This window comes from Rudaea sp., assembly GCF_047601565.1.
Lineage (GTDB): Bacteria > Pseudomonadota > Gammaproteobacteria > Xanthomonadales > Rhodanobacteraceae > Rudaea.
Genome location: NZ_JASGIY010000001.1, coordinates 746,720 through 804,390, shown reverse-complemented (window position 1 = coordinate 804,390; position 57,671 = coordinate 746,720). Strand labels below are relative to the sequence as shown.

The 57,671-nt window shown below is 66.5% G+C and carries 44 protein-coding genes (1 of these 44 cut by a window edge); 33 read left to right on the top strand and 11 right to left on the bottom strand.

All coding sequences use genetic code 11. The features are described from left to right. Positions 1–13: 13 nt before the first annotated feature. The 11 genes from QM741_RS03415 (at position 14) to QM741_RS03365 (ending at position 13,351) form a co-directional block, all read left to right on the top strand. The gene (locus QM741_RS03415) at positions 14–391 is read left to right on the top strand and encodes a hypothetical protein (protein ID WP_415206335.1); all 378 of its coding nucleotides are present in this window, start codon (positions 14–16) and stop codon (positions 389–391) included. Positions 392–419: 28 nt separating this feature from the next. Continuing rightward, entirely contained in the window at positions 420–2,762 is a 2,343-nt protein-coding gene (gene gspD / locus QM741_RS03410; RefSeq protein ID WP_415206334.1) for a type II secretion system secretin GspD, read from the top strand. Between the two features lie 8 nt (positions 2,763–2,770). After that, positions 2,771–3,298 (top strand): hypothetical protein, encoded by a 528-nt coding sequence (locus QM741_RS03405; RefSeq protein WP_415206333.1) that lies wholly within the window; start codon positions 2,771–2,773, stop codon positions 3,296–3,298. A 234-nt stretch (positions 3,299–3,532) separates the two neighbouring features. Next, positions 3,533–4,999 (top strand): hypothetical protein, encoded by a 1,467-nt coding sequence (locus QM741_RS03400; RefSeq protein WP_415206332.1) that lies wholly within the window; start codon positions 3,533–3,535, stop codon positions 4,997–4,999. A gap of 174 nt (positions 5,000–5,173) precedes the next feature. Further along, a complete protein-coding gene (locus QM741_RS03395) occupies positions 5,174–6,247 on the top strand; it encodes a hypothetical protein (protein ID WP_415206331.1) in 1,074 nt (357 codons plus the stop codon). Positions 6,248–6,387: 140 nt separating this feature from the next. Continuing rightward, positions 6,388–7,335, top strand: a complete 948-nt coding sequence (locus QM741_RS03390; protein WP_415206330.1) for a peptidylprolyl isomerase — start codon at positions 6,388–6,390, stop codon at positions 7,333–7,335. Positions 7,336–7,563: 228 nt separating this feature from the next. Further along, complete coding sequence (locus tag QM741_RS03385; RefSeq protein WP_415206329.1) at positions 7,564–8,361, top strand: ABC transporter permease; 798 nt, start codon at positions 7,564–7,566, stop codon at positions 8,359–8,361. After that, positions 8,358–9,629, top strand: a complete 1,272-nt coding sequence (locus tag QM741_RS03380) for an ABC transporter ATP-binding protein (protein WP_415206328.1) — start codon at positions 8,358–8,360, stop codon at positions 9,627–9,629. Before QM741_RS03385 ends, QM741_RS03380 begins: the two co-directional genes overlap by 4 nt. Beyond that, the gene (locus QM741_RS03375) at positions 9,626–10,516 is read left to right on the top strand and encodes a class I SAM-dependent methyltransferase (protein WP_415206327.1); all 891 of its coding nucleotides are present in this window, start codon (positions 9,626–9,628) and stop codon (positions 10,514–10,516) included. Before QM741_RS03380 ends, QM741_RS03375 begins: the two co-directional genes overlap by 4 nt. A 42-nt stretch (positions 10,517–10,558) precedes the next feature. After that, positions 10,559–12,415 carry a hypothetical protein gene (locus QM741_RS03370; RefSeq protein WP_415206326.1) on the top strand — a complete coding sequence of 619 codons (1,857 nt, stop codon included), beginning with the start codon at positions 10,559–10,561 and terminating at the stop codon, positions 12,413–12,415. A 12-nt stretch (positions 12,416–12,427) separates the two neighbouring features. After that, positions 12,428–13,351, top strand: a complete 924-nt coding sequence (locus QM741_RS03365) for a glycosyltransferase family 2 protein (RefSeq protein WP_415206325.1) — start codon at positions 12,428–12,430, stop codon at positions 13,349–13,351. Here the strand turns inward: QM741_RS03365 and QM741_RS03360 are convergent. Together QM741_RS03360 and pyrF are read right to left on the bottom strand one after the other, a co-directional pair. Continuing rightward, positions 13,310–15,109, bottom strand: coding sequence for a glycosyltransferase (locus tag QM741_RS03360; protein ID WP_415206324.1), 1,800 nt, complete (start codon positions 15,107–15,109; stop codon positions 13,310–13,312). The genes QM741_RS03365 and QM741_RS03360 overlap by 42 nt on opposite strands. A gap of 95 nt (positions 15,110–15,204) precedes the next feature. After that, positions 15,205–16,044, bottom strand: coding sequence for an orotidine-5'-phosphate decarboxylase (gene pyrF, locus QM741_RS03355; protein ID WP_415206323.1), 840 nt, complete (start codon positions 16,042–16,044; stop codon positions 15,205–15,207). A 65-nt stretch (positions 16,045–16,109) separates the two neighbouring features. Between pyrF and QM741_RS03350 the strand changes: the two genes are divergently transcribed. Then, positions 16,110–17,636 (top strand): hypothetical protein, encoded by a 1,527-nt coding sequence (locus QM741_RS03350; protein WP_415206322.1) that lies wholly within the window; start codon positions 16,110–16,112, stop codon positions 17,634–17,636. A 13-nt stretch (positions 17,637–17,649) separates the two neighbouring features. Here the strand turns inward: QM741_RS03350 and ettA are convergent, their stop codons facing one another. Further along, complete coding sequence (gene ettA, locus QM741_RS03345; RefSeq protein ID WP_415206321.1) at positions 17,650–19,311, bottom strand: energy-dependent translational throttle protein EttA; 1,662 nt, start codon at positions 19,309–19,311, stop codon at positions 17,650–17,652. A 607-nt stretch (positions 19,312–19,918) separates the two neighbouring features. On the opposite strand from ettA, the gene QM741_RS03340 reads away from it, so the two are divergent. The 15 genes from QM741_RS03340 to QM741_RS03270 all read left to right on the top strand — a co-directional run bounded on the left by QM741_RS03340 (position 19,919) and on the right by QM741_RS03270 (position 35,875). Next, positions 19,919–22,375: a DUF1566 domain-containing protein gene (locus tag QM741_RS03340; protein ID WP_415206320.1), complete on the top strand. Its 2,457-nt coding sequence runs from the start codon at positions 19,919–19,921 to the stop codon at positions 22,373–22,375. 138 nt (positions 22,376–22,513) lie between these two features. Then, on the top strand, positions 22,514–23,782 hold the full coding sequence (gene glyA, locus QM741_RS03335; protein WP_415206319.1) for a serine hydroxymethyltransferase: 1,269 nt from the start codon (positions 22,514–22,516) through the stop codon (positions 23,780–23,782). A 108-nt stretch (positions 23,783–23,890) separates the two neighbouring features. Next, positions 23,891–24,418: a transcriptional regulator NrdR gene (gene nrdR / locus QM741_RS03330; RefSeq protein WP_415206318.1), complete on the top strand. Its 528-nt coding sequence runs from the start codon at positions 23,891–23,893 to the stop codon at positions 24,416–24,418. Continuing rightward, a complete protein-coding gene (gene ribD, locus QM741_RS03325) occupies positions 24,418–25,644 on the top strand; it encodes a bifunctional diaminohydroxyphosphoribosylaminopyrimidine deaminase/5-amino-6-(5-phosphoribosylamino)uracil reductase RibD (protein WP_415206317.1) in 1,227 nt (408 codons plus the stop codon). Before nrdR ends, ribD begins: the two co-directional genes overlap by 1 nt. A 3-nt stretch (positions 25,645–25,647) precedes the next feature. Next, entirely contained in the window at positions 25,648–26,238 is a 591-nt protein-coding gene (locus tag QM741_RS03320) for a riboflavin synthase (protein WP_415206316.1), read from the top strand. A gap of 1 nt (position 26,239) precedes the next feature. Further along, positions 26,240–27,070 (top strand): lysostaphin resistance A-like protein, encoded by an 831-nt coding sequence (locus QM741_RS03315; protein WP_415206315.1) that lies wholly within the window; start codon positions 26,240–26,242, stop codon positions 27,068–27,070. Between the two features lie 57 nt (positions 27,071–27,127). Further along, positions 27,128–28,240 carry a 3,4-dihydroxy-2-butanone-4-phosphate synthase gene (gene ribB / locus QM741_RS03310; RefSeq protein ID WP_415206314.1) on the top strand — a complete coding sequence of 371 codons (1,113 nt, stop codon included), beginning with the start codon at positions 27,128–27,130 and terminating at the stop codon, positions 28,238–28,240. 90 nt (positions 28,241–28,330) lie between these two features. Then, positions 28,331–29,941 (top strand): DUF3300 domain-containing protein, encoded by a 1,611-nt coding sequence (locus tag QM741_RS03305; RefSeq protein ID WP_415206313.1) that lies wholly within the window; start codon positions 28,331–28,333, stop codon positions 29,939–29,941. A 66-nt stretch (positions 29,942–30,007) separates the two neighbouring features. Continuing rightward, positions 30,008–30,502, top strand: coding sequence for a 6,7-dimethyl-8-ribityllumazine synthase (gene ribH, locus QM741_RS03300; RefSeq protein WP_415206312.1), 495 nt, complete (start codon positions 30,008–30,010; stop codon positions 30,500–30,502). Beyond that, positions 30,495–30,956, top strand: a complete 462-nt coding sequence (gene nusB / locus QM741_RS03295; RefSeq protein WP_415206311.1) for a transcription antitermination factor NusB — start codon at positions 30,495–30,497, stop codon at positions 30,954–30,956. The genes ribH and nusB overlap by 8 nt, the downstream gene beginning before the upstream one ends. Positions 30,957–31,003: 47 nt before the next feature. Then, the gene (locus tag QM741_RS03290) at positions 31,004–31,321 is read left to right on the top strand and encodes an MmcQ/YjbR family DNA-binding protein (RefSeq protein ID WP_415206310.1); all 318 of its coding nucleotides are present in this window, start codon (positions 31,004–31,006) and stop codon (positions 31,319–31,321) included. A 19-nt stretch (positions 31,322–31,340) separates the two neighbouring features. Beyond that, positions 31,341–32,303, top strand: coding sequence for a thiamine-phosphate kinase (gene thiL, locus QM741_RS03285; RefSeq protein WP_415206309.1), 963 nt, complete (start codon positions 31,341–31,343; stop codon positions 32,301–32,303). Continuing rightward, positions 32,300–32,794 carry a phosphatidylglycerophosphatase A gene (locus tag QM741_RS03280; RefSeq protein ID WP_415206308.1) on the top strand — a complete coding sequence of 165 codons (495 nt, stop codon included), beginning with the start codon at positions 32,300–32,302 and terminating at the stop codon, positions 32,792–32,794. Before thiL ends, QM741_RS03280 begins: the two co-directional genes overlap by 4 nt. A gap of 350 nt (positions 32,795–33,144) precedes the next feature. Further along, positions 33,145–34,485, top strand: a complete 1,341-nt coding sequence (locus tag QM741_RS03275; RefSeq protein WP_415206307.1) for a sigma-54-dependent transcriptional regulator — start codon at positions 33,145–33,147, stop codon at positions 34,483–34,485. Between the two features lie 79 nt (positions 34,486–34,564). Then, positions 34,565–35,875, top strand: a complete 1,311-nt coding sequence (locus QM741_RS03270; RefSeq protein WP_415206306.1) for a sensor histidine kinase — start codon at positions 34,565–34,567, stop codon at positions 35,873–35,875. Positions 35,876–35,915: 40 nt separating this feature from the next. Here the strand turns inward: QM741_RS03270 and QM741_RS03265 are convergent, their stop codons facing one another. Further along, positions 35,916–39,842, bottom strand: a complete 3,927-nt coding sequence (locus tag QM741_RS03265) for a hypothetical protein (RefSeq protein WP_415206305.1) — start codon at positions 39,840–39,842, stop codon at positions 35,916–35,918. A gap of 597 nt (positions 39,843–40,439) precedes the next feature. Between QM741_RS03265 and QM741_RS03260 the strand changes: the two genes are divergently transcribed. From QM741_RS03260 to fghA, 6 genes are all read left to right on the top strand, one after another. Then, on the top strand, positions 40,440–41,048 hold the full coding sequence (locus QM741_RS03260; RefSeq protein WP_415206304.1) for an ECF-type sigma factor: 609 nt from the start codon (positions 40,440–40,442) through the stop codon (positions 41,046–41,048). A 17-nt stretch (positions 41,049–41,065) separates the two neighbouring features. After that, positions 41,066–43,360, top strand: a complete 2,295-nt coding sequence (locus tag QM741_RS03255; protein WP_415206303.1) for a protein kinase domain-containing protein — start codon at positions 41,066–41,068, stop codon at positions 43,358–43,360. A gap of 89 nt (positions 43,361–43,449) precedes the next feature. Continuing rightward, positions 43,450–44,409 (top strand): SPFH domain-containing protein, encoded by a 960-nt coding sequence (locus QM741_RS03250; RefSeq protein ID WP_415206302.1) that lies wholly within the window; start codon positions 43,450–43,452, stop codon positions 44,407–44,409. Between the two features lie 152 nt (positions 44,410–44,561). Then, a complete protein-coding gene (locus QM741_RS03245; protein ID WP_415206301.1) occupies positions 44,562–44,996 on the top strand; it encodes an NfeD family protein in 435 nt (144 codons plus the stop codon). A gap of 76 nt (positions 44,997–45,072) precedes the next feature. Further along, complete coding sequence (locus QM741_RS03240; RefSeq protein ID WP_415206300.1) at positions 45,073–47,127, top strand: prolyl oligopeptidase family serine peptidase; 2,055 nt, start codon at positions 45,073–45,075, stop codon at positions 47,125–47,127. A gap of 172 nt (positions 47,128–47,299) precedes the next feature. Next, positions 47,300–48,142 (top strand): S-formylglutathione hydrolase, encoded by an 843-nt coding sequence (gene fghA, locus QM741_RS03235; RefSeq protein ID WP_415206299.1) that lies wholly within the window; start codon positions 47,300–47,302, stop codon positions 48,140–48,142. 86 nt (positions 48,143–48,228) lie between these two features. Here fghA and mfd read toward each other — a convergent pair whose 3' ends face one another. The 7 genes from mfd to lpxD all read right to left on the bottom strand — a co-directional run. Continuing rightward, the gene (gene mfd / locus QM741_RS03230) at positions 48,229–51,864 is read right to left on the bottom strand and encodes a transcription-repair coupling factor (protein ID WP_415206298.1); all 3,636 of its coding nucleotides are present in this window, start codon (positions 51,862–51,864) and stop codon (positions 48,229–48,231) included. Positions 51,865–52,008: 144 nt separating this feature from the next. After that, the gene (gene rnhB, locus QM741_RS03225) at positions 52,009–52,590 is read right to left on the bottom strand and encodes a ribonuclease HII (RefSeq protein WP_415206297.1); all 582 of its coding nucleotides are present in this window, start codon (positions 52,588–52,590) and stop codon (positions 52,009–52,011) included. Further along, complete coding sequence (locus QM741_RS03220; RefSeq protein ID WP_415206296.1) at positions 52,587–54,383, bottom strand: sulfatase-like hydrolase/transferase; 1,797 nt, start codon at positions 54,381–54,383, stop codon at positions 52,587–52,589. The genes rnhB and QM741_RS03220 overlap by 4 nt, the downstream gene beginning before the upstream one ends. 137 nt (positions 54,384–54,520) lie before the next feature. Beyond that, complete coding sequence (lpxB, locus tag QM741_RS03215; protein WP_415206295.1) at positions 54,521–55,867, bottom strand: lipid-A-disaccharide synthase; 1,347 nt, start codon at positions 55,865–55,867, stop codon at positions 54,521–54,523. Between the two features lie 47 nt (positions 55,868–55,914). Next, a complete protein-coding gene (lpxA, locus tag QM741_RS03210; RefSeq protein ID WP_415206294.1) occupies positions 55,915–56,685 on the bottom strand; it encodes an acyl-ACP--UDP-N-acetylglucosamine O-acyltransferase in 771 nt (256 codons plus the stop codon). Beyond that, complete coding sequence (gene fabZ / locus QM741_RS03205; RefSeq protein WP_415206293.1) at positions 56,685–57,143, bottom strand: 3-hydroxyacyl-ACP dehydratase FabZ; 459 nt, start codon at positions 57,141–57,143, stop codon at positions 56,685–56,687. Before fabZ ends, lpxA begins: the two co-directional genes overlap by 1 nt. Continuing rightward, positions 57,140–57,671, bottom strand: partial view of a UDP-3-O-(3-hydroxymyristoyl)glucosamine N-acyltransferase gene (gene lpxD / locus QM741_RS03200; protein ID WP_415206292.1) — the 3' portion only. The gene runs 503 nt beyond the window's last position; the window shows 532 of its 1,035 coding nt (coding positions 504–1,035); its start codon lies off the right edge, out of view; it ends in the stop codon at positions 57,140–57,142. Before lpxD ends, fabZ begins: the two co-directional genes overlap by 4 nt.

The following is a 57,671-nucleotide window of genomic DNA, read 5'->3' as shown; positions in this document are numbered from 1 at the left end:
AATGTCAATGTCAATGAAAACGATGTTTTTCGGTGTGTGCGTCGCGGTGGCGCTTCTCATGATCGGCTGCGGGCGATCCAGGCCGGCATCGGAGAAGGCGGCTGTGGCGGAAGCCGCGGTACAAGAGGACGCGCCCCCGCCCCCGCCGGACAAGCTGCCGCCGCATGCGGCTGCGACTCCCGTCGCCGCCGCGCCCGCGCAAGCGTCGCCGGGGGTTTCGTTCGCCCCCATTCCGCCGAGCAGGGATCCGGCCGCCCAGGCCGAGATGCAGAAGTATCGGGATATCCGTGCCCGCCAGGCCGAAGGCACCCAGCGCGAGAAGGAGGAAGCGCGGGCGGCGGCGATGCGCAATGCGCTGCAAGGCTCGCCCGAGAACAACGCGGGCCAGTGACCGGTCCGCCATCTGAAGGAGTGTCGACGTGACCTTACTTTTTCGTCCTGCCCTCGTGGCGCTGTGCGTGCTGCCGGTCCTGCTCGCCGGTTGCGCGAACCTGCCCGGCATGAAGCAAGATGCCGTCACGGCCGACCTCAGTGCGGACAAGCCCCCGGCGCCGGTGCCGCCGTACCATCCGCCGGACGAGACCAAGCCGATCACGATCCAGCAAGGCACCAAACCGCGCACCGATTCCGTGTTGACGCCGGGGACGGGGCAGTTCGTCAATCCGGCTGCGGCGAGCGTGCCGAAGTCCGCCGGCGCGGCCGCGGCTTCGGGCGAAATCACGTTCAACTTCGAGAACCTGCCGATCCAGGCGGTGGTGCAGAACATCCTCGGCGGCCTGCTCAACGAGAACTACACGGTTTCGCCCGCGGTGACCGGCAACGTCACCTTCTCCAGTTCCAAGCCGGTGGGCATCGACCAGGCGATGCCGATCCTCGAGATGCTGCTCGCATGGACGAACAACGCGCTCGTGCGCAAGCAGGGGCGCTATGAAGTCGTGCCGATCAAGGATGCCGTCGCCGGCAGCCTGAGCCCGAACCTGTACGCGGTGAAAGCCGTGCCCGGCTATCAGGTGCGCGTGTTTCCGCTCAAGTACATCGCGCCGAAGGAGATGGAGAAACTGCTCAAGCCCTACGCCAAGCCCGAGGCCATCGTGTCCGCGGACAACGCGCGCTCGATGATCGTCATGGCGGGCACGCCTTTCGAATTGCAGAACTACGAGCGCACGATCAACATCTTCGACGTCGACTGGTTGCGCGGCATGTCGGTCGGCGTGATCGGCCTGCGCAACATGGAAGTCGCCAAGCTCATGCCCGAGCTCGACAAGATGTTCGGCGACAAGGCCGAGACGCCGGTCGCCGGCATGTTCCGCTTCATTTCGATGGAGGCCACCAACTCCATCGTCGTCATCACGCCTCAGCCGGATTACCTCAAGCGCGCGCAGGAATGGATCTACCGCCTCGACCTCGGTGTCGGCGAGAACGGCACCCAGCTCTACGTCTACGACGTGAAGAACGTGAAGGCCGTGGACCTGTCCGATCACCTGAATGCGATCTTCACCGGCAGGAGCAGCGGCACCACGACGAAGAGCAACTCCGGCAACACCGCGCCGGGCCTGCGCGGCAGCAACATCGGTGGTTCGCTGTCGAGCGGCATCGGCAGCGGCGCGATGAGCATCAACAACCAGCAGCGTCAGCCCACGTCCAACCTCACCACGACGGGCAACGGTACGCCGCTCGCAGGCAGCAACAAGGAGACCGACATCCGCATCACGCCGATCGAGGAGAACAATCAGTTGCTCGTCATGGCCACGCCGGGCGAATACGACTCCATTCTCGCCGCGATCCGCCGTCTCGATGTGCATCCGCTGCAGGTGCAGATCGAGGCGAAGGTGCTCGAGGTGAAGCTGACCGGCGAACTCAGCCTTGGCGTGCAATGGTGGTTCGACGGCCTGATCAACCAGAACACCGGCACCTCGAACGCGAGTACGGGTTACACCTACGGTTCCGGGTATACCGGCAACCTCGGCGACCGGCATCGCTCCTCGCTCGGCGGCGGCGGCACCGCCTTGCCTTCCAACTCGAACGGCGCGGGTCTGTTCTACTCGTTCCTCAATAAGAACTTCCAGGTCGCCATCAACAGCCTGCAGACCAGCGGCACGGCGAAGACGCTGTCCGCGCCGTCGCTGGTCGTGCTCAACAACCAGCAGGCCAGCATCACCGTCGGCGACCAGATTCCGATCACCACCACCTCGATCCTCTACGGCACGACGACGACGACCGGAACCAGCAGCACCGTCGGTTCGACCTCCTACGTCAGCACCGGCACCACGCTGCAGATCACGCCGCGCGTCAATCCGGGCGGTCTGGTCTACATGGACGTGGCGCAAGAAATCACCACCCCGGGCGCGACCACGGCCGGCACCAACCCGCCGATCAGCCAGCGCGACCTGACCACGCAGATCGCGGTGCAGAGCGGGCAGACCGTGCTCTTGGGCGGCCTGATCCGCGAGGACAACAGCAAATCGGATACCGGCGTTCCGCTGCTCAGCAGCGTGCCGGTCCTCGGCAACCTGTTCAAGACCCAGGACAACACGCGCACGCGCACCGAGATCATCGTGCTGATCACGCCACGCGTGATCTACAACGCCGAGGACGCGCAGACGATCACCCAGGAATACCAGGACAAGTTCGAATCGCTCGCGCCGTTGCGCGCAAAGCAGAAAACGCAGAAAACCGGGACGACGCAGGACGACGAGCACGGTGCGGTCGTCACCCCGCTTCCCGCTTCCGAATCGACGTCGATCGAGAAAACCAGACAATGATGAACAACATGAACAGAATGAAAACCTTGATTCTCACCTGCGGCATCGGCGTCTCGCTGCTCGCTGCGGTCGGATGCAGCAAGAAGGATCCGGCGGAGATCGTGCGCCAGCGCGCAGTCGAGCGCTGGGAACTGCTTGCCGGGAAACACTCCGTCAAGGCCTACGATTACCTGAGTCCAGGTTATCGTTCCACGCACACACTCGAACAATACGTCGCCTTCGTCACCACTTCCCGCGTGCAATGGAAATCGGCCAAGGTCGACGCCGTGCAGTGCGAGGAAGACGTGTGCACGGCCAAACTCACCGTCGTCTCCATGTTGCCGGGAACGGTGCTGCAACGCCCGAGCGACATGGAGTATCCGGCTGCCGTCGTCGAGAAATGGATCTTGAGCGAGGGGCAATGGTATTTCCTGCCGAAATCGAAAGTCGACGCGAAGGGTATTGCCGAGCAGGCCGAAGCCAAACCGGCGGCGCAGGCGCCGCAATCCGTTCCGCCCGCGCAGACGCCGCCCGCCGGCGATCAGGACAAGAACTAGGGAAGCGTCGTCATGCTTCGCTTATTGCGCCCTGCCCGGGCTTCGCATGGCCCGGGAACGACGATTTGCCCCTCCTCGGTCCCCGAAAAATAATTGTGATTTGGGAGTTGCACAGGTTGTTTGAATGTCGTAAGCTTGGAGCGCTGTTGCTTGGACTCGTCGGGACTTCCCAAAAGGGGGTACGAATGGGCGGGCCGGCAAAAACATAAGCCCTGTGACCGAAAGGAGTTAGTAATGAAAAGAACCAGTCTCACGACTGCCGTCATCGCCGGTATCGCCGGCGTGGCAGGCATCTCCAACATGGCAAGCGCCGTCTACCTGAACCAGGACGGTCTCGGCCAAGTCCTCATCTACCCCTACTACACCGTTCGTGGCGACAACACCACGCTGCTGACCGTCGTCAACACGACGGCGCAAGGCAAGGCCGTCAAGGTGCGCTTCCTCGAAGCGTACGACAGCCGCGAAGTGCTCGACTTCAACCTGTATCTGTCGCCGCACGACGTGTGGACGGCGGGCGTGGTTCCGGTCGGCGACGGCGCCGGCGTGTGGACCAACGACAACAGCTGCACGGTCCCGACCGTTCCGACGGGTAGCGCGGCCAATGCCTATCCGTTCCAGACCTACGCCTACGACGGCACGATCGGAGACACCGACGGTGGCCCGACCGACGTGGATCGCACGAACGAAGGTTACGTCGAACTGATCGAAATGGGCACCGTGGTCAATACGGACGACGGCAGCCTGGCGGCGATCACCCATAGTGCGGGCGTTCCGGCCAACTGCGCCAAGGTCAACGCGGCGTGGGGCGACGGCGGCTACTGGGCGACCTCCGCGACCGCGGACATCGCTGCGCCGACCGGCGGCCTGTTCGGCGACGGTGCGATCATCAACGTTCCGGGTGGCACGATCAGCGGCTACGCGGCCGATGCGATCGACCAGTTCTACGTCATTGCCAACCACACTGCGCCGGGTTCGTTGCAGCCGTCGATCGCCTCGGCGACGTCGACCACGAGCTACGTGTTCGCCCCGAGCCCGTCCTCGACCACGCCGACCTTGGTCACCACGACCTACGCGGCGGGTATCGACGCGGTCAGCTCGCTGTTCACGGCCGACTGGATCTACAACGAGTACTGGACCGCCGGCGGCACCGCAGCCAACTCCGAGTGGGTGGTCACGTTCCCGACCAAGCGTTTCTATGTCGATCCGGACCAGACTGGCGGTGTAGCCTACCAGCCGTTCGACGCCGTGTTCGATGGCGTGTCCTGCGCCCCGATCACCCTGGCCACGTACGATCGCGAGGAAAAGTCGCCGGTCGGCACGGTGAACTTCTCGCCGTCCCCGACCCACGGCAATTCGCTGTGCTACGAGGCCCAGGTCGTCGCGTTCAACCAGGGTACCGTCAAGCCGGGCGTGGCAAGCGCCGTGCTCGACTCGGTGCTGGCGACCAACATCCCGGTTCCGAGCAACAACGGCTGGGTGGGCATCGACCTGTACGATGGGGCGACCAGCACGCACTATCTGCCGGCGACGTACACCACTGCCGGTGCCAACGTGTTCCGCGGCCTGCCGGTCACCGGTTTCTGGGTGGCCAACTTGGTCAACGGCAACGTGGACGGCGTGCTGTCGAACTACTCGGCGCTGTTCCGTCACAAGCTGCACCGCGTCTGCGCGTACGCCAACGGCACGGCGGCTTGCTCCTGACCGGTTGAGGACAGGCGTCAAGCAGCAACTCGAACAAAGGGGAGCTTGCTCCCCTTTGTTTTTTTCATGGATAAAAAGAAATCAACGGACTGACGGCGTCATTTCGCTACCGCCCGGTTTTCCACAACACGTTGTCGACGATTTCCAAATTTCCTGCGTAGTGAGAAAAATATGATGAATATGCTGAAAAAACTCGGTTCCACTGCATCGGTGCTGTTGCTCGCTTCCACGGCGCCCGTTCATGCCATCACCACCACCACCTATTCGAGTCCCGTCACGATCACTGTCGGCAACTGTACCCTCAGCGTCACGTCGCTGATCGATAGCGGCAATGGCACCATAACCGCCACCGGCAGCGACAGCTGCGACACGAGTTCCAGCGGCAACAAAACCGCAGCTGCGAGCGTGACCATCTCTCCGTCGACGTATACACTCGGTTCGTCGGGTACGCCAACGATCACCATCACCAACAGCTCGGCGGCCGCGCTGACGTGCACGTTCGGTGCGTCGAGCGGTACCGAGGCCCTTGCCGTCTCCTCGACCAGCCTCAGTGTCGCCGCCAACGGCGCGGGCAGCGTGACGACCGGCACGCCGACGACGGCCGGCACCGACACGTTCACGCCCACCTGCACGACGGCCACGTCGGGATACAACACGGCGGTTACGCTCTCGCCGGCTTCGGTGGCGCTGACGGTCGTTGCCGGGTCGACTACCACCACCGGTTGTTCCGCCACCCAGACGGCAACCGTCGGCAGCAAAACCTTGACCCGCCAGTGCAGCGGTACGATGTCGGTTTATCCGGGGCCGATCAACACCTACAGCGGTGCGTTGACCGACCTCGGCACCGTGCTGAACGGCACGACGTTCCCGAAGTTCGGCTATTCGGGCTATTCGCCGACGTTCACGATCGCTTCCGGTTCCTACATCGCGTTGGCTTTCACGCCGACGACCACGGGTACCGTTCAGTTGTCCGCGAACACGAGCTATGGCGACGGCGGCATCATTTCCCTGAGCACGGTACCCGGCGCGCTGATCAGTGGACAGACAGGCGTGATTTGCTCGCTGACCCGCGGAGGTTCCAACAGTCTGGCATTCGGCACTTCTTCCGGTTGCACGGTGCAGGTGGGCACGACGTATTACGTCAACATGACCGATATGGACACGTCGGGCAATTACCTCTGCTATAGCGGCAGCAAGAACACGTGCTCCACGTCGCTGCTGGCCTATACGGTGTACGTCTCGAACTAAACCACGCCCGTCGTGGTCTTTGTTGGGCTGTTCCGGCGCGCTCCCGCCGGAACGCAACGAAGCCCCGGCCGGAGTTTGCGGATCCCGATGTATGTTCAAAGGCCGGATCGTTCCGGCCTTTGTTTTTGTGAGGCAAATCCATGTCGAAAATGTTTTACGGTGCGGCGTTCGCACTGCTGTGCCTGACCTGCGGCGCGGTGCATGCGGATGGCAATGAAGAAATCGTGCGACAGGGCGATGCGGCGGTGACCCTGAGCGACGTCGAGGGTTTCCTGCAGCAGATGCCGGAAGATCGCCGGCTCGGCTATCTCGGCAGCCCCAGGCGCGTTCAGCAGATGCTGGTCGGCATTCTGCGCGACAAGCAACTCGCCCATCAGGCCGAGACGATGAAACTCGACCAGAACCCGGACATCCAGGCCGAGATCGCCTACTCGCGCAACCAGATTCTCGCCAAGGCGCGGTTGGACGCTTTCGTGGCCGGATTGAAGATTCCCTCGATGGAGGCGGCGGCGAAGGAGCAATATCTCGCGCACAAGGTCGACTACGCGACCCCGGAGAACGTCGACGTCAAGCACGTGTTGATCTCGACGAAGAACCGCACCGACGCTGAAGCCAGGGAGCTGGCAGACAAAGTGCATGCCGAGGCAGTGGCCAATCCGGCGGACTTCGACAATCTGATCCAGAAATATTCCGAGGACCCGTCCAAGTCGAGCAATATCGGCATGATCCGCGGCGCCACCTCCAACCGAATGGCCAGGGAATTCGCCGCGGCGGCGAAGAACCTGAACACGGTCGGCGAGATTTCGCCGCCGGTGAAGACGATGTTCGGTTATCACATTCTCAAGCTGCTCGACAAACAGCCGGCCAAACAGCAGGACTACGACGCGGTCAAGGCCCAGTTGATCGCCAAACTGAAGAGCGACTACGTCGCCGAACAGCGTGATGCCTTCGTCGCCAAGCTCGACCAAAGCACGCCGAACGTGAACCCGCAGGGCATCCAGGCGTTCCAGCAGCGCTACAAGCTCGACGAGGTGCCGAGCCTCAGCGAGGCGATCAAGGCGGCGCAATCCGGTGTCGCCAACAAATAGGGCCGCCCTTTTTCCATGGGGAAGGAGTTCTCCGTGTTGGCGCGGTTTCGATTCAAGTATCTCCATGCTCGTCATTCCCGCGAAGGCGGAATGCAGTTCTTGATTTTCGCGATGGCAGTGCAAGAACCGGATTCCGGGCTCCGCTTCGCGGCCCCGGAATGACGATGCAGCAAGTCTCATGGCATGCAGGTACTTGAACCAAAAATGCTCTAATCGACGGTTGACGGCATGACGTCCGATACGTTTCCGCCGCGCGGTGCGCGAAAATCGCTGGCGATCGCCGCGCATTTCGTGCGCCGCGAATTGCGCAACCGCTATCTCGGCAGCATCAGCGGCGGTCTGTGGGCATTGTTGCAGCCGCTGATGCAATTGGTGATCTACGGCTTCGTCTGGACCTACGTGTTCAAGATGGCGCGGCCGGAAGATGTGCCGATCGTGCCGTTCCTCGCGCTCGGCGTGTGGCCATGGAACGCGTTCAGCGAGGCGGTGATGCGCTCGGCGACGGCGATCCAGGACAACGCCGGCCTGATCGGCAAGGTCGCCTTTCCGCACGGCGTGCTGGTGTTCGCGGCGAGCAGCGCGAGCTTCCTGCTCCACGGCGTCGGCTTCGTCGTCGTCGTGGTCGCGGTCGAATTGCTCGGCGTTCCGCTGCGGCTCGCGCACCTGCCGTTCGCGTTGCTCGCGTTCGCGCTGTTGTTCGTGCTCGCGCTCGGCTTCGGTTATCTGTTCGCTGCCGTGCAGGTGTTCGTGCGCGACCTCTCGCAGGTGCTCGGACAACTGCTGCCGCTGATGATGTTCACCGCGCCGGTGCTGTACTCGCGCGATTTCCTGCCCGAGCGCTTCCGCCACTGGCTGGACTGGAATCCGTTCACGTTCTATCCCGAGTACCTGCGCGCCGAGTTGCTCGGCACGGGCACGGTCGGCGCGGCCGCGCAATTGGCGGCGTTGGCGCTGGCCGTGGCGGTGTGCGTGCTGGGCTATTCGGTGTTCCACCGCCTCGATCCGCGTTTCGAGGACTTCCTGTGAGCGCGGCAGTCGAACGCGCTGCGAGCGGCGGCGGCGAACGGCTTGCCGTCGCGCGCGATCTGGGCAAGTCCTACCCGATGGTGTTCCGCCCGCGCGACCGTCTGCGCGCGCTCGTCAAGCTGCTCGCCGGTCGCGGCGACATCGACTCGGTGCCGGTGCTGCGCGGCGTCGATCTCGAGGTCGTGCGCGGCGAGTCGCTGGCGTTGATCGGCGAGAACGGCGCCGGCAAGTCGACCCTACTCAAGCTGCTCACCGGCGTGCTGACGCCGACCACGGGCAGCGTCGAAGTGCTCGGCCGCGTCGGCGCGCTGCTCGAACTCGGCGCGGGCTTCCATTCCGAGTACACCGGCCGCGACAACATCGCCATGTCGGCCGCGCTGTACGGACTCGGCGCGGACGAAATGCGCGAGAGGTTGCCCGAAATCGTCGCGTTCGCCGACATCGGCCGCTACATCGACGAGCCGGTGAAGCACTATTCCTCGGGCATGGTCGTGCGTCTGGGCTTTGCCATCGTCGCCGCGCTCAAGCCCGATTTGCTCATCACCGACGAGGTGCTCGCGGTCGGCGACGAGTCGTTCCAGAAGAAATGCGTGCGCTGGATGGAGGACTATCTGGCCGGCGGCGGCACGCTGATCCTCGTCTCGCACAGCATGTATCACGTGCAGAAGCTCTGCCGGCATGCGTTGTGGCTGCGCCAGGGCGAGGTGGCCGCATACGGCGACGTGTTCGACGTGACCCAGGCATACCTGGCCTACCACGAGCGCAAGCTCGCCGGCACGCCGGATCGTGGCACGATCACGGCGCAGGGCATCGAATTCCATCTGCTCGGCTTCGCCGTCAACGGTGCGGACCAGGACACGCCCGTATTCCTCGACCAGGGCGATGCGTTGCGCCTGCGCGCGCGCGTGCGCTCGCGCGACGGTCGCGTGCCGACCGTCGCGTTCGGCATCGCGCGCGCCGACGGCACGCCGGTGTACGGTCTCAGCAGCGAGATGGACGGCGTCGTTCCGCTTCGGCTCGACGCCAATACCTTCGAAGCCGAAATCACGTTCGACGATCCCGGCCTTTTGCCCGGCGCCTACAACGTCAAGGTGCATCCGATGGACACCGAAGGGGTGCGTCTGTTCGACACGATCGAGCGCGGCATCGTCGTGCGCGGCAGCACGCGCGAATTCGGCCTCGTGCGCCTGCGTCATCGCTGGGGTGGTGTGCCGGCGCCGTCCATCGCGCAGAATGGCGTGGAGTCCGAGCCGCCGGGTCCGCCATGACGACAGCGCAATCCGTACCGCCACTGGAGTTCACCGGCGAGCGTTTCACGCCCGAGTGCGTGCGCGAGATCTGGTACGAGCATTGGGCGCGCTATGCGTTCGCGCAGGAGTTCGCGCGCGGCAGGCGCGTGCTCGACGCGGCTTGCGGCGAAGGTTTCGGCAGCGCGCTGCTGGCACGCACGGCGCGCGAGGTGACCGGGCTGGACGTTTCCGCGCAGGCCGTCGCGCACGCGCAGGCGCGCTACGGCAACATGGCGAACCTGCGTTATCGGCAGGGCGACTGCACGCGGCTGGACCTGCCCGCTGCGAGCTTCGACCTCGTCGTCTCGATCGAGACGCTCGAACACGTCGCCGCACAGGAGGACATGGTCGCCGGATTCGCCCGCGTGTTGAGCGAGGACGGCGTGTTCATCGTTTCCTCGCCCGACAAGCGCACCTACAGCGACGCGGGCGGTTTCCGCAACGAGTTCCACGTGCGCGAGCTGTATCGCGACGAACTGCTGGCCCTGTTGCACGCGCATTTTCCCGAGGTGCGCCTGTTCGGGCAGAAGCTGCTGTTCCAGTCCGCGATCTGGGCGCTGGACGAAATCGCGTCGCATGCCGGCTTCGCCGCCGCCACGGCCGAAACGTCCGCCGACGGCGCGACTTTGCTAAAATCCGGCCTGCACTACGATCCGCTGTATTTCATCGCGGTGTGTTCGCGCCGGCCGCTCGGCGAACTGCCGCAGATCGCGCTGTTCGGCGATCGCGCGGAATCGGTGTACCGGCACTACGACCACGAAGTGCGCAAGAACATCGCCGCGGGCGGACGCATCCTCGAACTGGAAGCGCAGGTCCAGGCGCTGCGCGCCGAAATCGAACGATTGCAAGGCGGGGCGGAATCGTAGCGCTGCATTCGCGTGCGATGTCTCATTGATTCGGGAAAACCCTTGAGCTATCAATTCAACTACACCCTGCCGCCGCTCAACGCGGCAGCGCCGAAGATCGATCCCAATGCGCCGACCTATGCTTCCGAGGACGGCCCGGTCGCCTCGTTGTCGAGCCAGGAGTGCATCTTCCAGATCCGTCGCACCGGCGAACCGCACGTGATGACGTTCCAGGTGCTGCAGGCGATGGATCAGTGCCGCGAATTCCGCACGCTGGACGAACACGTCGCGCGCATCCAGTCCACCCAGCCCGCGCTCGCGGACAAGCGCGACGACGTGCGGCGCGTGCTCGAAAGCCTCGTGCAGCGCCAACTGCTCGTCTCCGATGCGGACTTCGTCGAGCGTTTGGCGGCACCGGCCGCGATCGCCCAGGCGCCGATGCGCGCGGTGTTCATCCGCGCCTGCGACCGGCCGCAGCAGCTCGTCCACCTGCTGGCCACGCTTGCCGACTACGAGCGTCGTTTCCGCGCCGGCCGGCGCTACGTGCTGCTCGACGATTCGGTGCTGCAAGCGAGCATCAACGAGCAGCGCGACCTGCTGCGCGAATTCGCGCGCACGACCGGCTGCAAGGTGCATTACATCGGTCATGCCGAACGCGCGAAGATCGTGGAAAAGCTCGTGCGCGAGCTGCCGCAGGCGAAGGCTGCGATCCAGAGCCTGTTCCTGCGCGATAAGAACGCAAGCACGCAGCGCTTCGGCGGCGGCCGCGGCTGGAACATGGCCCTGCTGCTGTCGGCGGGTTCGCGGCTCGCGCTGCTCGACGACGATTTGCGCCTCAATCTCAAGCGGCCGCCGTTCGTGCGGCCCGGCCTCGATCCCAATCCCTCCGCGCCGATGGAAGCGGCGTTCATGGCGAACATGGAGGAAGCGCTCGGCTACGGCGAGGACGTCGACCAGGACCCGTTCGCATTGCATCTCGACGCGTGCGGCCAGATGCTTGGCACGTTGGTGCGCGGCGCTTATCCGCTGTCGCGCCAGGCGCTGCGCGGCATGAATCTATCGCGGCTCGAACTGTTGTCCGCGCCGTCGCGCGTGGTCGCCACCCAGCTTGGCACCTACGGCAGCGCGCGCACCGAAAACGGCCTGTGGCTGTACCGGCTCGAGGGCCGCAGCCGCGACGAGTTCTGGCGTGAGCGCGCGAGCTATCTGCGCAACACCGAGGCACAGCACGTCTGGTTCGGCGTTGCCCAGGCGCAGGCCAAGGAGGTCACCGGCTTCACGCCGTTCACGTTTGACAACAGCATCATGTTGCCGTGCACGAGTCCGGTCGGCCGCGGCGAAGACAGCCTGTGGAGCGCGCTCACGCGTCATGCGCATCCCGACGCGGTCGTGCTCGAGCTGCCCGAGGGCATCGGCCACGTGCAGGAAAGTCCGCGCCAGCGTGCGAACATCACGCGTGGCACCTTCGTGCCGCGCGTCAACATGTTCCTGCGCGACTACGTCCAGCGCCAGTTCGGCCTGTACAAAGCGGCCGATCCGGGCCAGCGCCTGGGCCTGTTCGCCGACGTGCTGCGCGATCTCGCCGGAGCGACTGGGCAGGAACGCATTGCGAACCTGCGCGAATACATGGGCTACGTCCGTGCCGACCTGATCGACCGCATGCAGCACCAGATCGAGGCGGCGACCGAGGCGCCGGTCTACTGGCAGGCCGACGCGCGCGCGATCGTCGAAAGCAACGCCAAGGCCTTGCTGGCGAAAGCGCCGCCGCGCCTGAGCGAATGGCCGGACGACATCGACGATACGGGTTGCGCCGACGCGCTGGTCGGAGAGTTGAACGGCATGGCCGACGCGCTCGAGCACTGGCCGGCGCTCTGGCGCCACGCGGCCGAGCAGGGCGAAAAACTGCTCGGCGCGCTGTAGCCATTCCCGCCCGTGGTCGATCCACGCGAAGGCGCCACGGCTGCGGACGACCTCACCAGCGTCGTCGTCGTCACCGCCGACAGTGGCGAGGGCACGGGCGAATGCCTCGCCGCGGCGCTCGCCGGCACGGCGGCGACTGAAATCATCGTCGTCGACAACGACTCGCATGACGGCGGCATCGAGCGCGTCGCCGCGCGTTTCGCGCACGTCGGCGAAGTGCGCATTGTATACAATGGGAAAAATCTCGGGTTCGGCGCGGCCTGCAATCGCGGCGCCGCGCTGGCGAACGGCGACGCTGTCCTGCTGCTCAATCCCGACGTCATCGTCGGCGCCGACACGATCGCGCGGCTGCGCGCCGTGCTCGATGCCGAACGGCGCATCGGCGTGGTCGGCGCATTGCAGGTCGACCCGCACGGGCGCATCGATCCGGCCTCGCGCCGGCGCGATCCGCTGCTTCGGCGCGCTTTGGCGAGCACGTTCGGACTTGCCCGTTTCGCTGCGCGCTGGCCCGCGCTGGCTGGCGTCGACCTGCCGTGGAACGAGCCCGCGCCGGCCGTCGAAACGGTCGATGCCGTCTCCGGCGCGCTCATGCTGCTGCCGTGCGCCGTTTTCGAATCGGTCGGCGGTTTCGACGAAGGCTATTTCCTGCACTGCGAGGACCTCGACCTCTGCCGCCGCGTGCGCGACGCGGGTTTCCGCGTCGTCTGCGCCAACAAGGTGCGTGTCGTCCACGGCAAGGGCGGATCGAGCCGGCATCGCCCGGTGTTCGTCGCCTGGCACAAGCGGCGCGGCATGTGGCGCTGGTTCCGCAAGTTCGATCCGGCCGCGCGCAATCCGTTGCTGCGCGCGCTGGTCTGGTGCGGAATCTGGACGGCGTTCGTCGCGAGCGTGCCGCTATTGCTGCTGAGCCGCCGCCGCGTCGCGCGCGCGCCGTAGCACGGCCAGGTTCTCGCGCAGGCCGGCGTGTTCCGGCAACTGGCGCAGCGCCTGGGTCAGCAAGGTTTCCGCGCGATCAAGATTGCCGCCGCGCAGGTTCGCCATGCCGGCGAGATTGAGCGCATTGATGTCGTCGGGCCGCGCGGCGAGCGCGCGTTCGAGATAGTCGAGCGCGCCTTTCGGATCCTTTTCGCGCAGATACTGTTGGCCGACGTACAGCAGGATTTCCGGTTGGGCGAGCAGCGGCTTGAAGAATTCCGCCCATTTGCGATGCAGCCTGGCGTGGAACAGCGCATGTTGCGCGTCGTCCGAATTACCGCCGCGGCCGGCGCCGGATTCGCCGACGTATGCATTCCAGACGCAGGTGGTCGCGTCGACGAACTGGAAGTCGCAGCGCGTGGCGCAGTTGATGAAGAAGTCGTGATCCTCGTAGACCGGGAAGTCGGGATCGAAACGCGCGCCTTCGTCGACCAGGCTGCGGTGGAACAGCGTGGCGGCCGGATGCGAACGGTTCTGGTAATACAACTGCACGGGGAAGCTCGGGAAGCCGACGAAGCCGATCGGTTTCCCGTCCTCGTCGTCGACGCGCGCGCGCGAATAGAGGACGCGTGCCGCCGGTGCGCGCGGCGCCGCCAGCAGCGTGGCGACGTGGGCCGGCAGCAACTCGTCGTCGTCGTCGAGAAAATTCAGCCATTCGCCGCGCGCCGCGTCGAGGCAGGCATTGGCGGCCTCGGGGCGCGGCAGCGTGCGGTCGGGCTGCGGATAGACCAGGCGCAGCGGGCGCCCGTTCCACGTTTCCGGCAGCGCGCGGTGGCGGCTGCCACAGGCTGCGACCACCACGATTTCGAGGTTGGGCCAGGTTTGCGCCGCCGCGGAATCGAGTGCGCGGACCAGCGTTGCGCGGTCCATGCTGCGGATCAGGATCGAGACGAGCGGCATGCCGTCGTGGGTGCCCTGCGTGGCGACGGCGGTTGTCGCTTCGCGTTGGCGCAGATGCCGGACCTGTTCGAAGCAGGCGCGTGCACTCGCCTCGTCGCCGTTTTGCCGGTACTGCTGTCCGGCGAAGTGCACGGCCTCGGCATCGGCGAGCCAGCGGCGGAACGCCGGGTCCCATTTGCGCCGGATCTTTTGCAGGCTTTCGGTACGCTGCACAGCGTCGTTGTTCGCGCCGAAGCCGCAGCCCGAATCGCCGGCCTGCGCATGCCAGAGGCAGGTGGCTGCGTCGACGTAGGCGAACCCGCTGCGCGTCGCGCAGGCGACCTGGAAGTCGTGATCCTCGTGCACGGCGAAATCCGCATCGAAGCGTGCGCCTTCGTCGACGAGGCCGCGATGGAACAGCAGCGCGCAAGTCGTCGCGCGGCTGTGGAAGTACAGTTGCACATGGTTGCCGGCGTGGCTGACATGGCCCAGGGTGTGGCCCTGCGCGTCGACGACACGCGTACGCGAGAACGCGACGCGCTCGTCGCCCGCGCGCGCCGCGGCGAACAACATGGCGAGATGGTTCGGCAGCAGTTCGTCGTCGTCGTCGAGGAAGTTGAGCCATTCGCCGCGCGCCGCGGACAGCGCCAGGTTCGCCGCTTCCGGTCGCGGCAGGCGGCGATCGGGCTCGGGAAAGACCAGGCGCAACGGCCGGCTTTTCCACGCATCCGGCAAGGGCCGGTGCGCCGCGCCGCAGGCGGCGACGACGACGATCTCGAGGTTGGGCCACGTCTGCGCCGCGGCCGAGTCGAGCGCGCGCGCGAGCGTCGGTCGATCCATGCTGCGGACCAGGATCGAGATGAGCGGCGGCGCAGGTGACGATGTGCCCGCATCCGAAAGTGCGGCCAGGGGTGCCCGCTTTTCGAACTTCGCGGTCAAGGGCGAACGCACCGATATCGGTTGATTTCGTCGCGTAGCGCACGCGTCGCCGCGCGCGCCATTTCGGCGAAATCCTCGCCGCCGCCGGCATAGAGGATCGCGCGCGACGAGCTGACGAGCAGCCCGTGGCCGCCCTCGGCCGTACCATTGCGCACGACGGCTTCGACGTCGCCGCCTTGCGCGCCGATGCCGGGCACGAGGATCGGCATGTCGCCGACCAGGGCGCGCACCTGGGCAAGCTGCTCCGGCCAGGTCGCGCCGACGACGAGGGCGCAGTTGCCGTTCGCGTTCCAGTCGCGCGCGATCTTCTCTGCGACATGCTGGTACAGCGGCAGGGTTGCGCCTGTGGGCGTCTGGACGGTCAGGTCCTGCAAGTCCGCGGCACCCGGATTGGACGTGTGGCAGAGCAGGACAACGCCCTTGTCCGCGCGGTCGAGAAACGGCTGCACGGAGTCGCGGCCGAGGTACGGGTTCAGCGTCGCCGCGTCGGCGCCGTAGCGGTCGAATGCTTCCGCGGCATAGTGCTGCGCGGTCGAGCCGATGTCGCCACGCTTGGCGTCGAGGATCACCGGTACGCCGGGGTGCGCGGCGTGGACGTGCGCAATCAGACGTTCGAGCGCGTCTTCCGCGCGCTGCGCGGCGAAGTGGGCGATCTGCGGCTTGAACGCGCAGACCAGGTCGGCGGTCGCATCGACGATCGCGCGGCAGAACGCGAAGATCGCATCGGGCCGGCCGCGCAGGTGAGCAGGAAACTTCGCCGGCTCCGGATCGAGGCCGACACAGACCATCGTCCCGGCGTTTTGCCAGCGAGCCTCGAGTGCATCGATGAATTGCATTAGACTTTCCTTTGCATGCAGGTTCCCATTTTACTCGAACGGCCGATCAGGCCCGGAGAAAGAGGATGCGCGACACCGTCGATTTGCGCCGCCGCAGACTGATTGCGCAGGCAGGAACGATAGGCGTGGCGGCTACGTTGGCGCCTGTCTGCCTGCGCGCCGATGAAAGCGCGGCACAGGCCGAGCTGGCGCTTGCGCAGACGGCGCATGGGCGCGAAATCCCGCCGCATCTGATCGGTCTTTCCTACGAGGCGCGGCACCTGCTCGATGCCGGATTGTTCTCGCCGAAGAACACCGACCTGATCGCGTATTTCCGCACGCTCAATCCGCGCGGCATCCTGCGCATCGGCGGCAACACCAGCGATTTCGCCGTGTGGAGCGAATATCGCGGCGAGTTGCCGGCTGCCGCGGATGCGAAAGAAAAAGCAGGGCATCACCGCTATGCGATCACGCCTGCGCAGATCGAGGATCTTGCCGGCTTCGCGCGGGCGACCGGTTGGCGCGTGATCTTCGGCGTGAATCTCAAGATCGACGTGCCGCCGATGGCCGCGCAGCTTGCGGCCGAGGTGCAACGGCGCCTCGGCGAAAATCTGCTCGCAATCCAGATCGGCAATGAACCGAACAATTTCAGGAATGCGGCGCGGAAAGAAATTTCGTTCGACGAATATCTCGCGTTGTGGAAACGCTCGGCGCGCGCGGTGCGCGAGGCGGTGCCCGGCATTGCGTTGGCCGGACCCGACACGGGCGCGAACACGGACTGGGTGTTGCGCTTCGCCGCCGAAGTGGACGGCATCGTGGCGTTGTCGCGGCATTACTATCGTGGCGGCGCCGACGATGCGGGGACGACCATCGCCGACCTGCTTTCCGGCGACGCGAATTTCGTCGGCGACGTGGCAAGCATGGCCGTAGCGGACGGCAAGCGCAACTTGCCGCTGTATCTGAGCGAGGTCAATTCGTACTGGAGCGGCGGCAAGCTCGGCGTCAGCAATACGCTGGCGTCGGCGCTGTGGGGCGGCGACTTCGCGCTCGCCTGCGCGCAGGCCGGCGCCGACGGCGTGCAGTTCCACGGTGGTCCGCTCGCGGCGCTCGAAATCTCGCTCGATCGCGTGCGTCATCCGGTACTGGGCGAGGGCGACTACAAATCGCGCATCGACGGCATCAGCGGGCGCTACACCGCGATCGCCGGCGATGTGGGCGCCGGTTTCTACGCGCGGCCGCTCTACTACGGCGCGCTGCTCGCAAGGCAGTTTGCCGGCGCGCGCTTCGTCGAGACGTCGTTGAAGGCGAACGGCGTCAATCTAGCCGCGTATGCCGCCGAGCGGGATCGGCGGCGGATGGTCGCGGTGTTCAACAAGGACCTCGCGCGCGACGTGCAATTGCGCATCGCGCTCGGTCGCGCGGCCAGGTCGGCGCAGGTCTGGCGATTGACTGCGCCTGCGATCGACAACGTGCACGAGGTGGCGCTCGCGGGCGCGGAAGTCGACTCGCGTGGCAGATGGTCGCCGAAGCGGATCGAGCGGCTCGTGGTTACCGGCGCGGCCACGAGCCTGCGCGTTCCGCGCGGGAGCGCCGTACTGGTCTTTGCGGAGTAGTTGCCGCTTCTTCTCAAGCCAGCTTGCGATACTTGATCCGGTGCGGCTTCGCCGCTTCCTCGCCGAGGCGGCGCTTCTTGTCTTCCTCGTATTCCTTGTAGTTGCCGGCGAAGAACTCGACGTGCGAATCGCCCTCGAATGCGAGGATGTGGGTGGCGATGCGGTCGAGGAACCAGCGGTCGTGCGAGATCACGAAGGCGTTGCCGGGGAATTCCAGCAGCGCGTCTTCGAGCGCGCGCAGGGTCTCGATGTCGAGGTCGTTGGACGGTTCGTCGAGCAGCAGCACGTTGCCGCCCTGCAGGAGCGTTTTCGCCAGATGCAGGCGGCCACGTTCGCCGCCGGAGAGCTGGCCGACGATCTTCTGCTGGTCGGGTCCCTTGAAATTGAAGCGGCCGATGTAGGCGCGCGACTGGATTTCGATGCCGTTGATGTTGAGGATGTCCGAACCCCCCGAGACCTCCTGGAAGACGCTGTGCTTGCCTTCGAGCTTGTCGCGGCTCTGGTCGACGTAGGCGATCTTCACCGTCTGGCCTTCGACGATTTCGCCCTTGTCGGGCTTTTCCTGGCCGGTGATCATCTTGAACAGCGTGGATTTGCCGGCGCCGTTCGGGCCGATGATGCCGACGATCGCGCCTGGCGGCACCTTGAAGCTCAGGTCGTCGATCAGCAGGCGGTCGCCGAAGGACTTGGACACGCCCTTGAACTCGATCACGTTGTCGCCGAGCCGCTCGCCGGGCGGGATGAAGATTTCGTTGGTCTCGTTGCGCTTCTGGTAGTCGACCGACTGCAGTTCCTCGATGCGCGACAGGCGCGCCTTGCCTTTGCTGCGTCCGCCCTTGGCGTTCTGCCGCGCCCATTCCAGTTCCTTCTGGATCGCCTTCTGCCGCGCTTTCTCGCTGGAAGCTTCCTGTTTCAGGCGCTCGTCCTTCTGCTCGAGCCACGAGGTGTAGTTGCCCTTCCACGGAATGCCGCGGCCGCGGTCGAGTTCGAGGATCCACTCGGCCGCGTTGTCGAGGAAGTAGCGATCGTGGGTGACCGCGACGACCGTGCCCGGGAATTTCTGCAGGAACTGCTCGAGCCATTCGACCGATTCCGCGTCGAGATGGTTGGTCGGCTCGTCGAGCAGGAGCATGTCGGGCTTGGACAGCAGCAGGCGGCACAGCGCGACGCGGCGCTTCTCGCCGCCGGAAAGATTCTTGATCTGCGTGTCCCACGGCGGCAGGCGCAGCGCGTCGGCGGCGACTTCGAGCGTGCGCTCGAGCGTGTGGCCGTCGCCCGCGGCGAGGATCGCTTCGAGGCGCTGCTGCTCGGCGGCGAGCTTGTCGAAGTCCGCGCCTTCCTCGGCGTAGGCCGCGTAGACCTCGTCGAGGCGCTTCTGCGCATCGGTGATCTCGGAGACGCCTTCCTCGACCGATTCGCGCACGGTTTTTTCCGGATCGAGCTGCGGTTCCTGCGCGAGATAGCCGATCTTGATGCCCGGCTGCGGGCGCGCTTCGCCGTTATATTCCGTGTCCACTCCGGCCATGATGCGCAGCACGGTGGACTTGCCCGCGCCGTTGAGTCCGAGCAGGCCGATCTTGGCGCCGGGGAAGAACGAAAGCGAAATGTCCTTGATGATCTCGCGCTTCGGCGGCACGACCTTGGACACACCGATCATGGTGTAGATGTATTGCATGGGGTTTCCGCAGGAGAGGGGTGAATCGACAAACCGAAATTATCGCCGATGCGGCTGACGGTTGCCATTGATTGATATGCGGAACAACGTCTGATGGAACCAGACTCGGCTTGCGCGATTGTCACCTCTCCTTCCGGGTCGAAGCGGACGACAGTCCGCTGAGGTTGAGGCAGGATGCCGAACGGAGCGTGTCGCCGCGCGAAGCGCGACGGGCGAGAGTACGGCAGTGGCGAAGCGTCTGCGGCACGCCCGAACCCTCATCCGCCCGTCCCTCAGCACGCTGTCGCGTGCTTCTACCCTCTCCTGTAGGGAGAAGGGAAAATTTCGCCGGGCTTCGGCTTGTTCTGGCGATGATCCCTGCCAACGAGCTCCACTGCGGCAACAAGGACGGTTTCGCGTAAAGGCGCGGAGATCGCGAAGAAAGACCTTGCGTCGATTTCTTTTCGCGTCTTTGCGCCTTCGCGCGGAATTTATGCCTTCTTGTCACGTACTTGTCATATATCCGGACAAGGATGGAACATTACTTTACATTTTCTAAATTCTCGAATGATTCTCTTTACCGATAATGACGCATGATGGTCTAGGGGGGGACATGTCGGGAGAGCACATGCTGCCGAAATCGAAAATTCCCTGTATCGTCGTATTGTTTGTCGCGGCAAGCGGTCCGGGCCGCGCGCAAGAAGTGTTGCCGGTCGACATCAACGACACCGGCCAGACCACCTGTTTCGTGCCGTCCGGCGATGGTGTCAATGGATCCGTCGCGTGCACCAATGCGGTCGCGGCCGGGCAGGACGGCGCCACCGGGCGCGATGCAACTGCGGATTTGCAGAAAACCCGAAGCGGCGTCGCCGGTTTCGACTTCACGCCGCTGGATGCGGACGGCGTACCGCTGGCTTGGACCGAAACCGTAGGCAACTGCGAGCGCGACAACGTCACCGGTCTGGTCTGGCAGACCGCGGTAAGCGATACGGTGGACTATCAGGTCGCCTACGCGCTGGCGACGGCGGCTAATGCGGCGCAGTTGTGCGGGCGCACGGACTGGTGGTTGCCGATCACCGACGATCTGCTGGGATTGGTCGACTACGGTGCGACCTCTCCGGCTATCGATGCGGATCATTTCCCGGACACGCCGGGCGAATTCTTCTGGACGGCCGATCTCGGCACGGGGGAAACCGCCGGGCGGGTCTGGGTCGTCAATTTCAACGACGGCTTTGCGCATACGGTGACGCTGCGCGAACGCGCGCATGTGCGTCTCGTCGCCGGCGCCCGTTCCGCCGGGACGGTGGCACCCAAGGGGCCGATTATCGGACAACCCATCGCGCTGTTCAGTGACGTGGTCGCCCGGATCGGCGTCTCCACGGCCGCGGCCGACGACACGGCTGCGTCGGCGACCGTGTCGGATTCGCGCACGGGCCTGATGTGGGACACGTGCACGCTCGGCGAAACCGACGCGGACTGCGAGGGAACCGCCTCGCTGCTGGACTGGGCGGACGCGCTCGCTGCGGTTGCCGCGGCCAACGCGGCGAACTGGCGCGGATACAGCGACTGGCGCCTGCCGAACATCAAGGAACTCGACAGCCTGATCGACCGCGGACGCGATGCGCCGGCGATCGACACGGCGGCATTCCCGACGGCGGGCACCGGCATCTACTGGAGTTCCACGACGTACGAGAACAGCGCGGGAATGGCGTGGGGAATGTCGAACCGGCACGGTTATGCTTTCGCCTGGGACAAGTCGACGCTGGCCCGGGTGCGGTTGGTGCGCACGACGGCGGCGGGGCCGTCGTCGTATCCGCTGTTCACGAACAGGACGATACCCGCGGTCGACGTTCTGCCGGTCGCCACGGCGACCCTGCCGACCATCGACATTGTCACCGACGGCGGTGCGCCGATCGTTTCCGAGGACGACTACCTCTCGGCCACGATGACGATCACCAACGTCGACGGCAGCGTGGACTACAGCGGCACGCTGAAAATCAAGGGCCACGGCAACACGACGTGGGGCATGCCCAAGAAGCCCTATCGCATCAAACTCGACTCCAAGGCCAACCTGCTCGGCATGAACAAGAGCAAGAATTGGATCCTGCTCGCCAACTACGACGACAAGACCCTGTTGCGCGATGCGCTGGCGCCGGAACTCGGCAACCGTTTCGGCTTGGCCTGGTCGCCCGCCTCGCAATTCGGCGAACTGACCTTGAACGGCGTCTATGCCGGCACCTACCAGTTGAGCGAGAAGGTGGAGGTCGACGACGACCGCGTCGACATCGACGAACTCGACGCCGAAGACACCGACGCGGACGTCATCACCGGCGGCTATCTGGTGGAGATGGATGTTCGCATCGACCAAGCCGGCGATTGCGACGTATCGTTCCGTTCCGTACTGCTCAACACGCCGTTCTGCATCGACTCGCCGGACTACGCCATACCGCTGGTCGATGCGCAGTACGACTACATCAGCGGTTATGTATCGGATACGGAAAATGCGCTCTATGCCGATTCCTTCGCCGACCCGGACACCGGCTATGCGGCGTGGATCGACGTGGACAGCTACGTCAATTGGTATCTGGTCCAAGAGTTGATGAAAAACATGGATGCGATCGGGGTGGCGGACGTTTTCTTCTACAAGCCGCGCGGCGGCAAGCTGTTCCACGGGCCGTTGTGGGATTTCGACGTTTCCTCCGGCAATTCCAACTACAACTCCAGCTACGGTGCGGGCCCGGCGCCGGAAGGATGGTGGCTGCGCACGAACGGCTTCTGGACTCCACGCATGTTCGAGGATCCGGCTTTCGCCGCGAACACCAGCGCGCGCTGGCAGGCGATCCGCTCGCAACTGGATACGTTGCCGGCATGGCTGGATCAAATGGACGACGCTTTTGGCGATGCTCCTGCGAACAATTTCGTCGCGTGGCCGATCCTCGATTCGCAGGTGTGGCCAAACGGCGTCGTCACCGGCAGTCATCAGGGCGAAGTGGAGTTCCTCAAGGATTGGTTGCGCGAGCGCATCGCCTGGATGGACGCGAACATCGGCGCCGATATCGCCGCATCGTCGAGTACGTCGCAGTAGCGCGTCGCGTCGGGCGGGCTTCGGGCTCGCCCGACGGCCTGCCGGTCCGACCCATCGTTCCGGCGATACCGAAAGTCGAGGCCGCGCATGCTGCTACTATACGCAGTCCATGCCACCCGACTTCCGGAGCGTCGCCGAATGTTCGCCCCCAACACGAAGATCGAAGGTTACGACCCCGAACTCGCCGCCGCGATCGCGGGCGAAAAACGGCGCCAGGAGGATCACGTCGAACTGATCGCCTCGGAAAACTACGCGAGCCCCCGCGTGCTCGAGGCGCAGGGCTCGGTGCTGACCAACAAGTACGCCGAAGGCTATCCGGGCAAGCGCTACTACGGCGGCTGTGAGTTCGTCGATGTCGCCGAGAAGCTGGCGCTCGAGCGCGTCAAGCAACTGTTCGGCGCCGACTACGCCAATGTGCAGCCGCATTCGGGCTCGCAGGCGAACCAGGCCGTGTATTTCGCGCTGCTCAACCCGGGCGACCGAATCCTCGGAATGTCGCTCGCGCACGGCGGCCATCTCACCCACGGCGCCAAGGTCAACGCGTCGGGCAAATTGTTCGACGCCGTGCAGTACGGCGTGAACGAGCGCGGCCTGATCGACTACGACGAGGTCGAGAAGCTCGCGCTCGAGCACAAGCCGAAGATGGTCGTCGCCGGCTTCAGCGCGTATTCGCGGGTCGTCGACTGGGCGCGCTTCCGCGCGATCGCGGACAAGGTCGGTGCCTACCTGTTCGTCGACATGGCCCACGTCGCCGGCCTCATCGCCGCAGGCGTCTATCCGAACCCGGTGCCGCACGCGCACATCGTCACCTCGACCACGCACAAGACCCTGCGCGGCCCGCGCGGCGGCATCATCGTCGCCAGCCGTGAATCAAGCGGAAGTGCGGGCGAGGAGATCGAAAAGAAGCTGCAGTCGATCGTGTTCCCCGGCATCCAGGGCGGCCCGCTCATGCACGTGATCGCGGCCAAGGCGGTCGCGTTCAAGGAAGCGCTCGAGCCCGAGTTCAAGACCTACCAGCAGCAGGTCGTCAAGAACGCGCAGGCGATGGCCAAGGCGATCATCGCGCGTGGCTACAAGATCGTCTCGGGCGGCACCGAAAACCATCTCATGCTGGTCGACATGATCGGCAAGGGCGTCACCGGCAAGGACGCGGAGGCCGCGCTCGGCAAGGCGCACATCACAGTCAACAAGAATGCCGTGCCGAACGATCCGCAGAAGCCGTTCGTCACCTCGGGCCTGCGCATCGGCACGCCGGCAGTGACCACGCGCGGCTACAAGGAACCCGAGTGCATCGCGCTCGCGAACTGGATCTGCGACGTGCTCGATGCGCCGAACGACGAGCGCGTGATCGCCGGCGTGCGCGGCAACGTCGAGAAGCAGTGCAAGGCGTTCCCGGTGTATGGATAAGGGCCGTGATTCGGGAGTCGTGATTCGTTGTTCGCGAGAGCGGTCCCGTATCGGTGGCGTCTGTCATTCTCGAGTTACGAATCACGGATCACGAATCGCCAACGACTGATGCATTGCCCGTTCTGCCAGCACAACGACACGCGCGTGATCGATTCGCGCGAGACCGACGACGGCGCGACGATCCGACGCCGCCGCGAATGCCCCCACTGCGGCGAACGCTTCAACACGTTCGAGACCGCCGAACTGAAGTTGCCGACGGTGGTGAAGAGCGGCGACCGCCGCGAAAGTTTCGACGAACGCAAGCTGCGCACGAGCTTCGATCGCGCGCTGCAGAAACGCCCCGTCGCCACGCACGACGTCGACGTGGCGATCCGCGAAATCGTCAACGACCTGCGTCGCAGCGGCGAGCGCGAGGTTTCCTCGCGCCATATCGGCGAACTGGTGATGCGCGAACTGAAGAAGCTCGACCAGGTGGCCTACGTGCGCTTCGCTTCGGTCTACCGCAGCTTCGAGGACGTGCAGGCGTTCCGCGAGGAGATCGAAAAGCTCGAACGCGACCTGCCGGCAATCGAGGGCCTGCAACTGCCGCTGCTCGGCGACGTGGTCGTGCCGATCGAGAAGAACAAGAAGCGCTGATGTCCGTTGCGGGTACCGCTTTCTCCGCCATCGACCACGCGCACATGGCGCGCGCGCTGCGCCTGGCCGAGCGCGGCATGTACACGACGCAGCCGAATCCGCGCGTGGGTTGCGTGGTCGCGCATGGCGACGAAATCGTCGGCGAGGGCTGGCACGAGCGTGCGGGCGAGCCGCATGCCGAAGTGTTCGCGCTGCGCGCGGCGGGGATGCGCGCACGCGGTGCGACGGCCTACGTCACACTCGAACCCTGCGGCCTGTGCGGGCGCACGCCGCCTTGTGCCGACGCGCTGATCGCGGCGCAGGTTGCGCGCGTCGTCATCGCGAGCGAGGATGCGTTCCAGCGCGAAGGCGGCGCCGTCGCGCGCCTGCGTACGGCCGGCATCGCCGTCGAATCGGGCCTGCTGCGCGAAGCCGCACGCGAATTGAACCGCGGCTTTTTTTCGCGCATCGAACGCGGCCGGCCATGGCTGCGCGTCAAGCTGGCGATGAGCCTCGACGGTCGCACCGCGCTCGCGAACGGCGAATCGAAATGGATAACCGGCGAAGCCGCGCGCGAGGACGTGCAGCGCTGGCGCGCGCGCTCTTCGGCGATCCTGACCGGCATCGGCAGCGTGCTCGCCGACGATCCGCGCCTGACGGTGCGCTGCGCTTCCCTTCTCCCGCCGGGAGAAGGTGCCCGAAGGGCGGATGAGGGAAAAGCCTCGCAAGTTAGTGAGAAGGGGCAGCAGCCGAGCGCTTCTCCCTCATCCGGCGCTTCGCGCCACCTTCCCCCGGCGGGGGAAGGGAAGACAAGCATGCCTCTGCGCGTCGTGCTCGATCGCAACCTGCGCACGCCGCGTGCCGCGAACGTGCTCGACGGCAGTGCGCCGACGCTGGTTTTTCACGCGGCGGACGCGAAGCCGGTTCACGAAGGTTTCGCGCACGCCGAGTTGGTCTGGGTCGAGGCGCGCGACGGCCGTCTCGACGTGGCGCAGGTGCTCGACGAACTCGGCCGCCGCGGCGTCAACGAATTGCAGGTCGAAGCCGGGCCGACGCTGTGCGGTGCTTTGCTGCAAGGTGGATTTGTGGACGAATGGCTTTTGTATACTGCGCCGGTCGCGCTCGGCGACAAGGCACGGCCGTTGCTGGCGATGCCGGAGTTGACGGAGATGACGCAGGCAAAACGCCTGCGCGTGGTCGATCGGCGCCAGATTGGCGACGACACGCGGATCTTGTATCGGGAATAGGCCATGTTCAGCGGCATCGTCCAGGCGGTCGGAACCATCGCGTCGTTGCAGCCTCACGGCGGCGACGTGCGGCTCGTGGTCGACGCCGGCGGTCTCGGCGTCGACGGCATCGCGCTCGGCGACAGCATCGCGGTGTCGGGCGTGTGCCTGACCGTGGTCGGAATCGATGCGTCGCGGCTCGCCTTCGACGTGTCGAACGAAACCCTGTCGCGCACCGCGCTCGCAACGCTGGAGCAGGGCAGCGGCGTGAATCTGGAGAAGGCGCTGCGCTTGGCCGACCGCCTCGACGGGCACCTCGTCTCCGGCCACGTCGACGGCGTCGGTCGCGTGCTCGCGATCGAGCCCGATGCGCGCTCGCAGCACTGGACGTTCGAGGTACCCGCGGAACTGGCGAAATACATCGCGGGCAAGGGCTCGGTCTGCGTCGACGGCGCCAGCCTCACTGTCAATGAAACCGACGGCGCGCGCTTTGGCGTCAACCTGATTCCGCACACGGTTTCGGTCACCACGTTCAAGGACAAGCGCGTGGGCGACGCCGTGAACGTCGAAGTCGATCTGATCGCCCGTTACGTGGAACGGCTGCTGCGAGGCTGACGTGCGCTGGCTACGCCATCCGGTCTGCGCGCTGATTGCGGAACTCGCGATCCTCGCGTTGCCGCTCAACGCGGCCTACCGCTTCGCGATGCAGATCGCTTATCGGCTCGATGCGGCATGGGGCGCGTCGTTCGCACTCGTCGCGGCCGTCGTCGCCTGCAACGCCTATAACGTCTACGCGCGCATCGTCGCCCGGCGCCCGGCGGACGAACTCGCGCCGCGGCGCGCGCGCGGCGTTCTCTACGGACTGGCGCTCGGCGCGTCGTCGATGTTGCTCGCCGTCATGATTGCAGGCGTCGCCGGCGGCGTGCGTTTCGAGTCGGGAGAGGGCTGGAAACTGGCCGGCCTGCCGGGCGTGGCGATCCTCGCCGGCACGTTCGAAGAACTCGTCGCGCGCGGCGTGGTGTTGCGCAATCTCGAAAACGTATTCGGCAGCGGGGCCGCGATCGCGCTGTCGGCGATGCTGTTCGCCGCGCTGCACGCGGGCAATCCGAATGCCACGCCGCTGTCGATCGCGGCGCTCGGCATCGAGGGCGGGGCGATGCTCGGCGCGGTCTACGTCGCCACGCGTTCGCTATGGTGGACGGCCGGCATCCACGTCGCGTGGAACTTCACCGAGACCGGCGTGTTCGGCATCGCCGATTCGGGCCATCCAGGGCAGGGTCTGCTGCGCACCGAACTTGCCGGCCCCGACTGGCTGACCGGCGGCGCGTTCGGCATCGAAGCCTCCGCCGTCAGCGTGGCGCTTTGCGCTATCGTGGCGGTTGGGTTCTTGATAGACGCGGCGCGGCGCGGGCGTTTCGCTCCACCGCTCTGGAAACGAGCAACATAAGGCTCGTCATTCCCGTCTTCGCAGGAATGACGGTAAAGAAAAAAGGCGAAAGCAAGTATGCAGTTTGATCCGATCGAAGACCTCGTCGCCGACGTCCGCGCAGGACGCATGGTCGTCGTCGCCGACGACGAGGACCGCGAGAACGAGGGCGACCTCATCATGGCCGCGCAGGCCGTCACCGAGGAAAACATCGCGTTCATCGTGCGCCATTCCAGCGGCATCATCTGCCAGCCGATGCTGCGTACGCGCCTCGACGAACTGCAACTGCCGCAGATGGTCAGCGACAACAGCGAGAGCCACCGCACCGCGTTCACGATCTCGGTCGACTGCCGCCACGGCACGACCACGGGCATTTCCGCGCACGACCGCGCACGCACGATCCGCGCGCTCGCCGACCCGACCTCGCAGGCGGGCGACTTTGCGCGCCCGGGCCACATCTTTCCGCTGCGCTACAGCGAAGGCGGCGTGCTGACGCGCGCCGGCCACACCGAGGCGACGATCGACCTCGTGCGCCTCGCCGGCCTGCCGATGCTGTCGGGCATCCTCGTCGAGATCGTCAACGACGACGGCACGATGAAGCGCGGCGAACAATTGATCGCGTTCGCGCGCGAGCACGGACTCAAGGTCGGCACGATCGCCGACCTGATCCGCCACCGCCTGCGGACCGAGAAGACCGTGGTACGCGCGTTCGAGCGCGACGTCGAGACCGAGTTCGGTCCGTTTCGCTTGGTCGGCTATCGCGATGCGCTTTCGCCGCTGCCGCATTTCGCGCTCGTGCGCGGCGAAGTCGACGACGGCGCGCCGGTGCTGACGCGCGTGCACGTTCGCGACACGCTCAGCGACGTGCTCCACCTGACCGCCACGCCGGCGGGGTTCTCCTCCGTCAGCGCGGCGTTGCGCCACGTCGCCGGAGCGGGGCGCGGCGTCGTCGTCGTGCTTGCCGACGCGAACGAGGCGGCGAGTGCGCTCGACCGCCTCGGCACCGAGGCCAAGCGCGAAGGCGAAAACGCTTACGACGGGCGCCAGCATGGCCTCGGCGCGCAGATCCTCGCCGACCTCGGCGTGCGCCGCCTGACCGTGCTCGGCACCGCGCGACGGTTTCTCGCCTTGAGCGGTTTCGGCCTCGAAATCGCCGGTTACGAAGAGCCCGCACCGCCCGCGAAGAATTAAGTTTCCGTGGTTTAACGCCAGCTCACGTTGTGCGTCGGCGCGAGGACTATATTGGCGCCGTCCGAAGCATCGTTCTTGCGGGGCATGGCCATGAAAACCGCTTTCCGATCCGCATCGACCGCACTGGCGTGCGCTTGTCTCGCGCTGATCGCCGGCTGCGACCAGAACAAGCCGGCGGCACAGCAGACAGGCGCCTCGGCCGCGCAACTCGTCGGCGATGCGCCGGCGACGGACGCGAACGGGCCGGCCGGCGACACCGCGCCGGCATACACGCCGCCGACCGCCGCGCAACTGATTTCGCTGCTCGCGCCCGTCGCGGTGTTTCCCGACAAACTCGTCGCGCAGGTGCTGGTGGCATCGGAATATCCGGACGAAATCACGCAGGCGAACGCGTGGCTCGCCCAGAATGCGCAGCTCAAGGGCGACGCCCTGCAGCAGGCGATCGACAAGCAGGAATGGGATCCGAGCGTGAAGGCGATCGTCGTCTTCCCCGACGTCCTGCATCAGATGGCCAGCAACATCCCGTGGACGACCGCGCTCGGCGAGGCCTACGTCAACGATCCGAACGACGTCATGAATGCGATCCAGTCGTTGCGCGCGCAGGCGCTCGCAAGCGACAAGCTCAAGTCCGACCGGTTCGTCACGGTCACGAAGACGGCGAAGAACGTCGCCACGCCGTCCGAGCAGTATGTGGACGAGCCGCCGGCCTATTCCGGGCCGCCCGTGATCCCGCCACCCGACGATGTCATCGAGATCGAGCCGGCGCAGCCCGACTACGTCTATGTGCCGTATTTCGATCCGCTCAGCTACTACGGCGCGCCGATCGACCTGTGGCCGGGCTACTACTACGCCTGGCCCGCGCCCGTGTACTGGGGGCCGACGTTCGCGTTCGGTCTCGGCATCTGGATCGGCGGCTACCATCACCGGGGCTGGGGCTGGAACCACTGGGACGTCGGCTGGGGCCGCGGCTTCGACCGCCACTGGGGTGATCGCGGCTGGCGCAATGCCTCGGTCGTGTTCGACCGCCGGCCGTACGTCGGCCGTTCGACGGCGGCGATCCATCGCTTCGATCCCGCGGCGCGATCCGTGGCCGCCCGCGCGAACGTCGATTCCGGCTCCCGCGCCGCGGCCGCCCGCACGACGATGGCGAACGCCGCGTCCGGGGCGCGCACGGCGCCGACCGATTTCAGCCGCATTACGGCACCGCGGTTCACCGCGGCGATGGCCCAGCGCAGCGCCGCCGTGCCGGTGCGCGCGAACTTCGCGCCGAATCGGGCCGGCTTCGGCGAGGCGCGGCCGGGCGCTTTGGCGTCGGCGAGCTACGCGCCGGCGTCGATGTCGCGTGCAGCGCCGACCGCATTCGCGCGGCCGGGTGCGTTGCCGTCGAGCCGCTACGCGCCGAGCGCGCTGCGCGGCGGCGAGGCGATGCTGCGGCCTTCGAATTTCTCCGCGCGCGAAAACATGCGCATGTCTTCGCCCGGCTATGCGCCGTCGTCGCGGCCCGCGTTCGCCGGCGAAGGCTACCGTGCGCAGGGCCTGCGCGGCTACGCCTCCGCGCCGTCGATGCGCCGTGCGGCGCCGATGGCGAGCCGTTCGTTCGCCAGCGCGCCGCGCATTTCGATGCCGCATTACGCGACCTCCCGCGGCGGCTCGTCCGGCGGTGGCGCTGGGCGCGGCGAGGCGAAAAGCCGCCATCGCTGAAACCCCGGGCATGGCCTTCCGGTAAACTAGGCGGCGCGGAATCCTCCGCGCCGTTTTCGTTTCTGCATGCCGAACATCGAAGGCGAACTGCGTCCCGTCGCGGGCGCGCGTTTCGCCATCATCGCCAGTCGCTGGAATCCGGGCATCGTCGACGCACTCGTCGACGGCGCGCGGCGTGCGCTGCGCGAGCACGGCGTTGCCGACGATGCGATCGATCTCGTGCGGGTGCCGGGCGCCTGGGAAATTCCGGTCATCTCGGCCCGGCTGGCGCGCGCGGGCAAGCACGCCGCGATCCTCGCGCTCGGTTGCGTCGTGCGCGGCGACACGCGCCACTACGAACACGTCGCCGACGGCTGCGCGCAAGGCCTGATGCGCGTCGCGCTCGACACCGGCGTGCCGGTGCTCAACGGCGTACTCGCGGTCGAACGCCATGCCGATGCGCAGGCGCGCGCCGGCGGCGCGCACGGCAACAAGGGCGAGGAGGTCGCGCTCGCCGCGTTGGAGATGGCCGATCTGTGCGAAAAACCGGGAACCGCGATCGAGGTCGAGCGCAATGAATAAACCACGCCCCGATGGAATCGACCTGGCCGCGCGCTCGCGTGCGCGCCGCCGCGCCTTGCAGGCGGTCTACGCCTGGCAGATGAGCGGCAACCCGATGGCGAAGGTGATCGACGATTTCCGCCACGAGCAGGACATGGAGGTCGCCGACCTCGACTACTTCGAAGACCTGCTGCGCGGCGTCGATGCGCACCGCGCGGACCTCGACGCGGCCCTCGCGCCGTTCCTCGACCGCGCCGTCGCCCAGGTCGACCCGATCGAACGCGCCGCACTGCGCCTCGCCGCCTACGAACTGCGCCATCGCGTCGACGTACCGTATCGCGTCGTCATCAACGAGGCGATCGAAGTGACCAAGCGCTTCGGCGCCGACCACGGTCACACCTACATCAACGGCGTGCTCGACAAACTTGCCGCGCAGGTGCGGCAGGCGGAGTACGCCACGGCCGCGCGCGGTTGAGCGGGACTGCGGCGATGCTTTCCCTGCAGGCCGCAAGAAAGCTGGCGATGTCCCTGCCGGAAACAGAAGAGCGCGATCATTTCGGCACCCCGTCGTTTCGCGTGAGAGGCAGGATATTCGCGCAGTTGTCCGCCGCTGCCGAGGAGAAGCGTGCGGTACTCAAGCTCTCGCCCGCGGATCAGGCCGCATTGATTGCGTTCGATCCGCAGACGTTCTCCTCGATCCCGCAATGGGGCAAGCACGGCTGGACTTATGCACGGCTCGATTCGGTCGATCCCGCTCTCTTCAGGGACGCGTTGATCAAGTCCTGGCGGCAAGTGGCGCCGAAGACACTCGTCGCGGCATTCGGCGCGGCGAATCGATAGCGCGCGAAGCGGGCGAAACATGGCCGAATTCGAGCTGATCGACCTGATTCGCACGCGCTGCGCGGTCACGCGCGAAGACGTGCGCCTCGGCATCGGCGACGACGCGGCGCTGCTCGCCGTACCGGCGGGCCAGGCGCTCGCGGTCAGCACCGACACGCTGGTTTCGGGTATACATTTCCCAAAGAGTACTTTGCCGAGCGACATCGGCTGGAAGTCGCTCGCGGTCAATCTTTCCGACCTCGCCGCGATGGGCGCCGCGCCGGCCTGGGCGACGCTGGCGCTGACCTTGCCGCAGGCCGATCGCGAATGGGTCGCCGCGTTCGCCGACGGTTTCGCCGCGCTCGCGCGCGAATTCGATCTCGCCCTGGTCGGCGGCGACACGACGCAGGGGCCGCTCTCGATCACCGTGACCGTGCACGGCTTCGTGCCGGAAGCGTTGGCGCTGCGCCGCGACGGCGCAAAGCCCGGCGATGGGGTGTTCGTCACCGGCACGCTCGGCGATGCGGCGGCCGGGCTCAGGCTTCTCGAAAGCCCCTCTGCGATCGGGAAAGGGAAAGAGCATTTCGTCGCGAGACTCCACCGTCCCACGCCGCGCCTCGCGCAGGGCCTGCTGTTGCGCGGCCGCGCGCATGCCTGCATCGACGTGTCGGACGGCCTCGTCGCCGATCTCGGCCACGTCGGCAAGGCGAGTGGCGTCGGCGCGGAGATCGATCTCACATTGTTGCCCGGCTCACCCGCGTTGCGCGAAGCGTTCGCCGCCGCCGCGCGCGCGCCGCTGCAGCTCGCCGGCGGCGACGACTACGAGCTGTGCTTCACCGCGCCCGCGACGGTCGCCGACGCGCTGCTCGGCGAGCTTGCGCGCAGCGGCTGCGCGGCGACGCGTATCGGCCGCATCGTCGCTGCGCCGGGTGTGCGCGTGTGCGATGTGCATGGCCGGCTCCACGAGCCGCCGCGCGCCGGCTGGCAGCACTTCTCGCCGTGAAGTCCGACGCGAACCAGCGCGCCGCGCTGTTGCGCGATCCGGCGGGATGGATCGCCTGCGGTTTCGGTTCGGGGCTGAGCCCAGTCGCGCCCGGCACCGCCGGGTCGCTGGCCGCGTTGCTGCCGTGGCTGATGCTGCGCGAATTGGCGCCGGCGCTTTACGCCGCCGCGCTCGCGCTCGGGTTCGCGCTCGGCGTATGGGCCTGCGCACGCGCCGTGCGCGCGCTGCGCGTGGACGATCCGGGCTGTGTCGTCTGGGACGAATTCGTCGGCCAGTGGATCGCGCTGCTGCCGCTCTCGTGGACGCCGTTCGCGTGGTGGCAGCCGATTGCCGGATTCGCCTTGTTCCGCCTGTTCGACATCGCCAAGCCGTGGCCGGTGTCATGGGCCGACGCGAAGTTGAAAGGCGGCTTCGGCATCATGTTCGACGACGCGCTCGCCGGCGTCTACGCCGCGCTGGCACTGATGGTTTTGACGAGGGTTGTGCCATAGTTCTTTCCACTGGCTCTCCGCGCGAGCGCGCCTTGCTTCCCTTCTCCCACCGGGAGAAGCCGCGTCACCACAGCGCCGGATGAGGGAAAGACGTCGCCGATTGGATCGACCTGCATTCGTGCGAGGCTTTTCCCTCATCCGCCCTTCCCTCAGCACGCTGTCGCGTGCTTCGACCCTCTCCCGATGGGAGAAGGGAAGAAAAGCCCGCAGGGTCGCGCGTACGATGCGCGCGAGCACACGGACGCGACCTTCGCCGCGGCATCGAATTCCGATATTCTCGCGTGCAACCCAATCGTTGCCGCGCGCATCCCAAGGGAGTGCGCGACGGCCACCCCCTATTCCGCAAAGCGATGCGTACCGTACTCGTCATCGACGACAATCCCGCGATCGTCACCGCGCTCGACGTGCTGCTCGGCCTGCGCGACATCCGCACGCTGCATGCAGCGTCGCCCGAGGAAGGCCTGGCCACGCTCGCGCGCGAGCGCGTCGACCTCGTTCTGCAGGACATGAACTTCCGCGCCGACACCACCTCGGGCGAGGAGGGCGTCGCCCTGTTCCGCGCGATCCGCGAACGCGAGCCCGACCTGCCGGTGATCCTGCTCACCGCATGGACGCATCTGGAAACCGCGGTCGAGCTGGTCAAGGCCGGCGCGGCCGACTATCTGGCCAAGCCGTGGGACGACCACAAACTCGTCGCCGCAGTCGAGAACCTGTTGGAGCTTTCCGAGAGCACGCGCGAAGTCAAACGCCTCACCGGCGAGCGCCGCGCGCACCGCAGCGCGCTGCGCGAGCGCTTCGACCTGCGCGGCACGGTGTTCGCGTCGAGCGCGATGGAGCGCCTGATCGAGCTGGCCTGCCGCGTCGCGCGCGCCGATGCGCCCGTGCTGATCACCGGCCCGAACGGCGCGGGCAAGGAACGCATCGCCGATATCGTGCACCACAACTCGGCGGCCAAGGCCGGCCCGTTCGTCGTCGTCAATTGCGGCGCGCTGCCGCAGGACCTGATCGAGGCCGAGCTGTTCGGTGCCGAGGCGGGCGCCTACACCGGCGCGAACAAGGCGCGCGAAGGCCGCTTCGAGGCGGCCGACGGCGGTACGCTGCTGCTCGACGAAATCGGCAACCTGCCGCTGCCGGGGCAGATGAAGTTGTTGCGCATCCTCGAGACCGGCAAGTTCGAGCGGCTCGGTTCGAGCAAGACGCGCGAAGTGAAGGTGCGCCTCGTCAGCGCCACCAATGCCGACCTGCCGGCGATGATCCGCGCGGGCACGTTCCGCGAAGACCTGTACTACCGCCTCAACGTGATCGAGCTCGCGCTGCCGCCGCTCGCGGCGCGACCCGACGACATCGTGCCGCTGGCCGAACATTTCGTCGGTGACGCGGCGACGCTGAGCGCCGAGGCGCGCGCCGCGCTGTTCGCGCATACCTGGCCCGGCAACGTGCGCGAACTGAAGAACGCGATCCAGCGCGCGCGCCTGCTCTGCCGCGGCGGCATCATCGCCGCCGAAGACCTGGGCCTTGCCCTGCGCCCGAGCGCGCCCTCACGCACGGGTGCCGACGCGGAGCCCGACCGCGCCGCGATCGAGGCTGCGCTCGCCCGCGCGAAAGGCGTCATCAGCCAGGCCGCCGCGGAACTGGGCCTGTCGCGCCAGGCCCTGTATCGGCGCATGGAGAAGATGGGCCTCGAAGGATAGCGTCCCGCCGTCATTGCCGTTTCCGCGGGAACGACGGGCAAAAGCAGCCGATCGCGTCGCAAGTCTCTACACTGCGCCGATGCGACCCTTTTCCCTCGAAGGCAAACTCGCCGCGTTGCTCATGGCGGTCCTCGCGGTCGCCTGCACGGCAACCGCGTTGTTCGCCGCGTGGCTGCCGCCGTGGTTCGCCGCCGCCGCGGCATTCGCCGCGCTCGCCGTTCCGGCACTCGCGCTCGCGCATTCGGCGGCCATGCCCGCGCAGAGCCTGATGCGCGCGCTGTCGGGCGCGGTCGCGCGCTATCGCGACGGCGATTTCTCGACCTCGCTGGTCGAAACGCGCCGCGACGAGTTCGGCGAGCTGATCGCCACGCACAACGAACTCGGCCGCGTATTGCGCGAGCAGCGCCGGAATCTGGTCGAGCGCGAACTGCTGCTCGACACGATGGTGCAGAATTCGCCGACCGCGCTGCTGCTGATCGACGCCTCGCAGTTCGTCGTCTACGCCAACCTCGCCGCGTGCGCGCTGCTCAACGACGGCCGCGCGATGAACGGCATGGCCTTCGCCGACCTCGCCGAAGGCTGTCCGCCCGTGCTGCGCGGCGCGCTGGTCGGCCGCCAGGACGGATTGTTCAGCGTCGACATCGACGGCGAGGCGGAGACGTTCCACCTCGCGCAGAAAAACTTCCGCCTGCACGGCCGCGAGCACCGCATGCTGCTGATCAAGCGCCTGACGCGCGAGCTGTCGCGCCAGGAAGTGCAGACCTGGAAGAAGGTGATCCGCGTGATCAGCCACGAACTCAACAACTCGCTCGCGCCGATTTCCTCGCTCGCGCATTCCGGGCGCGAACTCGCGCGGCGCGGCGCGACGGAAAAACTCGCGCCCGTGTTCGACACGATCGAAGGCCGCACGCGCCACCTGCACGGCTTCATCGCCGGCTATGCGGAATTCGCCAAGCTGCCGCAGCCGCGCATCGGCAACGTGGCATGGGCGCAATTCCTCGACGGTCTCGCCCGGCAATACCGCTTTCGCTTGGTCGGCGAAATGCCGAAGCGGCCCGGCGCATTCGATCGCGCGCAGGTCGAGCAGGTGCTGATTAACCTGCTCAAGAACGCGCACGAGGCGGGTGGCCCGGGCGAGGAGGTCGAACTCGCGCTCGCCGAGCGCGGCGCCGAAGTGCGCATCGAAGTGCGCGACCGCGGCGGCGGCATGAGCGAGACCGTGCTCGCCAACGCGCTGCTGCCGTTCTACTCGACCAAGCGCAGCGGCACCGGCCTCGGCCTCGCGCTTGCGCGCGAGATCGTCGAGGCGCACGGCGGCCGCCTGACGCTCGCCAACCGCGAGGGCGGCGGCCTCGCGGTGACGATGATCCTGCCGAACGCCGCGGCCTGAGCACGGCGTTCGGTCGCAGGTCCCGTTCGTTCTGACCGGCTCAGGGCACGATGTCCGAATGGAACGCATCGGCGTCGATGGCGGCACTGCCGTAGGCCGCGCGGAACTCGGCTTCCCAGGCGGCGGTCCAGCTCGGCGTCGGCGAGCCGTCGACGATCAGCGCGCGTGCGAGCACCACGCGCACCGTGTTGGCGGTGCCGGTCAGGCTGTAGCTCGGTTGCAATGCGCACGAGAGGGCGACTGGCGTATCGAGGACGTCATAGGCGGTCCCGACCCTGACCGTGAACGGCGGGGAGACGGCCGCGAATCCGCCGGTGTTGTTCGACGGACCGTTGCCGAGCGTGCCGAGGCCGGAGACCTGCGTGAAACGGTAGTAGTTCGCGTTCGCGATGCGCGGAAACTCGACGTAGGCGATGCTGCACTGGTCGGTCGTGTAGTACTGGACCGGGCCGGACGTCACCGGCGTCGTGCCGTTGTTCACGACCTGCACCTGGCGCGTTTTCGCGCCGAGGTTTTCGACGAGACCGTTCGACAGCGTCACGGTTGCGCTGACGGTGATCGTCGCGGTGCCCGTCGCGCCGCCCGCGCGCAGGATGATCGTCGAGCCGAGCACGCCGGTATCGTTCTGCGACTGCACGCTGGCGGCGCCGCTGACCGACCAGGTCCAGACGACCGTGGCATCGGCCGGCGGCGGCGGGCCCAGCGTGGCGGCGACGGACGTGTCGGAGTTGATCTGCACGGGCGAGATCGCCGGGAAAACGATGTCGAAATCGATGAACGAGATCGTCGCGTCGGCTTCGCCGATGTCCTTGCGCACGCCGTCGATCATCGTGAACAGCTTGACGTGCACGATGTCGGCGGTGCAATTCGCCGGATTGCTCGCATCGCCGGCATAGGTTGCGTGCGCGGACGCCGTCGTCACGACCGGCTGGGCAGCCGAATTGCCGATGCCGGCCGAAGTCAGCGTGCCGCAGCGGCCGTTCGTGGCGGCACTCCATTCGTATCGCAGCGCGGCCAGCGTATCGGCGTCGGGGAACGGCGTGACGAGGATGCCGAATGTGCGCGTGCCGTCGTGCGGCATGCTGACGCTGTCGGGAGTGAGTTGCACCTGGAACCCGTCGACCGTGATCGACGCGGTCGCGGTACCGAGCAACTGGTCTTCGCCCTGGCTGTCGGTGACGTAGGCGCGCACGGTCACCTGATGCGCCACGTCGGACTGGGTGATGAGGCTTCCGGTGATGAAGCTGACTTCGCGCAGTTTGCTGGTGAAGCTGCCCTTGCCGGCGACGCGGTGGCCGGCAAGGTCGTCGAGCACCGACTGGTCGCTCGTGTTGAGCAACCAGGTGTACTTGATGTTCGGATCGTTCTCGAAGCCGCGCACGCTGGCCTTGAGCTTGAGGGAATCGCCCAGGTTGACCTTGCCGTCACGCGGTTCCAGGCGCACGGTGGGACGCACCACCTTGAGGTGGAAGGTGTTGAACTGGTTGTCGCCGTTGAGTTGATCGGCGCCTTGCGCCAGCGTGTCGACGCCGGCCAGCACGACGCTGACGGCCGCGACGATGCGCCGGCCGGCGTTGACCAGCTTGTTGCGCGCATTGGTCGCGGCGGTCTCCACCTGCTCGATGTTGAACTGCAGCGCCGCAGCGTTGACAGCGTTGATCGTCGGTATTTCCTGCGCGGCCAGCGTGTATTGCTCGAGCGCCGCCAGGTACGTCTCTTCCTCGAACATGCTCTCGAGTTGAGCCTTGTCGAAATAGCTGAGGAGGCCGCGGAACGCATTGTAGAACGAGGTGCCTTCGCGGATTTGCCGCAGGATCACGTCGAAGTCCGGGACGGCCATGTAGTTCAGCAAGCGGATCGTCGTATCCTCCGACAGGTTCGACACCGCCGCGCCGCCGATGCCGAGATTCTCGAGGATCGCCATGATCGTCGCGTCGAACACCTGCTTGGCGCGCAGCTTGAACAAGTCGTCGCCGAGCAGGTCCGCGTAGTTCGCGTAGTTGGGGGCGAGGGCCGGTCCCTGGCCGTTCCACACGCCGGTCATGACGACGAGGTCGATGTCGGTCGTGACAGCGCCTTCGCGGCCCTCGATCGAAATCGCCGGCGATTCGATCGGCGACCAGGGAATCGTTCCGGTGGCCACGTCCTGCCCGTTCCAGGCCGCGCTCAGCAGGCTGCCGATCGAGCCGAACGCCGAGAACGCGGTCAGGCGGCGCGTCGCCGGGATCGGCGTCTTTTCGCCCTGCATCTGTGCGCTGGGCAGGATGGTGTGGGTGCCGCTTCCATCGGTATACCCGGTGACGAAAACCCGGGCCACGCCGGGCCGGCGCTTGCTGTTCTGCAGGCGCACGCTGGCATTGTCGTCGCCGAGCAGCAGGGTGAAACCGCTCTTTTCGGCCTCGTCGAGCAGCAGCAATTGTTGCGGCGCGCTGTCGTTTTCGGCGGCGGCGGTCATGTGCGGCGGATCGTCCGTCGCCGATATCAATCCGGCGACGCGGCCGAGCGTGCGCGTGGCGTCGCGCAGCGCGGCGACCGATTGCGCCGACGGCAACCAGCCCGCCACGGCGGCGTTGATCGCCTCGACGACGGGCGCACTGAGGTTGTCCATCACGAACGGATTTTTCGCCTGCTCCGCGACGATCACCTGCTCGAGCGTCGTCGTGGCCGGATCCTGCTCGATCAGGCGGATCACCTCGCGGCGCTGATCGACGGTGAGCATTTGTCCGCCGACCGCCTGGAACAGCAGGGCGACGGCGCTGCTGTGCGCATCGAAGGCGATCTCCGGCGCCATCGCCGTGTCGAGCATGCCGAACCACACCACGCCGCCGGTGTCGTGCACGACGCCGGCCAGGCTTGGCGCTGCGCCGGTGCGCGGCAGCGTGAAGCGGCCCTGCGCATCCACGCGGGTTTCGCTCAAGGCGCCGAGCGCGACGAGCGCGCCGGGGTCGATGCCGGCGGGAACGTTCACTTGGCCGGAAATCGTGAGCGAGGCGGCGCTGCACGATCGTCCATCGCCCAAGTGCGCGAGTTTGATCGAGCCTTGCAGGCCGGCGTTGTCGCCTGCGGTGAACGTGTAGTCCAGTCGGGCGTGGTCGCAGTCGTCGAAGCCGAGCGCGGCGGTGCCGACCACCACGCTGGTTGCGGAAGCGGAACCGCTGAATGTGCCGCCGACGCTGGAAAAAATGGTGATGCCGGGCATCGACGCCAGGTTGGAGATCGGCGCGCGCAGGCTGTACCAGCGCTGGCGTCCGGTGCCGACGAATTTGCCTCCGTCGCCGCCGGGCACGTAAGTGGCCCAGTTTGCGGTGAGCAGGCTGCCCGGCGCATCGATGTCGATGAAGAGACCCTGGCCGCTCTTGTCCGGGTCGTACCAGGCGCCGGAAAGGTCCGCGACACCGGGCGCGACCGCGTCGGGACCCGGCGCGGTGCAGGTCGCGCTGGTGCCTTTGCGCAACAACGCGATCGCGCCGCTTTTCGGCAGCCGCCAGTCGACGGGCTCGGCGATCGTGCCGCGCGCGGAATCCTCGAACAGGTAGTTCAGCGTGGCGTGATCGCAGTCGGCGAACGTCAACGTGGCGCTGCCGGCCGCCGTCGTGTCCGTTTTGGCGGCGGCGTCGAAATCGCCGCCGCTGCTCTGGTAGATCGCCAGTTGCATGGCGGCGTCGCCGGCGACGGCATCGCCTTGCAGGGTGTACCAGCGCTGCGTGCGCGCGTCGGCGGCCGCCGATACACTGAAGGTGAACCAGCCGCCCAACAGCGCGCCCTTGCCGGGCCCGTTGCGGTCGGGCATGACCTGGAACGTGAGCGTGTGGCCCGGCGCGACAGCGCCGACCCAAGTCCCCCCGAGGCCGGCCTGGTTCAGGTTGACGCCGGTGTCCGCGGCGGCATGCGCCGTACCTACGGCGAGCAGGCCGGTGACCAACACGCCAGCGACATGACAGAAAGTGGAACGGAAACGTGCGTACATGGATTCCCCCGGCCAAAGTGTGGTGGCATGAGGGGGAACGAGAAACGAAACCGGGAAACGCCACACTCGCAAAAAAATTTCGCGATCTGCGGCGAAGTCCGGCACGTTTCTCCTTCTCCCGCCGGGTCGAAATCGGCGACAGCCGATTGAGGGTGAGACAAGGATGTCGAACGGGGTGGGTGCCCGAAGGGCGGATGAGGGAAAGGCGCCGCAGTTTTCCGTGACGGAAGGGAAATGCAAACGCTCTTCCCTCATCCGCCCTTCGGGCACCTTCCCCCGATGGGGGAAGGAAAGAGCGGCTCTTGATGTCGGGTCCCCGTTTGCCGCGGCGAGGGCAGGACGGAAATGCCCGCAGGGGCGCGCGCACGATGCGCGCGAGTTTGTTGTACGTACACGGACGTGCGTTCAACGAACCCCGGCATGGCCTCGCGAACTGCCGCAGGCGGCGCGGCATCCGGGGCGCATTCTCTTTGGTTCCTTTCTCTTGTGCGAGCAAGAGAAAGGAACCCGCGCGCCGGACGCGCGCGGAAAGGCGAAGGGACGCGGTTGGGAAGAACCCAAAGCCAAAGCAAGAACTGGATTCCCGCCTTCGCGGGAATGACGGGCAAAGGTATACTCGATGCGCAACGTGACATGGGGCGCGACGTGCAAGACAGCGTGACCGGCTTGATCCAGGCGGCGAACGGCGGCGACGCCGATGCGCTGCGCCGGCTGTTCGCGCGCGTCTACGACGAACTCAAGCGCCTTGCGCGCATCCAGCTCGCCAAGGCCGGCGGCCAGACCCTGAACACGACCGGCCTCGTCCACGAGGCGTATCTGAAGCTCGCCCAGCCGGGCGAGCGCGGGCTGCAGGATAGCGAACATTTCTTCTCGCTGGCCGCGCGCGCGATGCGCCAGATCGTGATCGACCGCGCACGCGCGCAGGTGACCGCGAAGCGCGGCGGCGCGCAGCGCGAAGTCGTGGACTTCGACGCCGCGTTCGATGTGGCCGGCGGCGATCTCGGGCCAGAAGCGCTGCTGCGCCTCAACGAGGCGCTCGACCGTTTCGCCAGCGACGAACCGCGCCTGGCGCAACTGGTCGAACTGCGTTTCTTCGCCGGCCTCGAACTCGAGCAGATCGCCGTGTTGCAGCAGGTCAGCGAACGCACGCTCAACCGCGACTGGCGGCGCGCGAAGGTACGGTTGTATCTGGCATTGGGTTCCTGAAACCGTTGCGCATACCGATGCCCGACCCGGAGCGCCTGCAACGACTGTTCGACGCGGCACTCGATCTGCCTGCGGATGAACGCGCCGCCTTCGTCGCGCGCGAGTGCGGCGAGGATGCGCCGCTGCGCGCCGAACTCGAACGCTGGCTCGCGGCCGACGCGACGCTTGATGCCTTTCTCGAAACGCCGCCGGGCCTCGTCGCGCAAGCGCGCGCGGAGAACGCGGTGGACGAAGCACCGGGCCATTTCGGTCCATGGCGCGTGCTGCGCTCGCTCGGCGCCGGCGGCATGGGCGAGGTGTGGCTGGCCGAACGCGCCGACGGCGAGTACGAGCAGCGCGCGGCGATCAAGCAGGTGGCGTATCCGACGCCGGGCCTGTTGCAGCGGTTCCGTCAGGAGCGGCAGATCCTTGCCCGGCTCGAACACCCGCATATCGCCCGCCTGATCGATGGCGGCGTCGATGCGCGCGGCGCGCCGTACTTCGCGATGGAGTACGTCGAGGGCGTGACCATCACCGCGTTCGCGCGCGGGCTCGACGTGCGCGCGACGCTGGAGCTGTTCCTCGAAGTGTGCGCGGCGGTGCGCTTCGCCCACCAGAACCTCGTCGTGCACCGCGACCTGAAACCCTCGAACATCCTCGTCGGCGCGGACGGCGCGCCCAAGCTGCTCGACTTCGGCATCGCCAAGATGCTCGCGGCGACGGATGCTGCGGACGCCGCGACCGCCACCGGCCTGCGCCTGATGACGCCCGACTATGCCGCGCCCGAGCAGTTCCGCGGCGAGGCGGTGACGACGGCGACCGATGTCTACGCGCTCGGCGTCGTGCTCCACGAACTGCTCGCCGGCGTGCGCCCGCAGGCGCGCGCGGGCGAGGGCGCGCCTGCGCTGCCGCACGACGATGCGCCGCCGCCGAGCGCGGCGGTTGCGGCTTCCTCAGCCGACGCGCATGCGCGCCGGCGCGCGCTGCGCGGCGACCTCGACCGCATCGTGCTCACCGCGATCGCGCGCGAGCCGCAGCGGCGCTATGCGTCAATCGACGCGTTCGCGGCGGACATCCGCAACCATCTCGACGGCAGGCCGGTGGCGGCGGTCGGCCGCAGCCGCTGGTACAGCCTGCGCAAGTTCGTCGCGCGCAACCGGGTCGCCGTCGTCGCCGCGGCGATCGCATTGTGCGCGCTGATCGGCGGCTTCAGCGTTGCGCTCATGCAGGCGCAGCGCGCGAGTGCGGCCGCCGAACGCGCCGAGCGCGGCAACGATTTCCTCATCCGCATGATCGGCAACGCCGATCCGTACTACGGCGGCAAGCCGCCGTTGCTGGTCGACGCGCTCGACCGCTCGGTCGCCGAAATCCCGCAGCGCCTCGCCGGCCAGCCGCTGCTCGAAGCCGACATCCGTCGCGCGATCGGCCAGGCCTACGCGGTGCTCAATCGCAACGACGCGGCGCGGACGCAGCTCGATCTCGCGGCCGGCCTGCGCGCGGGCGAGGGCGGCAACGAGTACGCGCAGATTCTGCAATCGCAGGCCTATCTCGAATGGCAGCTCGGTCGTTACGACAAGGCCGAGGCGCTCTACCGCGACGCGCTCGCGCAATGCGGCGCGGGCGAACGCGGCCGCCGGCAGTGCTCCGAAGTGCTCAACGACCGCGCCGGATTGCTCAACGACATCGGCCGCTACGACGAAGCGCTGCGCGATGCGAACGAGGCGCTGCGGCTCAAGGAAAGCCTGATCGGCGTCCTGCCGCGCGACCACGCGATCAATCTGTCGAATATCGGCAACGCGCTCGACGGTCTCGGCCGCTACGACGAAGCGTACGCGGCCTACCTGCGTGCATTGCGCGAGTTCGAAGCGATCGCGCCGCCGCCCGAGCTCGACATCGCCATCCTGCTCAACAATCTCGCCTACCTGCAGGACGAAATGGGCCGCCACGACGAGGCGGTGAAGTCGCAGGAACGCGCGATCGCGCTGAACCGCAAGGTGCTCGGCGTCGACCAGGGGCTGACGATCAAGCTCGGCAATCTCGCCCGGCAGTACAGCCGCCTCGGCCGCCACGACGAGGCAAAGGCGGCGATGGCCGAAGCGCTGCAGCTGGCGCCGCAGACGTTCGATGCTCACGACCAGAAACTCGGCACCGTGCACGCGACGGCGGCCGCGGTCGCGCTCGCGCGCGGCGACGCGCGCGAGGCGGTCGCGCAGGCGCAGGCGGCGCTGGCGATCTACGCACGCGCCAGCGCGCTCGAACCCGGCCGGCGCGAGAAGGCGCAGGCCACGCTCGATGCGGCGTTGCAGCTGGCCGCGAAGACGCCGGGCGGGTAGCCGCGGCCGGGGCAGGGAATCCTTCGCATTCGCGCCACCGCGTCCGCGATATACTCGGCCGATCCAAACGGACAACCGGGGAGACGGACATGGGCGGCATGGTTGCACTGGTTCTGGTGATCCTGATTTTCGTCGCGGTCTCGAAGACGATCCGCATCGTGCCGCAGGGCTTCGAGTGGACCAAGGAGACGTTCGGCCGCTACACCTCGACGATGGAGCCCGGTCTGCACATCCTCGTGCCGATCTATCACAGTGTCGGGCGCAAGATGAACATGATGGAGCAGGTGCTCGACGTGCCTTCGCAGGACGTCATCACCAAGGACAACGCGGTGGTGCGCGTCGACGGCGTCGTGTTCTACCAGGTGCTCGACGCGGCCAAGGCGGCGTACGAGGTCGCCAATCTCAACCAGGCCGTGCTCAACCTCATCATGACCAACATCCGTACGGTGCTCGGCTCGATGGATCTCGACGAGTCGCTGTCCAAGCGCGACGAGATCAACGCCCGCCTGCTGAAAGTCGTCGATGAGGCCACGCATCCGTGGGGCGTGAAGTGCAACCGCATCGAGATCAAGGACATCCAGCCGCCGCAGAACCTGATCGACTCGATGGCGCGGCAGATGAAGGCCGAGCGCGAGAAGCGCGCGAACATCCTCGAGGCCGAGGGCCTGCGCCAGTCGGCGATCCTCAAGGCCGAGGGCGAGAAGCAGGCCGCGATCCTCGCCGCCGAAGGCAAGCGCGAGGCCGCGTTCCGCGAGGCCGAGGCGCGCGAGCGCTCGGCGCAGGCCGAGGCGAAGGCGACCGAGATGGTCTCGCAGTCGATCCGCGCCGGCGACATCAACGCGATCAATTATTTCGTCGCGACCAAGTACGTCGACGCGCTGCGCGCGATGGTCGGCGCGCCGAACCAGAAGATCATGCTGCTGCCGATGGAGGCGACCGGCGTGCTCGGTTCGCTCGCCGGCATCGCGGAGCTGGCCAAGACCAGCATCGAGACGCAGCTGGCAGCGAAGCCAGTGCCCAAGCCGGGTTCGCGCGACGGACAAGTTTGATTTTTCCTTCTCCCACCGGGGGAAGGTGGCGCGAAGCGCCGGATGAGGGTCCGGGTTCGATTCGCCGCTGCGGAAACTGCGGACCCTCACCCGTCGCGCCGCGCGCGCCGACCTCTCCCGGTGGGAGAGGTGAAGAATAGGAAAAAGATGCCATGCATTACGGCTGGTGGATACTCGCCCTCGTCCTGATCGGCGCCGAGCTGCTGGCGCCGGGTTATTTCCTGATCTGGATCGGCTTCGCCGCGGCGGCGCTCGGTGTCGTTACGTTCTTCGTGCCGGGGATTTCGTTTCTCGCGCAAGCCGTATTGTTCGCCGTGCTCGCGCTGATCAGTTGCTTCGTCTACTGGCGTTTCGTGCGCAAGGCCATCGACGAGACCAGCGACCAGCCGCTGCTCAACCGCCGTGCCGAACAGTTCGTCGGCAAGCGCTACACGCTCGACACCGCGATCGTCGGCGGTCGCGGCAAGGTGCGCATCGGCGATTCGCCGTGGCTGGCCGAAGGGCCCGATCTGCCGGCCGGCGCGGAAGTGGAAGTGGTCGGCGTCGACGGATCGATTTTGCGGGTCCGTCGAAGCGACGACGGCTGAGACGAGGCGTCATTGCGGCGGCTTCCGTTCGCCGCGCCATGCCGATAGCATGCGTTTTTTCTTCGCGAGACAAGCCATGAAACTCGTGTTCTCCGGCATTGCGTTCGCCGTCGCGGCGAATGCCGCCGTCGCCGGGCCGCATCCGTTCGGTATCCACGACCTGGTCATGCTCGATCGCGTCAGCGATCCGCAGATCTCCCCCGACGGCAAGCGCGCTGCGTATCAGGTGCGCGAGACCGATTACGAGAAGAACAAGGGCAAGAACGGCATCTGGCTGATCGACCTCGGCAATCCGAAGGCGCAGGCCGCACGGCTGACCGATACGACGGTCAACGCGACCGCCCCGCGCTGGTCGGCGGACGGCGCCGCCGTGTACTACCAGGACAAGGGCCAGGTCTGGCGCCTGCCCGCGGGCGGCAAGGGCGCGGCAGTGCAGGTGACGAATCTCGCCGTCGACGTGAACGCCTACAAGCTCTCGCCCGATGGCAAGCATGTGCTGCTGTCGATCGATATGTATCCGGATTGCGGGAAGGAAAGCGATGCCATCGCATGCACCAAGCAACGTCTCGACGACAAGGAAAAAGCCAAAGCCACCGGCCGCGTCTACGACAAGCTGTTCGTCCGCCACTGGGACACGTGGGCGGACGGACGCCGCTCGCAATGGTTCGTCGCGGCGATCGGCGCAGACGGAAAGATCGATATGCCGCATCTCGTCACGCAAGGCATCGACGGCGACGTTCCGTCCAAGCCGTTCGGCGGCGACGACGAATTCGAGTTCTCGCCCGACGGCAAGACGGTGTACTTCAGCGTGCGCATCGCCGGCAACAGCGAGCCATGGTCGACGAACTTCGACATCTATTCGGTGCCGGCGGACGCATCGGCGGCGCCGAAGAACCTGACCGGAGCGAACAAGGCCTGGGACACCTCGCCCGTGCCGTCGGCCGACGGCAGGACGCTGTATTACCTCGCGATGAAGCGCCCCACTTTCGAAGCAGATCGCTTCGGCATCATGGCGATGGATCTCGCCAGCGGCGCGACGCGCGAGATCGATCCGCAGTGGGACCGCTCGGCCGGCAGCCTGAAACTTTCCGACGACGGGAAAACCTTGTACGCGACCGCCGACGACAACGGCGAGCATCCGCTGTTCGCGATCGACGTCGCCACAGGCAACGCGGCGAAGCTGGCGGGCGAGGGCTCGATCCACGAATACAGCGTGCGCGGCAACGACATCGTGTTCTCGCGCACGACGCTGAAGACGCCGGCCGATCTGTTCCGCATTGGTGCGAAGGGCGGCAAGGCTGTCGAGCTGACGAACCAGAATTCGACCCGGATGGCCTTCGTCGAAACCGGCGCGTTCGAGCCGTTCACGTTCAAGGGCGCGAACGGCGACAGCGTGCAGGGCTACATGGTCAAGCCGGTCGGCTTCGACAAGTCGAAGAAATATCCGGTCGCGTTCCTGATCCACGGCGGTCCGCAGGGCGCGTTCGGCAACGACTGGAGCTATCGTTGGAATCCGCAGACTTATGCGGGGCAGGGCTTCGCCGTCGTCATGGTCAACTTCCACGGTTCGACTGGCTACGGTCAGGCTTTCACCGACTCGATCTCGGGCGACTGGGGCGGCAAGCCGCTCGAAGACCTGCAGAAGGGTTGGGTCGCGGCGCTGGAAAAGTATACTTTTCTCGATGGCGACCGCGCTTGCGCGCTCGGCGCGTCCTACGGCGGCTACATGATTTACTGGATCGCCGGCAAGTGGAACCAGCCGTGGAAGTGCCTCGTCGACCACGACGGCGTGTTCGACAACCGCATGATGGGCTACTCGACCGAAGAACTTTGGTTCTCGGAATGGGAGAACAAGGGCACGCCGTGGGAGAAACCGGACAACTACGAGAAGTTCAATCCGGTGAACTACGTGAAGGACTGGCGTGCGCCGATGCTCGTGGTCCACAGCGAGCAGGACTTCCGCATCCCGGTCGAACAGGGCATCGCCGCGTTCACTGCTTTGCAGCGGCGCGGCATTCCGAGCGAGCTGCTGACGTTCCCGGACGAAAACCATTGGGTGCTCAAGCCGCAGAACAGCGTGCTCTGGCACGATACGGTGAATGCGTGGCTCAAGCGCTGGACGGCGCAGTAGTATTCGCTTTCCTTCTCCCACCGGGAGAAGGTGGCGCGGCAGCGCCGGATGAGGGAAAGGCGCTGCGTTCTTTCATGCGTCTTCGTTCGTTGTGCGGCTCTTCCCTCATCCCCCCTTCGGGCACCTTCTCCCGGTGGGAGAAGGGAAGAGAAGGTCAATACGGGGACAGGTTGTGAGTGCAATCGAAACGATTTCGGAAAGCCGCTGCTTCGGCGGCATGCAGGGTTTTTACCGGCATGAGTCGACTGCCTGCAACGGCGCGATGCGCTTCGCTGTGTTCGTGCCGCCGCAGGCTGCACAGGGAAACGTTCCGGTGCTGTATTACCTGTCGGGCCTCACCTGCACCGAAGAAAACTTTACGGTCAAGGCCGGCGCGCAGCGCGTCGCCGCAGAACTCGGCTTGATGCTCGTCGTGCCCGACACGAGTCCGCGCAATACTGGCATCGCCGGTGAGGCCGACGACGAGCACTTCGGCGCGGGCGCGGGCTTCTATCTCGACGCGACGCAGGCGCCATGGTCGCGGCATTTCAACATGTACAGCTATGTGACGCAGGAGCTGCCGGCGCTGATCGGCGCAAACTTCGCGGCCGACCTGCGGCGCGAAGGCATCTTCGGTCATTCGATGGGCGGCCACGGCGCGCTGACGATCGCGTTGAAGAATCCGTCGCGCTATAGCTCGCTATCCGCGTTCGCGCCGATCTCGGCGCCGATGCGCGCGGAATGGCCGCAGCGCGCGTTCGCGCGTTATCTCGGCGAGGATCGGGAAACATGGAAACCGTACGATGCGACCGAACTGCTGAAGCAGCAGACGTTTCCAGGCACGATCCTCGTCGATCAGGGCGACGCCGATCCGCTGATCGGCGGCCTGCGGCCCGACCTGCTCGAAGAAGCGTGCAAGGCCGCGCGCCAGCCGCTCAGCCTGCGCATGCAGCGCGGCTACAATCACAACTACTTTTTCGTCTCGACGTTCGTCGAGGATCACCTGCGTCATCACGCTGCGGCGCTGGCTTCCTAGCTCGTCATTTCCGCCAGGAGCACGCGGGAATGACGAACAAAAAAGCAAATTCGCACGGAACGTCGAAGGGTGTTTGAAGCTCTACGCTACGATTCGGACAAACGCCCGCCGAGCGCGGTCAGCAGGCTCTGCGCCGCGCCGATGCGCTCGGCCGCGCCGGGCAGTTCCATGCGGATCCTGAGTCTGTCTTGGCCGTCTAGCGAGTAGGTTTTCGGCTGCTTCTGGATCAACCCGATCATGCGCATCGGATCGACGTTCGGCTGCGGCTTGAACAGCACGCGGCCGCCGCGTTCGCCGAGTTCGAGCTTGCGGATGCCCATCGCCGTCGCCGCGAGCTTCAGCGCCGCCGCGACGAACAGGTGCTTGACCGGATCGGGCAGCAGGCCGAAGCGGTCGATCATCTCGATCTGCAATTCGCGCAGCGCGTGTGCGTCGCGCGCGCTGGCGATGCGCTTGTACAGGGTCAGGCGCGCGTGCACGTCGGGCAGGTAGTCGTCGGGGATCAGCGCGGGCACGTGCAGTTCGATCTCGGCATCGTGCTCGTTGACGAGGTCGAAGTCCGGCACCTTGCCCGACTTGAGCGCGCGCACCGCGCGTTCGAGCAGTTCGGAGTAGAGCGAGAAGCCGACCGCTTCGATCTGGCCGGACTGTTCCTCGCCGAGCAGTTCGCCCGCGCCGCGAATCTCGAGGTCGTGCGTGGCGAGCGTGAAGCCGGCGCCGAGTTCCTCGAGCGAGGCGATCGCCTCGAGGCGCTTCTCCGCGTCGGCCGTGATGCTGCGCTTGTCCGGCACGATCAGGTAGGCGTAGGCGCGGTGGTGCGAGCGGCCGACGCGGCCGCGCAACTGGTGCAGCTGCGACAGGCCGAAGCGGTCGGCGCGGTTGATCAGGATCGTGTTCGCGCTCGGCACGTCGATGCCCGATTCGATGATCGTCGTGCACACGAGCACGTTGAAGCGCTGGCGGTAGAAGTCGAGCATGACCTGTTCGAGCTCGCGCTCGGGCATCTGGCCGTGGGCGATGCGCAGGCGCGCCTCGGGGATCAGTTCGCCGAGTTCGCGCGCGGTTTTCGCTATCGTCTCGACCTCGTTGTGCAGAAAGTACACCTGGCCGCCGCGCGCAAGCTCGCGCTGGAACGCCTCCTTGATCGTCGCCGTGTCCCACGGCGCGAGGAAGGTCTTCACCGCGAGGCGGTGCGACGGCGGCGTGGCGATGATCGACAGGTCGCGCAGGCCGCTCATCGACATGTTGAGCGTGCGCGGAATCGGCGTTGCGGTCAGGGTGAGCAGGTCGACCTCGGCGCGCAGCTTCTTGAGCTGCTCTTTCTGGCGCACGCCGAAACGCTGCTCTTCGTCGACGATGACGAGGCCGAGATCCTTGAACCGGATGTCGGGCTGGAGCAGGCGATGGGTGCCGATCATCACGTCGATCTGGCCGTTCTCGAGCTTTTTCAGCGCCTCGGCGATTTCGGCCTTCGACTTGAAGCGCGAGATCACTTCCACGCGCACCGGCCAGTCGGCGTAGCGGTCGCGGAAATTCTGGTAGTGCTGCTGCGCGAGCAACGTGGTCGGCGCGAGCATCGCCACCTGCTTGCCCGAAGTCGCGGCGACGAAGGCGGCGCGCAGCGCGACTTCGGTCTTGCCGAAGCCGACGTCGCCGCAGACGACGCGGTCCATCGATTTCGCCGAGGCGAGATCGGCGATTACGGCTTCGATCGCGCGCAGCTGGTCCGGCGTTTCCTCGAACGGGAACGCGGCGGCGAACTGCTCGTAGAGGTTGCGGTCGTAGACGAAGGCGGTGCCGCCGCGCGCTTCGCGCTGCGCGTACAACGCGAGCAGTTCGGCGGCGACGTCGCGCACCTTCTGCGCGGCCTTGCGCTTGGCCTTTTCCCAGGCCTCGCCGCCGAGCGCGTGCAGCGGCGCCAGCTCCGGCGCCGCGCCCGAGTAGCGCGAAACCAGGTGCAGCTGCGCGACCGGTACGTAGAGCTTGTCGCCCTTGGCGTACTCGATGCTGAGGAATTCGCCGCCGGCGCCGCCGACGTCGAGCTTGAGCAGGCCCTGGTAGCGGCCGACGCCGTGGTCGGCGTGCACGATCGGCGCGCCGATCGTGAGCTCGGAGAGATCGCGCAGGATCGCCTCGGGCTCGCGCACCGCATGCCTGCGCCGGCGCGTCGCGCGCGCGCGTTCGCCGTAGAGCTGGCGGTCGGTGAGGACGGTGAGCGCGGGCTCGGTCAGGGCGAAGCCGTCGTCGAGCGCGGCGACGGTGATGGCGAAGCGCGGTTCTTCTAGCCTCTCTCCCACCGGGTCGAAGTCGGCGACAGCCGACTGAGGGTGAGGCAGGATGCCGAACGGGGCGTGGGTTGGGGTGAGGGAAAGGCCTTGCAAAGTATCCGGCGATGTTCGATCCCTACGAGGCTTTTCCCTCATCCGCCCTTCGGGCACCTTCTCCCGGTGGGAGAAGGGAAGAAAAAACTCGCGCCACGAAGCGACGACTTGCGGCCGCAGGTCCATTCCGGCGAGTTGCTCGACTAAAGCCTCGCGCCGTCCCGGCGAATCGGCGGCGATCAGCACGCGGCCCGGATACGCGTCGAGAAAACGTTTGAGTTCCTGCGCGAGTTCCTCGCCGCGCTGATTGAGCGGCACGTTCGGCGCGGGCTGGGTGCCGAGATCGGCCGCGTGCGCGTTCGCTCCCTTGGCGACGACCTCGACGCGCAGCGTGCGGTTGAGGCGCTCGCGCAATTCCTGCGGCGGCAGGTACAACTCGGCGACCGGCAGGATCGGCCGTTCGATGTCGTGCGCGCGGCTGTCGTAGCGGGTCAGCGCCTGTTGCCAGAACGTCTCGACCGCGTCGAGCGCCTGCTCGGTGAGCACGAACACGGCGTCCTCGCGCAGATAGTCGAACAGCGTTTCGGTGCGCTCGAAGAACAGCGGCAGGTAGTACTCGATGCCGGCCGGCGTGGTGCCTTCCTTGATGTCCTGGTAGATCGGGCAGTGGCGTGGGTCGATCGGGAAGCGTTCGCGCAGCGTGTTGCGGAACGCCTTCACCGACTCTTCGGTCAGCGGGAACTCGCGCGCGGGAAGAAGGCTGACCTCGTCGACCTTGTGCGCCGAGCGCTGCGTTTCCGGATCGAACGTGCGGATCGATTCGATCTCGCGGTCGAACAGTTCGATGCGGTACGGCTCGTTCGCGCCCATCGGGAAGATGTCGAGCAGCGCGCCGCGCACGGCGAAGTCGCCCGGCTCGAGCACCTGCGGCACGTTGCGATAGCCGGCCGCTTCGAGGCGGCGCTGTTCGGCCGCGAGATCGAGCTGCTGGCGCCGCGCCAGCACGAGGCTCGATCCGCCGATGAAGTTGCGAGGCGCGAGGCGCTGCATCAGGGTCGACGCCGGCACGAGGAGCACGCCGCGCCGGGTCGCCGGCAGGCGATACAGCGCCGAGATGCGCTGCGAGACGATTTCCGGATGCGGCGCGAACAGGTCGTAGGGCAGCGTTTCCCAGTCGGGGAAATGCAGCACGTCGACCGTGTCGCCGGCGAGCGCGCGCAGGTCGGTTTCGAGCGTGTGCGCCGCGTGCGTGTCGCGCGTCACCGCGACGACCATGCCGGCATGCGCGCGCGCGGCCGCGGCGATCGCGAGGGCGAGCGAACTGCCGTGCGGCGCGTTCCAGAAACGGCGCTGCTTGGGATCGTGCGGAAGCGGGGGATGGAGCAGCAGGGATTCGGACATGCTCTTGTTCGCAGGCGCGGCCGCGGAGAGCCGCTTCATGATCGTCGCGCTCGGGGACGGGCGCGCGCAAACAAAACACCGCCACCGAAACGTTCGTCACGTTCGGCGGAGCGCGAATTGTACCGCGACGACCCTGTCGGCCGCTTATTCGAACAGCAGGTGCTGGCGCACCGGCGCGAAGCTGCGCCGATGCTGCGCGCAGGGCCCGAGGCGTTCGAGCGCGGCGCGATGCGCGGCGGTGGGATAGCCTTTATGGATCGCGAAGCCGTAGCCGGGGTGCAGCGCGTCGAGTTCGCGCATGAGCGCGTCGCGCGCCACCTTGGCGAGGATCGACGCGGCGCCGATCACGGGCTCGAGCGCGTCGCCGTCGACGATCGCCTTGCCCGCGCAGGGCAGATCGCGCGGCAGCTTGTTGCCGTCGATCAGGGCAAGCCGGGGCCGAAGCGTCAGTGCGCGCAGCGCGCGCGACATGCCGACGAGACTGGCGTGCAGGATGTTGAGCGCGTCGATCTCGGCGACGCCGACCTCGACCACGCTCCACGCGAGCGCATGCGCGCGGATCTCGACGGCGAGTTTTTCCCGGCGCGCGGGGCTCAGGGTTTTCGAATCGGCCACGCCGGCGATCGGCCGCTGCGGATCGAGAATCACCGCGGCGACGACGACAGGCCCGGCGAGCGGACCGCGGCCGGCTTCGTCGACGCCGGCGATCCACGCTTCGTCCCTCATTCGTGCAGCGCTCCCAACTGGTAGAAGACGTAATTCTGATAGGAATCGAGCACATCATTCTTCTTGCAGTTCAAATAAAAGCCGTCGCAGCGCTCGCGCATCAGTGCATTGGCCTGGAAGAACGCGTCCTTCCTGATGCCGGCAATGTCGAGGATCAGCGACGGCATGAAGCTCAGGTCCATCTCGCGCTCACCGTACTGGCGCGCGGGTTTGTAGTTGGTCTTGAGCATGTAGTAGGTGATGAAGTTCGGGTCGCCGTCGGCGGGTGGCAGGTTCTTGTCGAGTGCGCGCATCGCGCCGTCGAACGAGGGTTGATGGTCGCCGAAGTGGAACAGCAGCAGCGGGCGGTCGGCGTCGAGCAGTTTTTTCTCGAGCGCGGTCATCGCGATGTCCGAGCCTTCGAGGCGCTGCAGATAATTGCCCAGATTGAGGTTCATCCATTCGTCGAGCGCCTTTGGCACGAATTTGCCGGGGAACAGCGGCTTGTCGTAGGGTGCAGGAAGCTTCTTCAGCGGCGTCATGTGCGGTCCGTGCTGGCGCAGGGTCAGCATCATCACGAACAACGGTTGCTTGCCGTAGATCTGCTTTTCCTTGTCGTAGATCTGGCTGAACACCTGGAACAGGTCGTTGTCGGAGGATTCCCACGACAGGCCGTAGTCCTGGCCGTCGTAGAACGCGTCGAAGCCGTAGTCCTTGTAGGCGTTGCGCGCATTGATGAAGTCGCCCGACATCGGATAGACCGCGATCGCGCGATAGCCGGCCTCGTGCAGCAAGCGCGGCAGGGTGAAGTTGACGCGCGGTGCGAGGTTGTACGGCGCGTAGAGTCCCGCGTCGCCGAAGCTCTGGTGGTTGAGGCCGGTCATCAGCGCGAACTCGCTGGTCCAGGTACCGCCGCCCCAGACGTGCACGGTGAGCAACCCGTGCGCGCGCGTGCGGCCGTCGGACACGAACATCCTGCGCTGGCAGACGTCGGCGCGCGTGCAGGCCTTGAGCATCGTCGGGTCGTAGGTGCTTTCCTCGAGCACGGCGACGATGTCGGGATGCGCCTGCGCGTCCTTCGCGTCGGACTTGCACGACGACGGTGCGCAGGCGGGCGGATTGTCGGCGGCGTCCTCGCTCCAGGTCAGCCCGTTTTCTTCGTCCGCGACGAACGGCGGTATCACGACCTCGGTCTGGTAGAACGAGGTGACGAAATCGGTGAGGTAGCTCTTGTCGTTCATCGCCTGCCACATGCCCTTCTCGAACACGGCGGCGAACGGTCCGCGCGGCCAGAGAACGAGCGCGAGCACGGCGAGGATGGCGAGCGCCGCGACGACGCGCACATGGCGTTGTCGCGGTTGCGGCAAGGCGACGAGAAAGCGTGGAGGATCGCAGCGCCATGCCAGCGCGAGCAGCGTAGGTATCGCGATCGCGGCGGCGACGACCGCGGCCAGGATCGGCGGATAGCGCAGGGCCACGTCGAGCAGATCGCGATTGACGAAGTAGACGAGATCCGGCGCCATCAACGGCGTCGTCAGGTAGTGGAACTTCATGACGCTCGCGATCAGCAGGCCGCCGAAGATCAGCGTCGGCAGCGCGAGCGCGAACGTCCAGCGCCGCGTCAGCACGGCGACCAGCGCGACGAAGGCGAGGATCAGCGTCGCGGAAAACGCGCGTTCGGTCCAGGTCGCTTCGCACAGCGAGCCGAACGCGATCAGGGCGACGAAAGCCGCGAAGACGAGGAAGAAAAGCAGCTTGCTCCGGCGCGGGAGCGAGGCGAATGCGCGGATCGCGGTGGGGGCGGGTGTCGGCACCGCGCAACGTTACGGGCAGCGCCGCCGGGCGTCAACGGAACGCCGTGCTGCGGCGCGGTGGCGGTGAGAAAAAGTTCAGGCTCTCGAGTTGCGCTCAGTCTTTTGCCGCGATTCCCACCGTCGCGGAAACGACGAGTCTATGGTCCGTCCAGGAGTTCGGCCACCGCCAAGGCGGCATCGTGCCCGGCGTTGCCGCGCAGCGATTCGTGCAGGCGCACGAATTTGTCCAGCAGGTCGGCAGGCAACGCGCGTGTACGCAGCATCGGCGCGAGCGCGGCGGCGAGCGCCTGCGGCGTGCAATCGTCCTGCATCAATTCGGGCACGATGGTGCGGCCGGCGAGGATGTTCGGCAGCGAGTAGACGGACGTCTTCAGCATGCCCAGCGTCTTCACGATGCGGTAGGTGGAACGCGCGATGCGATAGGCGACGACCATCGGCCGTTTCGCCAGCATCGCCTCGAGCGCGGCGGTGCCCGAGGCGAGGAGGACGGCGTCGGCGGCGAGCAGGCAGAGATGGGATGCGTGATTCGCGATTCGCGATTCGTTTGCCGTGCCCGACTCGGATGCCGGTGGACTTGCGGGCGGAAGAATGCGAATCCATTCCGGATGGTTTCGGAGCGGTTGCTGCGAATCCCGGATTAAATCGCGAATCGCTTGCCCGCAAGCGGCATTCGCCGCCGGAATCACGACGTGCAGATCGGCAAACTCCTCGCGCAGCAACGTCGCCGCACCGAAGAAATCGCGACCGAGCCGCGCGATTTCGCCGAGGCGGCTGCCGGGCAGCACGGCGAGCACGCGCGCATCTTCGGACAGGCCGAGCGCGTGCCGTGCAGCAAGCTTGTCGGGGTGCAGCGGGAATGCGTCGGCGAGTGGATGGCCGACGAAGCGCGCATCGATGCGGTGGCGGGCGTAGATCTGCGGCTCCATCGGAAACAAGCAGAGCATGCGGTCGGCGCTGCGGCCGATCTTTTCCGCGCGGTTTTCGCGCCAGGCCCAGATCGAGGGACTGACGTAGTGCGCGGTGCGGATACCGGTGCGTTTGAGCTTTTTTTCCAGCCCGAGATTGAAGTCGGGCGCGTCGATGCCGATGAAGACGTCGGGACGTTCCCGCAGCGCGCGGCGGTAGACGTCGCGACGCAGTGCGAGCAGCGATGGCAGATGCTTGAGCACTTCGACCAGGCCCATCACCGACAGACGTTCGAGCGGATGCCAGATCTCCATGCCGGCCTCGCGCATGCGCGCCCCGCCGATGCCGGCGAAGCGTGCGTTGGGAAAAAGCTGTTTCAAGCCTGCGATCAAATCGGCGCCAAGCAGATCGCCTGAGGCTTCGCCGGCGACGAGGATGAAGAATGGAGATCGAACTTCGGGCATCGGCGGACTTTGCTTTCCTTCTCCCGGCGGGAGAAGGTGGCGCGGCAGCGCCGGATGAGGGAAGGGCGCATCAGTTTGTTCGGGAAAGCGTATTTTGCAACGGCTTTCCCTCATCCGCCCCTTCGGGGCACCTTCTCCCGCCGGGAGAAGGGAAGATAAGCTTACCGCGCCAGCGGTCGCTGCCCGCGCTCGATGAAGTCGAGCATCATGCGCACGTCGGGCTCGGACTCGGCCGCGGCGGCGAGCGCAGCGCGGGCTTCCTCGAGCGGCGATTTCGACACGTACAACGCGCGGTAGGCGCGCTTGATCGCGGCGATGCGCTCGGCGGTGAAACCGCGGCGCCTGAGGCCTTCGGCATTGATGCCGCGCGGACGACCGTAGTCGGCGGCCATCATCACGAACGGCGGTACGTCGCCGTTGACCATGCAATTCATGCCGACGAACGCGTGCGCGCCGATGCGGCAGAACTGGTGCACGCCGGCGAAGCCGGAGAGGATCGCGTAATCGCCGACCTCGACGTGGCCGGCGAGCGTGGCGTTGTTGGAAAACACGGTGTGATTGCCGACCAGGCAGTCGTGCGCGATGTGCACGTAGGCCATGATCCAGTTGCAGTCGCCGATGCGGGTGACGCCGCCGCCGTCGCCGGTGCCGCGGTTGATCGTGACGAACTCGCGGATCAGGTTGTCGTCGCCGATGACGAGCTCGCCGTGCTCGCCGTGGTATTTCTTGTCCTGCGGATCGCCGCCGACCGAGGCGAACGAGGCGATGCGGTTGTTGCGGCCGATGCGCGTCGGACCCTGCACGACGGTGTGCGGCGCGATCCGCGTGCCGTCGCCGATTTTGACGTCGGCACCGATCACGCTGTAGGCGCCAACGCCGACGCCGGCACCGAGCTTCGCAGCCGGATCGATTTGCGCGGTGGGGTGGATCATCAGTCCGTTTTCTCCGCGCACATCATCTCGGCTTCCGCGACGGGTCTGCCGTCGACCGAGGCGCGGCCGTGGAAGATCGCCACGCGGCGGATCATGCGCTTGAGCTCGATGTCGAACGTGAGCTGGTCGCCCGGCTTGACGATCCGGGTGAACTTGGCTTTGTCGATCTTGGCGAGGAAGTAAAGCGGATGCGTGCCGGGCGCATAGTGCGAGGACAGGTACACGAGCACGCCCGAGGCCTGCGCGAGCGCCTCGATGACCAGCACGCCCGGCATCACCGGATAGCCGGGGAAATGGCCTTGGAAGAACGGCTCGTTGATCGTCACGTTCTTGACCGCGGTCAGCGACTTGCCCACTTCGAACGCGAGTACGCGATCGACGAGCAGGAACGGGTAGCGATGCGGGAGTATCTTTGCGATGTCCCACGCTTCGATCGGTACGGTCGGCGTTTGGTTCATTGTGCTGCGTCCTTCTTTTCCAGCGTCTGCACGCGTCGGTTCAATTCATCGAGATGCTTGAAGCGCGCGGCATTGCGACGCCAGCTGCGATTATCCTGGATCGGAGTGCCCGAGGAATACTCCCCGGGCTCGTGGATCGAATGGGTGACGAGTGCCATGGAGGTAATCGTCACTCCGTCGGTGATTTCGAGATGGCCGAGCACACCGGCGCCGCCGCCGATCTGGCAGCCGCGGCCGATCTTCGCGCTGCCCGCCACGGCCGAGCAACCGGCCATCGCGGTGTGCGCGCCGATGCGCACGTTGTGGGCGATCTGGATCTGGTTGTCGAGACGCACGTCTTCTTCCAGGACGGTATCGTCGAGCGCGCCGCGGTCGATCGTCGTGTTCGCGCCGATCTCGCAGTCGTCGCCGACGACCACGCCGCCGAGCTGCGGCACCTTGATCCAGTGGTCCGCGTCGCAGGCGAGGCCGAAGCCGTCCGCGCCGAGCACCGCGCCCGGATGTACGAGCACGCGCTTGCCCAGACGC

Bases quoted from the DNA above. Each gene is read 5' to 3' on its own strand.
- QM741_RS03415 (WP_415206335.1), top strand. From the start codon at position 14: ATGAAAACGATGTTTTTCGGTGTGTGCGTCGCGGTGGCGCTTCTCATG.
- QM741_RS03405 (WP_415206333.1), top strand. From the start codon at position 2,771: ATGAACAGAATGAAAACCTTGATTCTCACCTGCGGCATCGGCGTCTCG.
- QM741_RS03400 (WP_415206332.1), top strand. From the start codon at position 3,533: ATGAAAAGAACCAGTCTCACGACTGCCGTCATCGCCGGTATCGCCGGC.
- QM741_RS03395 (WP_415206331.1), top strand. From the start codon at position 5,174: ATGAATATGCTGAAAAAACTCGGTTCCACTGCATCGGTGCTGTTGCTC.
- QM741_RS03390 (WP_415206330.1), top strand. From the start codon at position 6,388: ATGTCGAAAATGTTTTACGGTGCGGCGTTCGCACTGCTGTGCCTGACC.
- QM741_RS03385 (WP_415206329.1), top strand. From the start codon at position 7,564: ATGACGTCCGATACGTTTCCGCCGCGCGGTGCGCGAAAATCGCTGGCG.
- QM741_RS03375 (WP_415206327.1), top strand. From the start codon at position 9,626: ATGACGACAGCGCAATCCGTACCGCCACTGGAGTTCACCGGCGAGCGT.
- QM741_RS03360 (WP_415206324.1), bottom strand. From the start codon at position 15,109: ATGGATCGACCGACGCTCGCGCGCGCGCTCGACTCGGCCGCGGCGCAG.
- pyrF (WP_415206323.1), bottom strand. From the start codon at position 16,044: ATGCAATTCATCGATGCACTCGAGGCTCGCTGGCAAAACGCCGGGACG.
- QM741_RS03350 (WP_415206322.1), top strand. From the start codon at position 16,110: ATGCGCGACACCGTCGATTTGCGCCGCCGCAGACTGATTGCGCAGGCA.
- ettA (WP_415206321.1), bottom strand. From the start codon at position 19,311: ATGCAATACATCTACACCATGATCGGTGTGTCCAAGGTCGTGCCGCCG.
- QM741_RS03340 (WP_415206320.1), top strand. From the start codon at position 19,919: ATGCTGCCGAAATCGAAAATTCCCTGTATCGTCGTATTGTTTGTCGCG.
- glyA (WP_415206319.1), top strand. From the start codon at position 22,514: ATGTTCGCCCCCAACACGAAGATCGAAGGTTACGACCCCGAACTCGCC.
- nrdR (WP_415206318.1), top strand. From the start codon at position 23,891: ATGCATTGCCCGTTCTGCCAGCACAACGACACGCGCGTGATCGATTCG.
- ribD (WP_415206317.1), top strand. From the start codon at position 24,418: ATGTCCGTTGCGGGTACCGCTTTCTCCGCCATCGACCACGCGCACATG.
- QM741_RS03320 (WP_415206316.1), top strand. From the start codon at position 25,648: ATGTTCAGCGGCATCGTCCAGGCGGTCGGAACCATCGCGTCGTTGCAG.
- ribB (WP_415206314.1), top strand. From the start codon at position 27,128: ATGCAGTTTGATCCGATCGAAGACCTCGTCGCCGACGTCCGCGCAGGA.
- QM741_RS03305 (WP_415206313.1), top strand. From the start codon at position 28,331: ATGAAAACCGCTTTCCGATCCGCATCGACCGCACTGGCGTGCGCTTGT.
- ribH (WP_415206312.1), top strand. From the start codon at position 30,008: ATGCCGAACATCGAAGGCGAACTGCGTCCCGTCGCGGGCGCGCGTTTC.
- nusB (WP_415206311.1), top strand. From the start codon at position 30,495: ATGAATAAACCACGCCCCGATGGAATCGACCTGGCCGCGCGCTCGCGT.
- QM741_RS03290 (WP_415206310.1), top strand. From the start codon at position 31,004: ATGTCCCTGCCGGAAACAGAAGAGCGCGATCATTTCGGCACCCCGTCG.
- thiL (WP_415206309.1), top strand. From the start codon at position 31,341: ATGGCCGAATTCGAGCTGATCGACCTGATTCGCACGCGCTGCGCGGTC.
- QM741_RS03275 (WP_415206307.1), top strand. From the start codon at position 33,145: ATGCGTACCGTACTCGTCATCGACGACAATCCCGCGATCGTCACCGCG.
- QM741_RS03270 (WP_415206306.1), top strand. From the start codon at position 34,565: ATGCGACCCTTTTCCCTCGAAGGCAAACTCGCCGCGTTGCTCATGGCG.
- QM741_RS03265 (WP_415206305.1), bottom strand. From the start codon at position 39,842: ATGTACGCACGTTTCCGTTCCACTTTCTGTCATGTCGCTGGCGTGTTG.
- QM741_RS03260 (WP_415206304.1), top strand. From the start codon at position 40,440: ATGACGGGCAAAGGTATACTCGATGCGCAACGTGACATGGGGCGCGAC.
- QM741_RS03255 (WP_415206303.1), top strand. From the start codon at position 41,066: ATGCCCGACCCGGAGCGCCTGCAACGACTGTTCGACGCGGCACTCGAT.
- QM741_RS03250 (WP_415206302.1), top strand. From the start codon at position 43,450: ATGGGCGGCATGGTTGCACTGGTTCTGGTGATCCTGATTTTCGTCGCG.
- QM741_RS03245 (WP_415206301.1), top strand. From the start codon at position 44,562: ATGCATTACGGCTGGTGGATACTCGCCCTCGTCCTGATCGGCGCCGAG.
- QM741_RS03240 (WP_415206300.1), top strand. From the start codon at position 45,073: ATGAAACTCGTGTTCTCCGGCATTGCGTTCGCCGTCGCGGCGAATGCC.
- mfd (WP_415206298.1), bottom strand. From the start codon at position 51,864: ATGTCCGAATCCCTGCTGCTCCATCCCCCGCTTCCGCACGATCCCAAG.
- rnhB (WP_415206297.1), bottom strand. From the start codon at position 52,590: ATGAGGGACGAAGCGTGGATCGCCGGCGTCGACGAAGCCGGCCGCGGT.
- lpxB (WP_415206295.1), bottom strand. From the start codon at position 55,867: ATGAGGGAAAGCCGTTGCAAAATACGCTTTCCCGAACAAACTGATGCG.
- lpxA (WP_415206294.1), bottom strand. From the start codon at position 56,685: ATGATCCACCCCACCGCGCAAATCGATCCGGCTGCGAAGCTCGGTGCC.
- fabZ (WP_415206293.1), bottom strand. From the start codon at position 57,143: ATGAACCAAACGCCGACCGTACCGATCGAAGCGTGGGACATCGCAAAG.